The organism is Enhygromyxa salina (assembly GCF_000737335.2).
Taxonomy (GTDB): Bacteria; Myxococcota_A; Polyangia; order Nannocystales; family Nannocystaceae; genus Plesiocystis; species Plesiocystis salina_C.
Window position 1 is genome coordinate 172,309 of the sequence record NZ_JMCC02000029.1, and the last position, 56,733, is coordinate 229,041.

At 67.0% G+C, this 56,733-nt stretch carries 51 protein-coding genes and 1 tRNA gene (2 of these 52 cut by a window edge); 26 read left to right on the forward strand and 26 right to left on the reverse strand.

Annotated elements, in window-relative coordinates:
- Positions 1-441: the beginning of a tetratricopeptide repeat protein gene (locus tag DB30_RS12820; RefSeq protein ID WP_052548699.1), read on the reverse strand. It extends 612 nt beyond the left edge of the window; only the first 441 of its 1,053 coding nucleotides appear in the window; the start codon lies at positions 439-441; its stop codon lies beyond the left edge, outside the window.
- A gap of 3 nt (positions 442-444) precedes the next feature.
- Positions 445-684 carry a hypothetical protein gene (locus DB30_RS12825; protein WP_052548700.1) on the reverse strand — a complete coding sequence of 80 codons (240 nt, stop codon included), beginning with the start codon at positions 682-684 and terminating at the stop codon, positions 445-447.
- Positions 685-737: 53 nt separating this feature from the next.
- On the opposite strand from DB30_RS12825, the gene DB30_RS12830 reads away from it, so the two are divergent.
- Entirely contained in the window at positions 738-1,349 is a 612-nt protein-coding gene (locus DB30_RS12830; RefSeq protein WP_052548701.1) for an Ig-like domain-containing protein, read from the forward strand.
- Between the two features lie 31 nt (positions 1,350-1,380).
- On the opposite strand, the gene DB30_RS12835 is transcribed toward DB30_RS12830, so the two are convergent.
- A complete protein-coding gene (locus tag DB30_RS12835; RefSeq protein WP_052548702.1) occupies positions 1,381-3,483 on the reverse strand; it encodes a dipeptidyl-peptidase 3 family protein in 2,103 nt (700 codons plus the stop codon).
- Between the two features lie 105 nt (positions 3,484-3,588).
- On the opposite strand from DB30_RS12835, the gene DB30_RS12840 reads away from it, so the two are divergent.
- The 3 genes from DB30_RS12840 to DB30_RS12850 all read left to right on the forward strand — a co-directional run bounded on the left by DB30_RS12840 (position 3,589) and on the right by DB30_RS12850 (position 5,955).
- Complete coding sequence (locus DB30_RS12840; RefSeq protein WP_165703736.1) at positions 3,589-4,278, forward strand: head GIN domain-containing protein; 690 nt, start codon at positions 3,589-3,591, stop codon at positions 4,276-4,278.
- A 171-nt stretch (positions 4,279-4,449) separates the two neighbouring features.
- Positions 4,450-5,508: a Rieske 2Fe-2S domain-containing protein gene (locus DB30_RS12845; protein WP_052548704.1), complete on the forward strand. Its 1,059-nt coding sequence runs from the start codon at positions 4,450-4,452 to the stop codon at positions 5,506-5,508.
- Positions 5,509-5,562: 54 nt separating this feature from the next.
- Positions 5,563-5,955, forward strand: coding sequence for a TraR/DksA family transcriptional regulator (locus DB30_RS12850; RefSeq protein WP_146658642.1), 393 nt, complete (start codon positions 5,563-5,565; stop codon positions 5,953-5,955).
- 160 nt (positions 5,956-6,115) lie between these two features.
- Here the strand turns inward: DB30_RS12850 and DB30_RS12855 are convergent, their stop codons facing one another.
- The gene (locus DB30_RS12855; protein ID WP_240480223.1) at positions 6,116-6,676 is read right to left on the reverse strand and encodes a hypothetical protein; all 561 of its coding nucleotides are present in this window, start codon (positions 6,674-6,676) and stop codon (positions 6,116-6,118) included.
- Positions 6,677-7,148: 472 nt separating this feature from the next.
- On the opposite strand from DB30_RS12855, the gene DB30_RS12860 reads away from it, so the two are divergent.
- Genes DB30_RS12860 through DB30_RS12870 form a run of 3 tightly spaced genes read left to right on the forward strand, consistent with a single transcriptional unit; the run spans position 7,149 to position 11,115 of the window.
- Positions 7,149-8,534 (forward strand): aldehyde dehydrogenase family protein, encoded by a 1,386-nt coding sequence (locus DB30_RS12860; protein ID WP_165703737.1) that lies wholly within the window; start codon positions 7,149-7,151, stop codon positions 8,532-8,534.
- A gap of 27 nt (positions 8,535-8,561) precedes the next feature.
- Positions 8,562-9,923, forward strand: a complete 1,362-nt coding sequence (locus tag DB30_RS12865) for a glutamine synthetase family protein (RefSeq protein ID WP_052548708.1) — start codon at positions 8,562-8,564, stop codon at positions 9,921-9,923.
- A 7-nt stretch (positions 9,924-9,930) separates the two neighbouring features.
- The gene (locus DB30_RS12870) at positions 9,931-11,115 is read left to right on the forward strand and encodes an iron-containing alcohol dehydrogenase (protein WP_052548709.1); all 1,185 of its coding nucleotides are present in this window, start codon (positions 9,931-9,933) and stop codon (positions 11,113-11,115) included.
- A 31-nt stretch (positions 11,116-11,146) separates the two neighbouring features.
- Here DB30_RS12870 and DB30_RS12875 read toward each other — a convergent pair whose 3' ends face one another.
- From DB30_RS12875 to DB30_RS12895, 5 genes are all read right to left on the reverse strand, one after another.
- On the reverse strand, positions 11,147-11,491 hold the full coding sequence (locus DB30_RS12875; protein WP_146658643.1) for a hypothetical protein: 345 nt from the start codon (positions 11,489-11,491) through the stop codon (positions 11,147-11,149).
- A gap of 57 nt (positions 11,492-11,548) precedes the next feature.
- Positions 11,549-12,523 carry a hypothetical protein gene (locus tag DB30_RS12880; protein ID WP_146658644.1) on the reverse strand — a complete coding sequence of 325 codons (975 nt, stop codon included), beginning with the start codon at positions 12,521-12,523 and terminating at the stop codon, positions 11,549-11,551.
- Positions 12,524-12,875: 352 nt separating this feature from the next.
- Positions 12,876-13,757, reverse strand: a complete 882-nt coding sequence (locus tag DB30_RS12885; RefSeq protein WP_165703738.1) for an HNH endonuclease family protein — start codon at positions 13,755-13,757, stop codon at positions 12,876-12,878.
- A gap of 136 nt (positions 13,758-13,893) precedes the next feature.
- On the reverse strand, positions 13,894-16,239 hold the full coding sequence (locus DB30_RS12890; RefSeq protein WP_052548712.1) for a spermidine synthase family protein: 2,346 nt from the start codon (positions 16,237-16,239) through the stop codon (positions 13,894-13,896).
- A 9-nt stretch (positions 16,240-16,248) separates the two neighbouring features.
- Positions 16,249-17,421: a sulfotransferase family protein gene (locus tag DB30_RS12895; protein ID WP_052548713.1), complete on the reverse strand. Its 1,173-nt coding sequence runs from the start codon at positions 17,419-17,421 to the stop codon at positions 16,249-16,251.
- 45 nt (positions 17,422-17,466) lie between these two features.
- On the opposite strand from DB30_RS12895, the gene DB30_RS12900 reads away from it, so the two are divergent.
- Positions 17,467-18,165 carry a hypothetical protein gene (locus tag DB30_RS12900; RefSeq protein ID WP_052548714.1) on the forward strand — a complete coding sequence of 233 codons (699 nt, stop codon included), beginning with the start codon at positions 17,467-17,469 and terminating at the stop codon, positions 18,163-18,165.
- A gap of 43 nt (positions 18,166-18,208) precedes the next feature.
- Complete coding sequence (locus DB30_RS12905) at positions 18,209-20,248, forward strand: hypothetical protein (protein WP_052548715.1); 2,040 nt, start codon at positions 18,209-18,211, stop codon at positions 20,246-20,248.
- Positions 20,249-20,256: 8 nt separating this feature from the next.
- On the opposite strand, the gene DB30_RS12910 is transcribed toward DB30_RS12905, so the two are convergent.
- The 3 genes from DB30_RS12910 to xseB form a co-directional block, all read right to left on the reverse strand.
- Positions 20,257-21,174, reverse strand: a complete 918-nt coding sequence (locus DB30_RS12910; RefSeq protein ID WP_052548716.1) for a GGDEF domain-containing protein — start codon at positions 21,172-21,174, stop codon at positions 20,257-20,259.
- 177 nt (positions 21,175-21,351) lie between these two features.
- Positions 21,352-22,218, reverse strand: coding sequence for a polyprenyl synthetase family protein (locus DB30_RS12915; protein WP_165703739.1), 867 nt, complete (start codon positions 22,216-22,218; stop codon positions 21,352-21,354).
- The gene (gene xseB, locus DB30_RS12920; RefSeq protein ID WP_146658646.1) at positions 22,211-22,543 is read right to left on the reverse strand and encodes an exodeoxyribonuclease VII small subunit; all 333 of its coding nucleotides are present in this window, start codon (positions 22,541-22,543) and stop codon (positions 22,211-22,213) included. Before xseB ends, DB30_RS12915 begins: the two co-directional genes overlap by 8 nt.
- A 206-nt stretch (positions 22,544-22,749) precedes the next feature.
- Between xseB and DB30_RS12925 the strand changes: the two genes are divergently transcribed.
- Positions 22,750-23,256, forward strand: a complete 507-nt coding sequence (locus tag DB30_RS12925) for a Fur family transcriptional regulator (RefSeq protein WP_052548718.1) — start codon at positions 22,750-22,752, stop codon at positions 23,254-23,256.
- Between the two features lie 104 nt (positions 23,257-23,360).
- Here DB30_RS12925 and DB30_RS12930 read toward each other — a convergent pair whose 3' ends face one another.
- Entirely contained in the window at positions 23,361-24,455 is a 1,095-nt protein-coding gene (locus DB30_RS12930; protein WP_146658647.1) for a hypothetical protein, read from the reverse strand.
- A 562-nt stretch (positions 24,456-25,017) separates the two neighbouring features.
- Here DB30_RS12930 and DB30_RS12935 point away from each other — a divergent pair.
- Positions 25,018-25,662, forward strand: coding sequence for a hypothetical protein (locus DB30_RS12935; RefSeq protein ID WP_146658648.1), 645 nt, complete (start codon positions 25,018-25,020; stop codon positions 25,660-25,662).
- 170 nt (positions 25,663-25,832) lie between these two features.
- Here the strand turns inward: DB30_RS12935 and DB30_RS12940 are convergent, their stop codons facing one another.
- Both DB30_RS12940 and DB30_RS12945 read right to left on the reverse strand, forming a co-directional pair.
- Positions 25,833-26,606, reverse strand: coding sequence for a zinc ribbon domain-containing protein (locus DB30_RS12940; RefSeq protein WP_052548721.1), 774 nt, complete (start codon positions 26,604-26,606; stop codon positions 25,833-25,835).
- An 86-nt stretch (positions 26,607-26,692) separates the two neighbouring features.
- Positions 26,693-26,766, reverse strand: a tRNA-Ile gene (locus DB30_RS12945).
- A gap of 281 nt (positions 26,767-27,047) precedes the next feature.
- On the opposite strand from DB30_RS12945, the gene DB30_RS12950 reads away from it, so the two are divergent.
- Positions 27,048-28,310 carry a glycosyltransferase gene (locus tag DB30_RS12950; RefSeq protein WP_052548722.1) on the forward strand — a complete coding sequence of 421 codons (1,263 nt, stop codon included), beginning with the start codon at positions 27,048-27,050 and terminating at the stop codon, positions 28,308-28,310.
- On the opposite strand, the gene DB30_RS12955 is transcribed toward DB30_RS12950, so the two are convergent.
- Both DB30_RS12955 and gshB read right to left on the reverse strand, forming a co-directional pair.
- Positions 28,307-29,065, reverse strand: a complete 759-nt coding sequence (locus DB30_RS12955) for an RNA polymerase sigma factor (RefSeq protein ID WP_052548723.1) — start codon at positions 29,063-29,065, stop codon at positions 28,307-28,309. The two genes, DB30_RS12950 and DB30_RS12955, sit on opposite strands and share 4 nt — an antisense overlap.
- Positions 29,066-29,157: 92 nt before the next feature.
- A complete protein-coding gene (gene gshB, locus DB30_RS12960) occupies positions 29,158-30,114 on the reverse strand; it encodes a glutathione synthase (RefSeq protein ID WP_052548724.1) in 957 nt (318 codons plus the stop codon).
- A gap of 334 nt (positions 30,115-30,448) precedes the next feature.
- Here gshB and DB30_RS12965 point away from each other — a divergent pair, with 334 nt between their 5' ends.
- Genes DB30_RS12965 through DB30_RS12975 form a run of 3 tightly spaced genes read left to right on the forward strand, consistent with a single transcriptional unit; the run spans position 30,449 to position 32,302 of the window.
- A complete protein-coding gene (locus DB30_RS12965) occupies positions 30,449-30,853 on the forward strand; it encodes a hypothetical protein (protein WP_052548725.1) in 405 nt (134 codons plus the stop codon).
- On the forward strand, positions 30,850-31,875 hold the full coding sequence (locus DB30_RS12970) for a helix-turn-helix domain-containing protein (RefSeq protein WP_052548726.1): 1,026 nt from the start codon (positions 30,850-30,852) through the stop codon (positions 31,873-31,875). Before DB30_RS12965 ends, DB30_RS12970 begins: the two co-directional genes overlap by 4 nt.
- A gap of 31 nt (positions 31,876-31,906) precedes the next feature.
- Complete coding sequence (locus DB30_RS12975) at positions 31,907-32,302, forward strand: VOC family protein (protein ID WP_052548727.1); 396 nt, start codon at positions 31,907-31,909, stop codon at positions 32,300-32,302.
- 149 nt (positions 32,303-32,451) lie between these two features.
- Here DB30_RS12975 and DB30_RS12980 read toward each other — a convergent pair whose 3' ends face one another.
- Positions 32,452-35,394 (reverse strand): serine/threonine-protein kinase, encoded by a 2,943-nt coding sequence (locus DB30_RS12980; protein ID WP_146658650.1) that lies wholly within the window; start codon positions 35,392-35,394, stop codon positions 32,452-32,454.
- A gap of 88 nt (positions 35,395-35,482) precedes the next feature.
- On the opposite strand from DB30_RS12980, the gene DB30_RS12985 reads away from it, so the two are divergent.
- Positions 35,483-36,526, forward strand: coding sequence for a DUF4349 domain-containing protein (locus DB30_RS12985; protein WP_052548729.1), 1,044 nt, complete (start codon positions 35,483-35,485; stop codon positions 36,524-36,526).
- 227 nt (positions 36,527-36,753) lie between these two features.
- A complete protein-coding gene (locus DB30_RS12990) occupies positions 36,754-37,008 on the forward strand; it encodes a hypothetical protein (protein ID WP_146658651.1) in 255 nt (84 codons plus the stop codon).
- Between the two features lie 187 nt (positions 37,009-37,195).
- Here DB30_RS12990 and DB30_RS12995 read toward each other — a convergent pair whose 3' ends face one another.
- Positions 37,196-38,785, reverse strand: a complete 1,590-nt coding sequence (locus tag DB30_RS12995) for an RCC1 domain-containing protein (RefSeq protein WP_146658652.1) — start codon at positions 38,783-38,785, stop codon at positions 37,196-37,198.
- Positions 38,786-39,083: 298 nt separating this feature from the next.
- Here DB30_RS12995 and DB30_RS13000 point away from each other — a divergent pair, with 298 nt between their 5' ends.
- A complete protein-coding gene (locus DB30_RS13000) occupies positions 39,084-39,485 on the forward strand; it encodes a hypothetical protein (protein WP_146658653.1) in 402 nt (133 codons plus the stop codon).
- A 22-nt stretch (positions 39,486-39,507) separates the two neighbouring features.
- On the opposite strand, the gene DB30_RS13005 is transcribed toward DB30_RS13000, so the two are convergent.
- Entirely contained in the window at positions 39,508-40,464 is a 957-nt protein-coding gene (locus DB30_RS13005; RefSeq protein WP_052548733.1) for an Rpn family recombination-promoting nuclease/putative transposase, read from the reverse strand.
- Positions 40,465-40,645: 181 nt separating this feature from the next.
- Between DB30_RS13005 and DB30_RS13010 the strand changes: the two genes are divergently transcribed.
- Positions 40,646-41,356: a DUF2293 domain-containing protein gene (locus tag DB30_RS13010; protein WP_052548734.1), complete on the forward strand. Its 711-nt coding sequence runs from the start codon at positions 40,646-40,648 to the stop codon at positions 41,354-41,356.
- A gap of 66 nt (positions 41,357-41,422) precedes the next feature.
- Complete coding sequence (locus DB30_RS13015; RefSeq protein ID WP_052548735.1) at positions 41,423-42,172, forward strand: glutathione S-transferase; 750 nt, start codon at positions 41,423-41,425, stop codon at positions 42,170-42,172.
- Positions 42,173-42,198: 26 nt separating this feature from the next.
- On the opposite strand, the gene DB30_RS13020 is transcribed toward DB30_RS13015, so the two are convergent.
- The gene (locus DB30_RS13020; RefSeq protein WP_052548736.1) at positions 42,199-42,825 is read right to left on the reverse strand and encodes a glutathione S-transferase family protein; all 627 of its coding nucleotides are present in this window, start codon (positions 42,823-42,825) and stop codon (positions 42,199-42,201) included.
- A 386-nt stretch (positions 42,826-43,211) separates the two neighbouring features.
- Here DB30_RS13020 and DB30_RS13025 point away from each other — a divergent pair, with 386 nt between their 5' ends.
- Positions 43,212-44,291 (forward strand): methyltransferase, encoded by a 1,080-nt coding sequence (locus tag DB30_RS13025; protein WP_052548737.1) that lies wholly within the window; start codon positions 43,212-43,214, stop codon positions 44,289-44,291.
- Positions 44,292-44,678: 387 nt separating this feature from the next.
- Here DB30_RS13025 and DB30_RS13030 read toward each other — a convergent pair whose 3' ends face one another.
- From DB30_RS13030 to rsmH, 3 genes are read right to left on the reverse strand one after another with little or no spacing between them, the layout of a single operon-like run.
- On the reverse strand, positions 44,679-46,955 hold the full coding sequence (locus DB30_RS13030; RefSeq protein WP_052548738.1) for a penicillin-binding protein: 2,277 nt from the start codon (positions 46,953-46,955) through the stop codon (positions 44,679-44,681).
- A complete protein-coding gene (locus DB30_RS13035) occupies positions 46,955-47,536 on the reverse strand; it encodes an FtsB/FtsL family cell division protein (RefSeq protein WP_052548739.1) in 582 nt (193 codons plus the stop codon). The genes DB30_RS13030 and DB30_RS13035 overlap by 1 nt, the downstream gene beginning before the upstream one ends.
- Positions 47,533-48,492 carry a 16S rRNA (cytosine(1402)-N(4))-methyltransferase RsmH gene (gene rsmH, locus DB30_RS13040; protein WP_052548740.1) on the reverse strand — a complete coding sequence of 320 codons (960 nt, stop codon included), beginning with the start codon at positions 48,490-48,492 and terminating at the stop codon, positions 47,533-47,535. Before rsmH ends, DB30_RS13035 begins: the two co-directional genes overlap by 4 nt.
- Positions 48,493-48,640: 148 nt before the next feature.
- On the opposite strand from rsmH, the gene DB30_RS13045 reads away from it, so the two are divergent.
- Together DB30_RS13045 and ribA are read left to right on the forward strand one after the other, a co-directional pair.
- Entirely contained in the window at positions 48,641-49,405 is a 765-nt protein-coding gene (locus DB30_RS13045; RefSeq protein WP_052548741.1) for a Fic family protein, read from the forward strand.
- A gap of 1 nt (position 49,406) precedes the next feature.
- The gene (gene ribA / locus DB30_RS13050; RefSeq protein ID WP_052548742.1) at positions 49,407-50,009 is read left to right on the forward strand and encodes a GTP cyclohydrolase II; all 603 of its coding nucleotides are present in this window, start codon (positions 49,407-49,409) and stop codon (positions 50,007-50,009) included.
- Between the two features lie 217 nt (positions 50,010-50,226).
- Here the strand turns inward: ribA and DB30_RS13055 are convergent, their stop codons facing one another.
- Positions 50,227-51,582: a Vgb family protein gene (locus DB30_RS13055; protein ID WP_146658654.1), complete on the reverse strand. Its 1,356-nt coding sequence runs from the start codon at positions 51,580-51,582 to the stop codon at positions 50,227-50,229.
- A gap of 156 nt (positions 51,583-51,738) precedes the next feature.
- Between DB30_RS13055 and DB30_RS13060 the strand changes: the two genes are divergently transcribed.
- From DB30_RS13060 to DB30_RS13070, 3 genes are all read left to right on the forward strand, one after another.
- Positions 51,739-52,329 carry a class I SAM-dependent methyltransferase gene (locus DB30_RS13060; RefSeq protein ID WP_052548744.1) on the forward strand — a complete coding sequence of 197 codons (591 nt, stop codon included), beginning with the start codon at positions 51,739-51,741 and terminating at the stop codon, positions 52,327-52,329.
- A gap of 220 nt (positions 52,330-52,549) precedes the next feature.
- Positions 52,550-55,003 carry a pyruvate formate lyase family protein gene (locus DB30_RS13065; protein WP_052548745.1) on the forward strand — a complete coding sequence of 818 codons (2,454 nt, stop codon included), beginning with the start codon at positions 52,550-52,552 and terminating at the stop codon, positions 55,001-55,003.
- Positions 55,000-55,590, forward strand: coding sequence for a hypothetical protein (locus DB30_RS13070; RefSeq protein ID WP_052548746.1), 591 nt, complete (start codon positions 55,000-55,002; stop codon positions 55,588-55,590). The genes DB30_RS13065 and DB30_RS13070 overlap by 4 nt, the downstream gene beginning before the upstream one ends.
- Here the strand turns inward: DB30_RS13070 and DB30_RS13075 are convergent.
- Positions 55,512-56,733: the 3' portion of a hypothetical protein gene (locus DB30_RS13075; protein ID WP_146658656.1), read on the reverse strand. The gene runs 941 nt beyond the window's last position; 1,222 of the gene's 2,163 nt are visible here — the last part of the coding sequence; its start codon lies off the right edge, out of view — the gene reads right to left on this strand; it ends in the stop codon at positions 55,512-55,514. The two genes, DB30_RS13070 and DB30_RS13075, sit on opposite strands and share 79 nt — an antisense overlap.

Consider the following 56,733-nt stretch of genomic DNA (forward strand, 5'->3'; position numbering starts at 1 on the left):
GACGTCGCCCTCTGTGCGCAGGAACTCCAGCCGGTCGCGCGCCTGTTCGGCGCTCATGTTCAAGATCGTCCCGTTGGGCCGATAATTCATGGGGACCACCAGCGGCTCGGGATCGCTGCCGCGCAGCCAGATCGCCTGCGCGCCGCTGTAGCGCCCCTGCTCGAGCCAGCTACACGCGTGGCGCCACGGCCCCTCGGGGCCCATGATCGCCACATCCTGATAGCTCCCGCCGCGCTCTCCCTCGAGGCCGCGGCCCTCGAGATCACGCACGAACGCGGCCGCGTCGTCGCTGTGCATGAAGCCCACACAGCACAAGTTGCGGTCGACGCAGGCGACCGCGTTGGGCGCGACTTGGAACCACGTGCGGACGCCGTCCTCGAGCTTGGCCTCGACCACAGCGCGGCGAGCGATCACCTCCCAGGCCTGGGTTAGCACGGCCATTGGCTAGGTCGCCCCCGCGTCGTCTTCGGCCTCGAACACGACCACGATGTCGCAGCCGCCAAGGGTCATGCGCACGTGGCCCTCGTTTTCGCCAAGCTTGGTCATGATCGCCCCGCCAGGACGGATCTCCTTGACCCTTCTTCCAAGCGCGAGCTGACGATTGACCGCCTCGATGCCAAAGAACGCGACGCCTTGGACGGGGTCGATGCGGATGCCCAGTTCGTGCGTGTCGCTGTCCGTCATGTAGCGAGAGCCTACACCACGATCCCACCTCGGTTGACGTGATATGAAAGGACATGCGCTCGACCAAGGGACTCCTGCTCCTCGGCTTGATCGGAGCGGTCGCGCTCGTCCCAGCGGGTGCCCAGGCCCTCGATATTGCGTTTGACAAGTCCGTGGCCTGGTTCGTGGCGCCGCTGCCAAACGCCAGCTACGAGGGCGCGCCCGTGACGATCGACGCCGAGGTCGAGGTTCATCAAGGTCTCGATGACGCCGGGATCTCCACGATCGAGGTCTTCGTCAACGGCGAGTCGATCGGCTCCCAAGACTGCGTCGCCAGCTGCGTGTTTCCCAACATCGAGCTCGACCAGGGTGTCCACGAATTCCAGCTCACGGCCAGCAACGGATACACCACTGGCGTGACCGTGTACGTCGACGAAGAGCTCCCGTCCGGCGAGACCGGCGACGACACCGGGGACACGGGCGGCGAGTCCGGCGAGACGGGCGACGACGCTGGTGAGACGAGCGGCGGTTCCGGCGGCACGAGCGGCGACTCGGGCGAGACGAGCGGCGGCTCCGGCGGAGCGGGCAGCAGTCGTGGCTGCAGCGTCGAAGCCGGGCCGCCCCTGTGGGCCGCCGCAGGACTGGGCCTCCTCGTCCTGCTGCCGGGGTTTCGCCGCAAGTCCTGAGCCCCCCGAGGGCCCCGAGGGGGGCGGGAACTCAGTTCCAGGTCGGCAAGAACGAGTAGCGGTCGGCGTACTCGAGCATCTGCGCCGCGAAGTCGGTCGGGTACTCCAGCACCACGTCGGTGATCTGGTCCCCGTCCATCACCGGCACCAAGCGCGGCTGAATGAACCCGCTGTAGGGCGGAATGTTCAGCGCGTCGTAGCGGCGCTTGACCTCTTCGTGCAGCTCGCGATCGACCTTGACCCCGTAGGTCTCGATCAACGCCTTGCCGGCCGCGAAGTCGCCCTTGGACTTGATCCGCTGGATCTCGCGCAGCAGCTCGCCAAACAGCACGCGCAGCTTGTCGTAGTCGTTGATCACGAAGTAGGTCTTGCCGTCGCGGACCTTCTTCTCGATCACGTTCTCGGCCTTGCCCTTCTCGTAGGCCCACGCGGCGACCATCTGGCGGTTGCGCATGTGTGACTCTTCAACCTGCTCGCCCAGCTCGAGGCGCGAGAGCTGGACCATGAGCCCGCCGCGGATGTAGCTGTCGTACTCGGCCTTGCCGACCTCGATCGAGGGCATCAGGCCCAGCTCGATCAGGCGCGGATCCATGGCGTAGTACAGCGCGACCAGATCCGCGCGGCCCTCTTCGAGCGCGCTCGCGTAGCTCTTGAGCGTCTCTTTGGGGGTGCCAACGCCGGGCTCGATCTGGCCCGACGCGTGGCCGATCACCTCGTGCATGTCGACGTGGAGCTTGTGCGCGAGCGGGCCGTGCTCCCGCGCGCGGGCGAGCTCGGCCTCGTCCCAGGTGAACTCTTCGAGCAGCCCGTTGCCCTTGCCGGCCATGTCGTAGGCCTCGACGATGTTGCCAAGGTTGACCGACTTGCTGCCGTGCTGGGCCCGGATCCAGTTGGCGTTGGGAAGGTTGATCCCGATCGGCGTGCTGGGTGCCGCGTCGCCGCCCTCGACCACGACGGTGATCACCTTGGCCGAGATCCCAACGACGTTGGCCTTCTTGTGCTCGGGCAGCAGCGGCGAGTTGTCCTCGAACCATTGCGCCTCGGCCGAGATCGCCGCGATCCGCTTGCTGGCCTGCTTGTCCTTGAACGAGACGACCGCCTCCCAGCTGCCGCGGTAGCCGAGCGCGTCGTCGTAGACCTCGATGAAGCCGTTGACGGTGTCGACCTGCGACTCCACGTCGCCGACCCACGCGATGTTGTAGGCGTCGAATTTGGCGAGGTCGCCGGACTGGTAGTAGGCGATCAGCTTCTCGAGCACGTCGCGCTGCTTGTCGTTCTCTGCGACCGCGCGGGCCTTGATCAGCCAGCCAACGATCTCCTTGATCGCGGGGCCGTACATGCCCTCGGCGTACCAGGTCTTCTCGACCAGCTGCTTGCCCTCGCGGACCAGCTTGGAGTTCAGGCCCCACGACACCGGGGTCGGGTTCTTGGGGTCGCCCTTTTTCTTGTAGTAGGCCTCGACGTCCTTGGCCTTGATCCCGTCACCGTAAAAATTGTTGGCCGAGTCCGCGACTGGATCCGCGCCGTCGTCCCGGTTGGTGCGCTTGGCGGCGATCTTGGGGTCGAACATGATCGGGCCGAGCTTGGCCAGGAACTGATCCACGGTCTCGCCCTCGGACAGCGGCAGCGTGGCCGGATCGAGCGCGCGCACGGTCGCCTCGAACCACTCGCGCGAGAAGCCCGGGACCAGCTTGCGGCCCGAGTAGTGGTGGTGGATCCCGTTCGAGAACCACACCCGCTTGGTGTAGACCGTGAGCGCCTCGAAGTCGGGGCTGGTCCGCTCGGCCTCGTAGGTGGTCAAGATCGCCTCGAGGGTCCGGCGCACCGCCAGGTTGCCAGCAAATTTTTGATCGTAGGCGATGTCGCGGCCAGCGAGCGCGGCCTCGTACAAGAAGTACAGCAGCTGCTTGCGCTGAAGATCCAGCTCGTCGAAGCCCGGGACCTCGTAGCGGAGCACCTTGATGTCCGCGAACTGATCGACCGTCCACTCGACCTGCTCGACCTCGGCGACCGGCGCGGTGTCGTTGGTGTCGGCGGGCGCGGCGTCGGGTGTGACCGCGGCGGGCTCGGGCTTGCACGCGAGCAGCGTCAGAGCGAGGGGGAGGCACGACCAGCGACGAAACGAAGAGCGCATGCGGGATCGGTGCCATCGATACCCGCCGGCGTCCAGTCCGGGAGAGGGCTTGTCGCGCAGGGGCCCAGTAGGCAGCATGCTGTCATGCTGGAGGCGAGGCCGCTCATGCTCGAACAAGTCAAACTGTCATCCTCCAAGGCCGGGCTCATTGCGAAGCTCGGTGTGTTGGGTGCGGTGGTGGGCGCGCTGAGCCTGAGCGCATGCACGCTCGAGGGCAGCGGCACCGCGAAGAGCGAGCTGCGCGAGCTCGACAGCTTTGACGCGATCGAGCTCGGCGGCGTGTTCACGCTGGTCGTCCACGTCGCGCCCGGAACCACGCAGAAGGTCGAGGTCAGCAGCGACGACAACATCGTCCCGAAGATCCTGACCACGGTCTCGGGCGGCGAGCTGGATCTGAGCGTTGATCACCGGATGGTGCATCCCGAGCACCCCATGAAGGTCGAGGTCTGGGTGCCGTCGCTGACCAAGATCGACGCCAGCGGTGCCTCGAAGATCGAAGTCACCGGCCTGCACGGTGAGCGCTTTGAGCTCGATCTGTCGGGCGCGAGCCAGTCGACCCTCGCGGGCGTGGTCGATCACTTCGAGCTCGACAGCTCGGGCGCGGCCAAGCTCGAAGCGCGGGCGCTGCAGGCCACCACGGTCGAGCTCGATCTTTCAGGGGCAGGCCACGCCGAGGTCTGGGCTTCCGACAGGCTCGACGCAGAGGTCTCGGGGGCCGGCAAGGTTCGCTATTGGGGCGATCCCAAGCAGGTCAACCGCGACGTCTCGGGCTCGGGCAGCGTCGAGCCCGGCTGACCCCCGGCGCGCGTGGGTGTGGATCTTTCGCGTGCGGGTGCCAACACCCATTCAGCTGGCCGCTGAAGCACGCCCATCTCAAAGCGCGTTTCACGACACACCGCGGCTGGCAGCTGTCAATGCCGGTCGCTTAGAGTGTGCTCGGTGTCACAATTGCTACCGTCCACCACGATGCGCGAGGCCACCTACCCCCGCGGCTTCCCTGACAGCTGGTACCGGCTCGCCGCGTCGAGCGATCTCGCCGCTGGCCAGGTCAAGTACGTGGAGTGCCTGGGCAAGCAGATCGTTGTCTTTCGCAGCGAGGACGGCAAGTCGGTGACGGCGATGTCTGCGTTCTGCCCTCATCTGGGCGCAAACTTGGCTGGCGGCTGCGTGAAGGGGGAGCGGCTCGAGTGCCCGTTCCACCGCTGGCAGCTGTGCAGCGACGGGCGGGTTGGCAAGATCCCGTACTCCGAAAAGCTGCCTACCCGGGCACGGCAAGAGACCTGGCCGATCCGCGAGCGCTACGGGCAGATCTTCATCTACCACCGCGGCGGCGGGGAGCTCAACGACTGCGAGCAGGCGCCGCCCTACGAGATCCCCGACATCCCCGAGGTCGACGACGGCCGCTGGGTCTACCGGGGCCGCCACGACGGCAAGACGGTGCGCATGCACCTGATCGAGTTCGCCGAGAACAGCGTCGACTTCGCCCACTTCGCGCCGATCCACAGCGAGATGTTCGTGCCGTGGACGGGCATCAAGGTGCCCGGGATCAAGGTCGAGCACGAGGCCGACTGGGAGCCGGACGCCGAGCAGCCGCACCTGGCCTACTTCAAGAACAAGGCGGTCTTGCACGTGCTCGGCCGCCTCGTCGAGCGCACCCGGGCCAGCGCGCTGATCACCTTCGTGGGGCCGGGCAGCGTGGTCACGTTCCGGTTCAAGATCCCCGACGTGGGCGAGATCATCATGTTCCAGACCCACCTGCCGATCAGCGCGATGGAGCAGAAGGTCGACTTCTTGTGGTACGCGGACAAGACCATCCCGCGGCTGCTCGTCTCGTATGTGGTCGGCAACTGGGTCTCGCAGTGGGCCGCCGACATCGACATCTGGGAGAACAAGGTCTACCTCGACAAGCCAACGCTGGCCGCGGGGGACGGGCCGATCCATCGCATGCGGCGCTGGTACAAGCAGTTCTACCCGACCGTCGAACCCGACGAGACCGCCCCCACCCGCCTCGCGGTTTTGGTCTAAATTGACCCCATATAGGCCTTGGGCCGCGGGGGGGAGATCGTGGACAATCGGGGGATGGACGCCAGGACCCGCAAGCGGCTGCGCGAGCGCCTCGTCAGCTTGCGCGATGAGCTCTTGACCCAAGGCAGCATGGACATCCCGCCCGCCCGCACGGACGTGGTCAGCACGCCCGACGACGACGAGGCACCGCTGACCCACATGACCCAGGCGATCGCTTCGAACCGCAACCGCGAGCGCGCGGATCGGCTCGAGCAGATCCGCGAGGCGCTCGCGTTAGTTGACGAAGACCCCGAGCAGTTTGGCCTGTGCGAGGTCTGCGAAGAGCCGATCAAGCCGCGGCGACTCGAGCTGATGCCGTGGGTTGTCCTGTGTGTCGCGTGCCAAGAGAAGCACGAGCAGGAACATCGCAGCCCCGGCAGTCGCAAGCACCTTGGGGACTTTCAATGACCCCCACATGGACCTTGGACTTCGCCGACTGCAGCCGCTGACGCGTCTGGTCGCTTCGCTCCTCGGGGCCGCTTGTGCGCGGTCGTATGTGTGGCCCCCTTGAAGGGGGCTTTCAATGACCCCCACATGGACCCCTCACATCGAGACGGGGGGGCGCGGCTCAGACGGTCTGCATGTAGAAGCGATAGGCGGCGTTGTCGTGCAACATCGCGGCGCTGCTCAGATTGCAGTTGGCGGGCGTGCCCTCGAGGTTGAGCACGGGCATCGAGTTGTGCCCGTATGCGTAGGTGCTGCCGTTGAACGAGCTCTGGTAGAACTGGGTATTGCTGCCCAGCTTGAACGCGTAGAGCCGATACGCGTTGTTGTCATGCAACATCATCCAGCGGGCCCAGTCGGTGTCGGATGGGAAGCCGGTGCAGGTCAATGTCGGGATCGCTGGCGGCTGTGCGTACTTGTAATTGCTTGTACCCGGCACATACAGAAACTGGTACAGCGTGGTCGGATCGCCAAGCCGGCGCAGGTAGAGGTGGTACAGCTTGCCGCTGTGGACCATGCTGAAGCTGCCAGCGTCGGCGTCGGCGGGGATGTTGGTCAGGGTCAGCTCGGGGATCGAGTTGTGCCCGTACGCGTATGACTTTCCATTCCACGCGAACTGATAGAGCTTGTTGTTGGTGCTGCCCTTGAAAAAGTACATTCGATAGTTGCTGCCATCATGCAGCATGGACCACCGGCGGTAGTTGGTGTCGGAGGGCGCACCGGTAATCGGTATATTGGGGATTGAGTTATACCCAAATCGATAACTGGTCGTGCCCGGAACGTATGCAGCTTGGTTGACTGAGATCATCTGAATCCTCGCTTGTTTAGCTTGGGCACCACCGCCCGCGAACCTAAGCTATACGCTTGGGGCGTTACGGGCCATTGAAAACGCGCGGAGCGCACGAATTGCATGCGTTGACATTCATGCCTCGAGTCGCGAACTTGCTTTCAGCTCGGGCGAGAGCTCCTCGCCCGCTTGCGGACGCCGCTCAGACTGGTTCACCGCGGGCAGCGAGCCCGATTGTTGATCGCATTGCCAGTGGCGCTAAGCACGCGAGTGGGTTGTGCCGTCGGCTTGGCGACGGGGCGCGGATCTGGCCTCGCGGAGCGATCGGCCCCCTCGGAAAGATCTGGCGACTAGGGCTATGCTGCCGCGGATGCCAGAGCCCATCGTCTCGCCGATCGACGGCCAGGTCGCCTACGAGTTCGAGTACCTCGACGAGGGTGCAGCCTTCGCCGCGGTCGAGCAAGCCCACGTCGCGCAGAAGCAGTGGCGCAGCACCAGCCTCGACGAGCGCGCGCGTGTGTGCCTGGACATGCTCACCGCGTTCGAGGCCAACCTCGATCAGTACACCCGCGAGATCACCACGATGATGGGCAAGCCGCTGGCCGAGGCCCGCGGTGAGGCCCGGACCATGCGGGGGCGGATCGAGGCGCTGATCCAGCTGGCGCCGGCGGCCTTGGCTGACGAGCTGCTGCCCGAGCTGCAGGGCTTTCGTCGGGCGATTCGGCATGAGCCGGTCGGCGTGGTGCTCGACATCGCGGCGTGGAACTACCCGCTGGTCGTGCCGATCAACGTTGTCGCTGGGGCGGTGCTGGCCGGAGACGCGGTGTTGCTCAAGCACGCCCCCCAGACCGCGCTGTGCGGCCGCCAGCTGGCCCAGAGCTTCGCCAGCGCCGGCGCACCGAAGGGCCTGGTCACCGACTTCATGTGCACGCACGACACTGTCGCGCGGGTGCTCGACAGCCGCCGGGTGAACCAGGTCGCGTTCACGGGCTCGGTCCGCGGGGGCCACGAGGTCTACCGGGCCGCGGCTGCGCGCAACTTCATCGGCGTCGCGCTCGAGCTTGGTGGCAAGGATCCGGCCCTGGTGCTGCCGGACTGCGACTTTGACTTCACCGTGCCCAACCTGGTCGAGGGCGCGTTCTACAACGCCGGCCAGAGCTGCTGCGCGGTCGAGCGCGTCTACGTGCACGAGCAGATCTTCGATCGCTTCGTCGAGGCCTACGTCGCCGAGGTCTACGCGTTGAAGCTGGGCGACCCGCTGGCGGAGGGCACCACCTTGGGCCCGGTCGTGGACGCGCGGGCGGCCGAGCGGGTCGAGCGGCAGGTTCAAGAGGCGATCGCGGCCGGGGCCCGGCAGCTGATCGACGCCGGCAAGTTCGAGGTCCCGGATCGCTCGCCCTGCTACCTGGCCCCGCAGGTGCTCGTTGACGTGGATCACTCGATGGCCGTCATGCGCGACGAGACCTTTGGGCCTGCGATCGGGCTGGTCAAAGTTCGCGATCACCAACACGCGCTCGAGCTCATGAACGACTCGCCCTACGGCCTGACCGCGTCGATCTGGTCGCGCGACGACGAGCGGGTCGAGCAGCTAGCGAGCGCGCTCGAGGTCGGGACCGTGTTCCAGAACCGCTGCGACTTCTTGGATCCGCAGCTTCCGTGGGTTGGCGTCAAGGACTCGGGCCACGGCGTCTCGCTGTCCCACTTGGGCCTGCGCGCGCTGACGCGGCCCAAGAGCCTGCACTTTCGCCGCCGCTAGACCCACCACCGCCCAGGCAGACCCACCATGCACTTCCAGGACGTCGACCAACTCACCAGCTTCCTCGACGAAGAGTCGATCCGCTTTCACAAGGTCGGCGTGTTCGACATCGACGGCGTGTTCCGTGGCAAGTACATGGACCGCGACAAGTTCGAGTCGTCGCTGCGCAAGGGCTTTGGGTTTTGCGACGTGGTGCTGGGCTGGGACAGCAACGATCAGCTGTTCGACAACACCCAGGTCTCGGGCTGGCATACCGGCTACCGCGACGCGCCCGTTTCATTGGATCTGAGCACCGTTCGCAAGATCCCGTTCGAGGACGACACGATCTTGGTGATTGGTCAGTTTGACGGCGACTACGAGGGCGTGTGTCCGCGGCGGCTGCTTGGGCGCAGCATCGCCAAGGCCAAGAGCATGGGCTTTGGGGTCCGCGCGGCGCTCGAGTACGAGTTCTTCATGTTCAAAGAGACGCCCGAGAGCGCGCGGGCGAAGGGCTACCGGGATCTCGAGCCGCTGACGCCGGGCATGTTCGGCTACTCGATGCTGCGCTCGGGTGTGCACGCGGAGCTGTATCACGAGCTGCTCGAGAGCATGGAGCTGCTCGAGTGTCCGATCGAGGGGCTGCACACCGAGACGGGCCCGGGGGTGATCGAGGCCGCGCTGCGTCACGACGAGGCGCTCGCGGCTGCGGACAAGGGCGCGCTGTTCAAGACCTTCACCAAGATCCTCGCCCAGCGCATGGGGCTGATGGCAACCTTCATGTCGAAGTGGAGCAACGAGTACCCGGGCCAGAGCGGGCACATCCACATCTCGCTCGAGGATCATCAGACCAAGAAGAATGTGTTCTACGGCGGCGACGATCCCGAGGGGTTGTCCCAGACGATGCGGTGGTTCATGGGCGGGCAGGTCGCGCTGCTGCCCGAGCTGCTGCCGATGATCTGCTCGACCGTGAACGCGTACCGGCGCTTGGTGCCAGGCATGTGGGCGCCGACCCACGCCAACTGGGGGATCGAGAACCGCACCACCGCGATGCGGGCGATCCCCGGCGGGCCAAACAGCACCCGCAGCGAGTGTCGGGTTGGGCCGGCGGACGCCAACCCCTACCTGGCCCTGGGGGCGGCGCTGGCGAGCGGGCTGTGGGGGATCGAGAACCAGGTCGAGCCGCCGCCGGTGATCGTGGGCAGCGCGTACGCCAACCCCAGCGCGGCTGGCGAGCCCTTGCCTGGGACCCTGGGCGAGGCCACGCGCAAGTTCAGCGAGTCCAAGGTCGCCCGCGAGCTGTTTGGCGACGCCTTCGTGGATCACTTCGCGGCCACGCGCGACTGGGAAGATCGGCTGGCACGAAAGCACGTGACCGACTGGGATCTGGCCCGCTATTTCGAGATCATCTAGGCCGCACATGAGCACCAACGAACCCGTAGGCAACTTCAACTACCCGACCCCTTACCGGATCGGTCGGGGTCGGATCCGCGAGCTCCCGGATGCGTGTCGGGCCCTGGGGATCAAGCGCCCGTTGATCGTCACGGATCCGGGGATCGTCAGCTTGCCGTGGTTCGCCGAGATCGAGCGCAACCTGTCGCGCCCGGCGGACCTCAACGGCAAGGTGTTCTCGAAGGTGCAACCCAACCCAACCGGCGACGACGTGCGCGCTGGGGTGACGGCGTACCGCATGCACATCAGCGATGGTCTGGTGTTGGTTGGCGGCGGCTCGGCGCTGGACGTTGGCAAGTGCATTGCCTTGATGGTGAACCACAAGGGCACGGTGTTTGACTACGAGGACGTGGGCGACAACTGGACCCGCGTCGACCCAAGCAAGATGCCGCCGAAGATCGCGGTGCCGACCACCGCGGGCACGGGCTCCGAAGTTGGGCGTGCCTCGGTGATCGTGAACGAGCAGCACCAAAAGAAGGTGATCTTTCACCCGCGCATGCTCCCGGAGCTGGTGATCGCCGATCCGGTGCTGACCTTTGGGCTGCCCCCGAAATTGACGGCGGCGACCGGTATGGACGCGTTTGCCCACTGCTTCGAGGCGTTCTGTGCCCCGGGCTATCACCCGATGGCGGACGGTATTGCGCTCGAGGGGATGCGGCTGATCAAGGACAATTTGCTCACGGTCTATGAGCAGCCGCAGCACCTCGAGGGGCGCACACACATGTTGATGGCCGCGACCATGGGCGCGACTGCGTTTCAGAAGGGCCTGGGCTTGGTCCACGCGCTCAGCCACCCGCTTGGGGGGGCGACGAACGTGCACCATGGCACGGCCAACGCGATCTTCTTGCCCTACGTGATGATGTTCAACCGCAAGGCGATCTCCGCCAAGATGGACACGCTGGCGCGGGTGTTGGAGATCCCCACGGCAAGCAATGGCTTTGATGCGGTGCTGGGTTGGATGATCGAGCTGCGCCGGGCCTTGGATCTGCCGCATACGCTCGAGGGCGTGGATGGCTTCTCGGAGTCCATGGCCGCACGCTTGGCCCCGCTGGCGGTGGCGGATCCCACGATGGGCGGCAACCCGATCCCCGCGGACGAGCGGGATTGTGAGCGGTTGTTCATCAAGGCGCTCGAGGGTGATCTGTCGGCGTGACGTGGTGTGGGTGCCGCCAGTTCAAGGCTCCTCAGCCAGGTGAGGGCGGGTGGAAGACCTCCGCGAGTGTGCGGGCGGTCAACGCTTGATCGAGCCAGTGCTCGAGCAGCGGGAGATCGGTGCAGCGGGAGATCTGTTGTTGCCGAGCGTCATCGAGCGCGAGGCCGCGACGGCGGAGCACTCGCTGTAGTACTTGGCGCGCTTGGAGCTGTAGGCCTTCTTCGAGGCCTTCCTCGTGGCCTTCCCGATGCCCGCGGACGTAGTAGGCGCCGGTCAACTCCATGGGACCGAGCGGGTCCGCCTCGTCGATGTCCCGAATCTCTTGCGGGATCCGAGCGAGCTGACGGCTTCTCCGAGTCCATGATCGATTGTTCATCAAGGCGCTGACGGGCTCTCTGGGTTAAGTGGTGTCCGCTCTGCTCGCCGGAACCCCTCAGCCAGGTGGGGGCGGGTCGAACACCTCCGCGAGCGTGCGAGCGGTCAACGCTTGATCGAGCCAGTGCTCGAGCAGCGGGAGATCGGTGCAGCGTTCGATCTGCTGTTGCCGAGCGCCAGCGGGCTCGAGGCCGCGACGGCGGAGCACCCGCTGTAGTACTTGGCGCGCTTTGAGCTGTAGGCCCTCTTGGACGCCCTTCCGGACGCCTTCTTCGAGGCCGGCCTCGTGGCCTTCCCGATGCCCGCGGACGTAGTAAGCGCCGGTCAACTCCATGGGCCCGAGCGGGTCCGCCTCGTCAATGTCCCGAATCTCTTGCGGGATTTGGTCGAGCTGTTCTTGTTTCAGACTGGCGAGCACGAGGTCATGATAGATCCGACGTTCATCAAAATCCAGGTCCGATTTGGCGAGTGCTTCGAGGGTGGCACACGCACAAGGCACAGCGTGCTCCGATCGTGCCTGAAATACTGAAGTGAGCACGGCCAATGGGATATCGGCGAGCGCCAGTTGCCATTGTGTAATGGGTGGCAACATACTTGGATCAACGAACCACGGTGATGCGCGGGGTTCTTTCAAGAACATCTTCTGGGCGCGGCGCCGAACCCCGGGATCCGGCGCGAACACCATTGTCCAACCGCGGCACTCGAACAAGCGGCGAACACCCGCGGCGTAGGTGAGCCAGGAGTAGTACTTACTCTTGTCGTCGTAGGTCTGGATCTCGAGGGCGAGACCGGCGACCCGGACCGGCTTTCGGCGCCCAGAGCGGGTCTGGATAGGCTCGAGGACGGCTGCGACCACGTGATCCGCGTAGACGATGTTGTCGAGGCGCGCGGGTTCGGGGAGCTCGTTGGCGGCGGCCTCGAAGTTTTTGCAGGATTCTGGGATCGGATCATCGAAGTTGCGAGCGAGCGAAAACACGAGCTCGGGATGGCGCTTGACCAGATACAATAGGCCTTGGTGGATGGGGCTCGGCATGTGTTTTCGATGACATACCTTGGTGTGTGAGTGCAAGTGAAGTGCGGGTAATTTGTAAGGTTAATAGTGGCCCGTATTCGGGCCACTTCTATTTGGGGGTCAAAGTGGCCCGAATTCGGGCCGCCTGACTCAATGATGCTGATGCAGTCGGTTGAGAGTGGCCCGGATCCGGGCCACCGTGCTCGGATGATGTTCGCATACCAACGGTGGCCCAGATTCGGGCCACCGTGCTCGTATGGATGCTCGCATACCGAGGGTGGCCCGGATCCGGGCCACCCCGAACCCAGTTGCCTGCTGGGAGGGTGCGGGCAACCGGGACGGCTGGCAACGCAAAACCTAGCTGCTTCAACAGTCACCCATCGCAAGCGCAGCCCGACGGCTTCGTGCAATTAGAGGTCGCGGCGATGCAACTATCACCGCATGCCTTGCCCTTCTTGCAGACTCGACAGCACACACGCTCACTCGGCTCCGCTGGCACGGTTTGCGCGGTGGGCTTGGCCCCACGCGGCGCCGCGTCATCCTTGCTGGTGCGGCGCTGCGTCTGCGGCAGCGGGGGGATCCGCCCGGCCTCGCAGGTCTCGAGCGCCTCACCGATCGCCGCGGCTTCGGCCTGGTTCATCCCCAGCCGCCAACGCTGCTTGATCGTGACCCAGTCGCGCACATAGCTGCAGCGATAGTCCTCACTCGTCGGTAGCCACGCCTCTGGGCCCTTGTCGCCCTTCGAGCGGTTGGCGGCGTACTCGACCGCGACGAGGTGCTCGCCGTGCTCGAGGTCGTTGGCGTAGCGGCGTCGCTGCTCTGTCGTCCAGGTCGCGGCGCCGCTGCGATGGGCGTTGGCGAGCGGGACGAGGTGGTCGACGTCGAGCAGGTGGACCTCGCGGATGATCTTGCCGGTGTAGGGGCACTGCCAGCGGCCCACGGCGACCTCGCAGCGGCGATCTTCTTCGAACCCGATCGGCTCGTAGGACTCGTCGATCAACACCTCGGTGCGGGTGTCCTGGCAGTCGTGATCGGCGTCGATCCAGTGCGGCCAGTCCGTGCGCGCGTAGGTGATCGCGGGCTCGGTCGAGGCGAGGGCGCTCGCGGCCGGCCGGCGCAGCTCGGCGGTGTGGTGCGAGTCCGAAGCGACAACGGCCTGCTCGATCTGCGCCGCAGGGGGATCCGCTCGCGTGGCCGAGGGATCGCAGCCAAGCACGAACAGCAGCGCGACCCCGAGCCCGCGAGTGGTGAGCATGGACGATCCTATCCCGGGCGCAGCCCCGGTTGAAAGCAGTTCGCTGCCTTCGGTGAACCAGTCTACGAATCCCGGTTGCAAGCGGGCGAGAAGCCCTCGCCCGAGCTGAAGACAATCGCCACCCGGGCGGACCTGCTCAGTCAGCTCGCCGAAGCCAGCGGCCCCCAGCCAGTGCATACCCGACCGCAAACACAAACAGCGCGACGTAGCCCAGGGCGGCCTGATGCAGCAGCCGGTCAAACCCCAGATCGATCATCGCCGCGAGCGCGTAGGCGGAGCCGACGACGCTCGACAGCGTGCTGAGCCCGTAGCTGATCGAGACGGTCTGCGCGCGATCCTGATCGATCAAGCACGAGACCAAGTGCGGATAGAACAGCCCGAGCACGACCCCGAGCGGGGCGATCGCCATCGTGGCGAGCACGAGCTTGAGCGCGACCGGAAGGTGCAGCAAGTTGCCGACCATCGCGTCGAGCACCAGGGTCACCAGCACGACCGCGGCCGCGGCCAGGCCCGCGAGCACGCGGGTGTCGTGCAGCCGCGCGAGCCGAGGATAGATCGCGCTGCCGATCCCCGAGGTCAGCAAGAACAGCGACAGCACCGCGGCCATGCTCAGCAGCGGCTGGGTCAAGAACAGCTCGAGCTTGGCCATGATCGCGACCTCGCAGAGCATGAAGCAAAACCCCGTCAACACCAGGTACAGCAGCACGGGGGCGGGCGCTCGCGACTCGCGGCGCAGCGAGGCCACGCCAATGAAGACCACCGCGATCATCGACAAGACGACGACGGTCGTGACCTTGATCCACGTCACGTACCACGACAGCGACTCGCGCTGCTCGGCGGTTGGGATCAGCTTGTAGTTGGGCAGATCCAGGTCGCGCATGAACGGGCGATCATCGGTGAAGACGTCGCCTGTCGCCTCGCCTTCGATCAGCTCCCGGTACGCGGCCGTGCGCTTGTAGCCCTGCCGCGGGAGATAGCGGATCTGACGGCTGCGCTTGGCGTGGTGGGTATTGACGAATTCGATCGCGCGATCGAGCTCCGCCTGCGTGAAGCCGTCGGGCGCGATGATCATGTCATCGTTGGAGTGCCGCGAATCGACGATGATGACCTTGTCCTGAAAGTTGGCGATACCCCGGCGCTCGAACACGTGGCGCATGTTCGAGATCCGCTTGTTGAGCGGCTGGTGATCAAACACGATCAGCCCGCCCGGCGCGAGCAGATCCAGATAGGTCTCGTAGGCTTCAACGGTGTCGAGGTACTTGGTCGTGTGGCCCGTGACGGCGGTCGTCGCCGCGTTGGAGCCCATGTAGATCAGGTCGTACTTGGTCCCCGGTGGCCGCGTGGTCAAGAAGTGCCGGCCCTCGTCGATGACCAGCTCGATGTGATCCTTGTCCAGGAACTCGGCGATCCGATGCTTCTTCAGGGCTGGCGTCTCGCGGCCGAGCTGCTCGACGAGGCCGTTGAGCTCGACGCCGGTGATGGGCGTGTCTCCGGCCGTGAACCGATCAATCGAGATCATCTCGGCGCCGGTGCCCGCGAACATGACAAGGATGTTGGTGGGCTCGCGCCCGAGCACCCACGGGGCCTCGCGGCCCTCGAACGCTTTGGGCTGCGCGGGCTCGCGGGTGGGCTTGTAGCGCCAGACCCGGACCGCGCTGCGCGAGTTGTTGTGGATGATCGTGTGGCTCTTCTTGCCCTTGCTGCTGGTCACCTCGACGACGGCCACGCGCGAGTGCTCGTTCCACCCGTGGGCGATCTCCACGGTGGCCCCGATCCCCTCGAACCGGGCGTAGTCGACGCTACCGTCGGCCCACGCGACCAAGCGCTCGGCCCCGACCGCGAACACCAAGGTTGCGACCACGGCGATCAGGCGCGCGCGGGAAGTGTCGAGCGAGAGCACCAGCGGCACGAACGACAGCACAATCAGCACGACGATGACGGTGGGCAGCCCGCCAAAGTGAAACGCAACGGGTGTCATCGCGCAGGCCAGCGCGGCGCCAAGCAGATCTGCGGCGTAGATCGAGCCAATGTCGTCACGCCGCAGCTGGTAGATCGAGGTGAGGATCCGGCCAAAGCTGTGAAACGGGAGCAGCATGACGACCACGAAGATCGCGGTCTTCTTGGCCAGGTAGCTCAGCTGCCCGACCGTTGCGTTGGTCGCCGTCACCGGCATCACCCAGCTGAAGAACAAGAACGCGAACAACAGCCCGCCCACACACAGCCCAACCAAGACCGCCAGCGCCCGCCGCAGCGAGAACCGCTCGATCGAGCCGGGGACCAGGTGGACGTGAAGGCTGCCCAGCGCGAGGCCCAAGAACGCGATCGGCAAGGCCAGGTACGCGTTGTCGGCTCCGAGGTGAAAGTCGACCAAGCGCGCCAGCACCAGCTCGAACATCAGGCAGCACAGGGCGGTCGCGAACACCAACGCGCGATAGTTGGTGGGTTGTGGAGCGGTGGATGGTTCGCTGGAGCGATCGTGCATGCGGTGGACTCAGAGGTGCCGGCCAAACCGCGCTCGATACGCGGCGAAGTACTCGTCGATGACCTCTTCGGTGAGCCCGAAGTCATCGAGCGAGTACTGGTGTCGGCCAAGCTTGTGCTGACGGTTGCGCTCGAGCCACTCGCCGGCCTCCTCGACCGCGACCCCGGTCGCGTCAAAGCCCAGCTGGGCGCCGAGCTTGCGAAGCGTCGCGCCGGGCGAGGCCACGAGCTCGCGGTAGGACAGATCGATGAACCGCGCCGCGGGTAGCTTTTGCCGGGCCTGCTCGAGCGCCGTGAGCCCGTGGTCGAGGATGTACAGGCAGAACCGGCCGATCTCGGCGGGGCGCCGGGGCGAGTCGGCGTCAACGCTCTGCAGGCTCTCGCACAGGCTCGCAAACGAGGGCACGACCTGGGCCGGCTCACGATGCAGGTGGACGATCGTCGCGTCGGGGTAGACCGCTAGCAACGCTTCGGTGTGCCACATGTGAAACGGATCTTTGAGCGCGAGCCGGGGCAGATCACCCTGCAGCCGCTGGCGGCGATGCAGCAGCGCCCGCAGCCAGCGTTGGTGGTCGGCGTAGGCCGGGCGCATGTCGGACGAACTCAAGAACTGGACGTAGCTCGGCACGTACCAGGTGAACGCGTTGGCCATGGTCGAGAAGCTCTTGCGCAGCAGCAAGTTGCACTGGTCGGGCCACTCGGGATCCATTGGGTGGATGCTGCGAAAGCTGGGCGCGGCGGCGTAGAGCGCCTCGATCATCGCGTGGGTGTCGTCGCGCTGCTGCTGCGCCCACGCTTCGTCGTTGACGTTGGCGGGGGGGATCGGGGATCGCAGCTGCCACAGCGGCGGCGCCCACAAGCCCTCGACGCGGGCGAGCAGGTTTTGCAACAACGTCGTGCCCGTGCGCGGGAACCCGGTGATCACGATCGGGCGCGACACGGGGAGCGCGGTGATCGAAGGTTCGCGGCGCTCGAGCTCGGCTAGCGCGACGCGATCACCAAGCAAGGCGATCAGGCGCTCGTGGGTGTGCGCGAGCCCGGCGGGGGACAGCCGGGCTTCCTGGGTCAAGGCCTTGGTCAGAGCCGCGAGCGCGGGCTCGAACGCGGGCTCGAGCGGCGCTTCCACGGCGAAGCGCTGGGCGGCGGCGCCAAGGAGTTGCTGCGCGTCGAGAGAGAGAGCCACGCCAAACTATACCGGAGCCGCCGCGCGGCGAGGATATGCTGTGGCGTGCTCGCGGCGGTATGGGTCTGGGCTGCGATCAACCTCGCGCCGCCAGACGAGGCGGAACTCCCGGAGCCGGCAGACCCGTCGGCGCAGCCAGAGCAGCCAGACCCATCGGTCGCGGGTGGGGTCCTGCAGATCTCGCCGCTTGGTGTCGCGGTCCCCGGTGTCGGCGCGACCAACGACCTGCGCGCGCTCAATCGCGCCGTCCAAGCTGGGTATCGGTGGGGCTTCTCGGTCGGGGTCGCGCTCGAGCCCGTGAACCACCTGCTGGTCAGCGTCAGCGCTGGCTTCAACCAGACGATCTGGGTGTTCGACAACGACGTCGACTACCAGCTGTGTTTTGCCAACGACTGCTTTGGTACGACCGAGCGCGGACTGGGTAACCTGATCCGCGTGGGGCCCGAGCTGCGCGTGGGCTGGACGAGCCGCTGGTGGATGGCGTGGGCGTTGCTGGGGGCCCACGTCGGGGTCTCACGGGTTCGTCTGTCTTGTGACAACAGCGTCGAAGTGCACTGCGATCGCAACGAGACCGACGTGGGGGCTGGGCTCGGCGGCGGGTTGGGCTTGGCGATCCGGCCGCTGCCGCGCTTCGCGATTGGGCTCGAGAGCGCGATCGTGCACACCTGGCTGGATCGTCGCGATGATCCCTTCGAGGCCGCGCGCGCGTGGGAGCTTGGATTCGTCGCCGTGATCGGATTTTGAGCGCTGGCTGGTTCAGCGCGGGCAGCCAAGATAGTGTCGCGCGATGCTTGGCTCTCGAGATCGTCGTGTACCGCGTCTGAGCGCGTTCGTCTGTGTCGCGGCGCTTGGGTTGGGCGGCTGCCAGGGCCGTGGCAAAGACGGCGGTGCGAACGCGGAAGCCGGCGAGGAAGGCTTGGCCGATGGCGGCAGCGCGCGGGCCAAAGACGACCGGATCCCCGCGCTCTCGGGCGCCGCGGTCGGCCTGCACCCGGGCTACCTCGAGGGCGGCATGATGTTCGCGAGCTGGCGGGCAGGGGCGATGCAGCAGGTGTTGCAGTCGCTGCCAATGTCACCGCGCGAGGCCAAGGACGTGGCGGAGATCGGGATGGTGCTTGGCGCGGATCCACGGGTTGACGACGTGCTCGCCCACCTTGGCGTCGACCCCAACGCCCGGATCAGCATGTCCGTGCGCCCGGTCGTGACCTGGGTCGACGAGCTCGAGGCGGCGCTGGCGAGTGACAGCCCGGCGACGCGAGAGCTGACCGGTCGCGGAGGTGACGACTACGCGGACAGCCGCCCGGCCGCAGAGGTGCTCCCGTTTGAAGACACCGGCCTCGACGGACAGATCGAGCCGATCCCCGTACCCCCGCCCCCGCCGTTGTCGCCGGCCGCCGTCGCGCTCAATCGCAAGGCCAAGAGCCTTGGTGTGCATGTTCGCGTCCACCTGCCGATCGCCACCCCCGGCAAGATCGACCACATGATCAGCCTGCTGAGCAGCCAGGTCCGGGACGCCAAGTGGGCGGCCACGTGCGCGGCGCTGGGGCCCGTGCGCGCGTGTGGGGGCCAGAGCGACAGCGTGGTGGTGCTGCGCGACGTGCCGGGTGGGCTGCAGCTCGACTGGCTGTTCACGTTCACGGGCGACTACGACCACCCCGACGACGAGTTCCGCCGCGCGGCGATCCAGGAAGCCCTGGCTGCGCCAGCGACGACCGCTGCTCCAGCGCTCGCGGCGTTGCGGGGTGACGCCGTGCTCCTCGTCGATGGGCCGGGCGCGGTCGCGACCATGCGCGCGGCCGCGGTCAGCAACGCGATGTGGAACCTGGGCAGCGGACACGATCAGAGCGACTGGGTCGAGCACAGCCGCGCGCGCGCCAAGGTGATCCAGCGCCTGCACGAGACCGAGCGGATGTTCGAGGGCGTGAGCGTGGAGCTGCAGCTCGATGGCGACAGCGCGGTCGCGACCGGCAGGTGGCTCCCGACCGCGCTCGGTCGCAAGCGCATGGCCGAGGTCTTCGAGCTGACGCAGATCGACGCCGACGTGCCCAGCGTCGCTGCGCTGTGTGACGGCGCGCTGGTGTGCGGGCGCAGCCGCGGGCTCCCGGATCGCAAGCGCTTCGCCAGCTTGGCGACGGGCATCTACGCCGATCCCAACCAGCTTGGCCGCGAGCTCGACGACCACGAGGACGAAGCCGCCACCGTGCTGTTCCTCGAGACCTGGCCCAACGCGATCGGAACCGTCGCGCGGCTGCCCGGCAACACGTTCCAGCCGCCCGAGTCCTTCATCGTCCAGAACGTCATGGACGTCGCTTCGCGGGTGCTTGGGGCCGGGTTCTCGATTCGCTCGTTGAACGAGACGCGCCACACCGTGACGGGGGACTGGGTCGGCTACGCTCGCATGACCGCCGCAGATCTCGCGGCCGTGCGCGGGTTCTTGCAGATGGCCGACTCACGACTGTCGCCGGTGTCGATCCCCGAGGTCCCCGGCCGCGTCGAGTTCACGCCGATCCCCGACAACGACGTGTCGGGCAATTTCTATGCGATCCACGATCCCGCGGCGGCGACCGGCGAGTGGGGCTGGGCCGTCCTCGCCGACAGTGATGACCGCGTGCGCTGGCTGGCTGGGCGCGGGCACGACGACGGCTCGGTGCCGCTCGTGTACCTCGAGGTCGGGGATCTGTGGCGGCTCGTCGCGTCGTTCGAAGAGGGGCGCCGGGATCTTGGCTTCGCGCAGAGCTGGCTGTCGCGTCGGTGGGTGCGCGGGCAAGTCAGCCTGGGTGAGGGCGGCGCGCCCGAGCTTCGCGTGGCGATCGGCAAGCTGGACTGAGCGATGGCTCAGACCGCCCGGGTGGGCTCGCTCTCGGGATCGTAGATCTCGACCCGATCCCGGCCATTTCGCTTGGCAATATACAGCGCGGCGTCGGCCGCCTCGACCAACGCGGTCGCGCTGGGCTCCAACAACATCGAGAGATCCGCCACGCCCAGCGACACGGTGATCTCGACGTCGCGCCCGGCCAGCTTGAACGCCTTGCCCCCGACCAGCTCCTTGATCCGGTGAGCCGCCCGGGCTGCCCGCAGCGCGTCCACGTCCCGGCAGATCAACACGAACTCCTCGCCACCGTAGCGCGCGAAGATGTCCTCTGATCGGGTCGTTCCTTGCACGCGCTCGGCGAGATCCCGCAGCACGGCGTCGCCGGCCGGATGGCCCAGCTCGTCGTTCACGTTCTTGAAGAAGTCGACGTCGAAGATCACCAGCGACAGCGGCTTGCCGTGGCGCAGGGCGAACGCGACGTCGCTCTCGAGCCGGTTGTTGAAGTACCCGCGATTGAACACGCCGGTCAGGCGGTCGCGCAGCGCGGACTCGTACAGGCTGCGCTGAAAATCCTCGTCGATGTCGTCGTTGTAGGTGAAGCGCAGCACGCTGCTGGCCCCGATCTGGATCTTGTCGCCCTCTTGCAGCGGGTAGCGATCGACGCGCTCGCCGTTGGCGAAGGTCCCGTTGGTCGAGCCGGCGTCGGACAGGTAGTGCTCGCCAGCGTCAAACTCGATCTGCGCGTGGGCGCGCGAGATGCCCTCGTCGTTGATGCGGACGTCGGCGTGCAGGCCCCGGCCGATCGATGTGCGGCCGTCGTTGAGCTGGAACATCTCGCCCATGCGATCGCCAGCGAGGACGACCACGAACGCCCGCTTGATCCCCTGCTGCTTATTCTGGGGGAGGTCCTCCGAATCCAGCACGACGGTCGCCTTTGACATTCGGTCGACGATCCTAGGTGGGTCGTCGCCCGGATCGCAAGCCTGGGCTTCGTTCCGCGCGCGCGTGCACAGCGGAGATCACGCTCGGCGGCGAAGAAACTCCGCTCAGACCCGCTCAGGTGACGAAGACGGACGATCGGCGGAGGCCCTGTCCGGGTCCCCACAGGCACTCAGCGATCACGCGAGGTCTTCGCCAGCCCGCGCCCGCGCGGCCCGCTGATCAATCCAGTCGGCGATCGCAGCCAGCGGCCGCCCAGCTGGACCGAACGCGACGGCGATCTCCCGGCACTCGTCTGTCAGCTCGCGGATCCGGACCGCCGCCGCGTCGCGCAGGGCTGGCTGGTCGTTGTCGAGGATGTCGTCCGCGTGCTGAAAGGCCACGCCGAACGCGAGGCCGTAGCGCTCGAGCTTGGCGACGACGTCCAGATCCGCGCCGCCCGAGAGCGCACCCAGTCCGCCAGCCGACGCGAACAGGCCGCCCGTCTTTTGCGCGTGGACACGCTCGAGCAGATCGAGCGCGGGGACATCCTGGCCGACCTGGAGATCGAGCCCCTGGCCCCCGACCATGCCGTCGATCCCGGCGTGGCGCGCGAGCATGTCGACCGCGTGAGCGATGAGCGGGCGGGGGATCCCCCGGCTGCCCGTGACCAGCACCCGGAACGCCTCGGTCAACAGCGCGTCGCCAACCAAGATTGCGTTGCCTTCACCAAACGCGACGTGGACCGTGGGCTGGCCCCGGCGTTCGACGTCATTGTCCATCGCGGGCAGGTCGTCGTGGACCAGCGAGTACGCGTGGATCATTTCCAGCGCGCAGCCGGCTGGGAGCGCGTCCTCTCGCTGGCCACCGACCGCCTCACACGCCGCAATGGTCAACAGCGGACGCATGCGCTTGCCGCCCAGCAGCACTGCGTAGCGCATGGCCTCGCGCAAGCGGCTGGGATCTTGGCCAGGCGTGGGCTCCGGCAGCGCGGCGGCGAGGGCGTCGTTGACCGCGGTCTGGTGGTCGGCGAAGTAGGCGTCGAGGTCGAAATTGGCGTCAGTCATCTGCTTCATCCCGAGGATCGTGGTCATCCTCTGCGTAGTCTTGCTCGTCGGCGAAGGGCGCGACGCGATCATCGGCGAGCAGGATCTCGATGCGCTGCTCGACCGAGGCCAGCAGCAGCTCCCCGTCACGCACCAGCTTGACGCCCTCCTCGAACCGGGCGAGCGCTTGCTCGAGCGGTAGCTCGCCGGTCTCGAGCTCGCGGACGACCTCGTCGAGCCGACCGAGCAGCGCCTCGGCGCTCACTCCGGCGTTAGCGCCCGCGTCCGCGTCGGGCTTGGGTGCACGTTTGCGGGGAGCCTTGTGGGTCTTGCCTGGGCCCGCCATCGTCGCGGGGTGTACCGATGCCAGGTGGCGTCGTCAACGGCACCGGGGTTGATCCCGCGCGGCCTGTGACCTGTCGCCCTGCTTGGATCGGGGTGGGTCGCATTCACCGTGGTGAGCGTGTACCCAAGCCTGTTCGTTGGGTACCCAGCGCCGCGCCCGTCGTCGCGGTTGCCGGGCCTCGCCCGCCGGTATAGCCTGCCCACGCGATGGAGGCGGCGACGGAAGAGCGTGACGTGGACGAGCTCATGGGGCAGTTCCACGAGTACCTCAACAAGAAGCAGCTCAAGTCCACGCGGCAGCGTGACATCATCGCGCGGCAATTTTTTTCGGCCGACGGGCACCTGTCGATCGAGGAGCTGCTCAGCCTGGCCCGCGAGCAGAACCCGCGGATCGGCTACGCTACGGTCTACCGCACGCTCAAGCTACTGACCGAGTGTGGCCTCGCCGCCCAGCGCCGGTTTGGTGAGGGCCAGGCGATCTACGAGACCGCTGGCGACACCGAGCACCACGATCACCTGATCTGCCTCGAGTGTGATCACGTGCTCGAGTTCACCAACGACGAGATCGAGCGGCTGCAAGATCAGGTCGCCCGCAGCTTTGGGTTCAACCTGGTCCGGCACAAGTTGGAGCTGTACGGGATGTGCCCGAAGGCGCGCGGGATCAAGGGCGGGTCGTGCCCGCGTGAAGAAGAAGAAGCGCGCGACTCGACCTGAGCGCTGGGCTGGGGCAACCAAACGCAAGCTCGGGCTGGCGCGATCGAGCCAACCCGAGCTTCATGAATGATCGAGCGAGCGCTCAACCCGAGCGCTCGACGAGCTCAGACACACTCATACAGGGCCGGGTGGCAGCCGTTGACGCAGTCCGCGTTGAGCGAGCAGGGCGAGCCGGCCTCACCGGTCTGGCAGGTGTCGGTCAGATCCGAGCAGAACGGCGCCGCACCGGAGCAGTCCGTGTCGAAGTCGCACGAGTCGCCAACCTGTCCGGCCGAGCACTCGCCGAGCGAGCACAGCGGCGCGCTCATGGAGCAGTCCGTGTCATAGGCGCAGTCGTCACCCGCCTCACCGAGCGAGCACGCGCCGAGTGAACACAGCGGCGCGCTCTCGGAGCAATCGCCGTCGTAGCCGCACACGTCCCCGACGTCGCCGGCCGAGCAGATGTCCCCGATCACACACAGCGGCGCCCCCGGTGAGCAGTCGCCACCGATCTCGCACGCGTCGCCAGCCGCACCGGCCGAGCACTCACCGAGGGCGCAGTAGGCCGTCGCAGGTGCGCAGTCATTGTTGAACAGGCAGGCGTCCCCAAGCTCGCCCGCCGAGCACAGCCCGCCCGCGCAATAGGGCGCTGACACGCCGCAGTCGCCATCGTAGCCGCAGGCATCCCCGGCCGCGCCAGCCGAGCACACGTCCTCGGCGCAGATCGGGGCCGCAGGCGAGCAGTCGTTGTTGTAGATGCAGTCGTCCCCGGCTTCACCAGCCGAGCACGCCCCGTCAGCGCAGTAGGGCGCCGACTCGTCGCAGTGCGAGTCTTGGCTGCACGGATCGCCGACGCCACCATCCCAGCACGTGGCGGCGAAGCACCGATTGTCCACCGCACAGTCGGAGTTGTAGTCGCAGGGGTCGCCGTCGCTGCCGTCGTAGCACAGACCCGACACGCACGCGGGTGCTTCGGCCGGACAGTGCGAGTCGTAGGTGCACGTCTCGCCCTCATGGTTCGAGGGTGGGGGCGCCTCGGGCTGTTGGATCTGGTTGACCCCTTCGTAGTCCTCGAGCAGCGGCTCTGCGTCTGTTGGCGCAGTGTCTTCGACGACACAGCTGGTGGTCAGCCCAGCCATTAAGCCCAGCAGGACGAGTGATGTGGAGAATGGGCGGGTCAATGCCCCAATTCCGAGGAGGTCGTACGGTGCGGTTGCCATGTTGGCACTCTAGGTAAGTGTCTACTTAAAGACAACGAATCTTTTTGCACACACTCCGGCACATGTGCGACTCGTTCTCGAATTGAGACATGGCCCCGACATCTCGGTACCCGAGCGCGCGGCTAGCACGGCCATTGGTGACGGTTTCGTGACTTTCGTGTGATGCAGGGGGGTATCGCGCCATGAACTCGAGCCTGCGATGCGCGAATATGAACACCTTGTATGACATCGAGTGTCTCAATAAGCAGTGGAAACACTCGAGGTAGTTAGATTGTCTACATATTGTGATGGCCGCCACGTGTGGCCGGCCCGCCGGCCGGCCAATACGAATTAGAATGAAGGATCCCTGCTCCGTGCGGGCCGGAGGACCCCAGCTTCGCTCGGGCCCTGCTCCGTGCGGGCCGGAGGACCCCAGCTTCGCTCGGGCCCTCCGCCGCGAGGGGCTGTTGGTCTTCACGCCCTTCGCGGTGCGCCCGTACTCGGAGCTTCGCTCCTCCGTGCGGGCCGGAGGACCCCAGCTTCGCTCGGGCCCTCCGCCGCGAGGGGCTGGTAGTCTTCACGCATGTCGAGGCCCCGATGGCTCGCGCCCGTGCTGCTGCTCGCGCTGACGATCTCGCTGACCCTGGTCCCTGGTCGCGGCGCAGCGACGATCGCCGAGCAGCGCGCCCGGCTTCCGCCGCCCGCCCTGTGCAAGGATCCGGTCTCGGGCGTGTGGCAGTCGCACTCGTTCAACGAGATGTACCAAGAGTGGGGGCGCTTCACGCTCACGATCCGCCGTGTCCCCGACAGCCCGACCCAGCTCGAGGGCGAGATCGTCAACGAGAGCTGGTACGGCCCCAAGACCGAGAACGTGCGCGGGCCCTGTGTTGGGCGGCTTCAGTACATCGTCTCGATGCCCGGTGAAGGTCGCTACGTCGACGCGGGGGAGGCCGTCGAATTCCACGGTCTGAGCTGGAAGATGGAAGAACCGCTGTGTGGGATCGACGGCGGCTTTGGCTACAACCTCGATCGCTTCTCGGGCGTGATCGACCACGAGATCCAAGAGTTTCAGACAGTCAACAACGACGGCGGCCGCTACGTGGACGTGCCGACCGTGTTTCGGCGAATCTCTTGCGACGACACGGAGGACGTGGAGCCGCGCGTCACGATGGTGCCGCCGCCCCTGTACCCGCCCAAGGAAAACCGCAGCGCGTGCGGCGGCTCGTAGAGCCGACCGAGTGCCGCACACCCTAAGTCCGCTCCGGGTCATGCACGGCACTGAGGCCCAATGGCAGTGTCGCAGCTCCTAGCAGTACGCCCGGTACAGCGTCGTCGCCGCTCCTCGCCCTTGGGCCTCAGCTCCGCACCTAACCCGGAACGAACTTAGGGTGTGCGGCACTAGTCGGCTGAAGCTTCGGCGGGGGCTTCTTTGCGCTCGGTCTCTTTGGGCTTGTTCTCGTCAGGGAACAGCCCGCCCCAGTAGAGCATCCGGCCGCAGCTCTCGCACAGGGCGATCAGCTCTGCGTTGCGCAGCGACACGTAGGTCTGGTGTGGCACGGCCATCTTGCAGGCGGTGCACCTGCGCTCGCGCACAGCCACGAAGCCGATGCCCCCGACCCGCTTGCGGACTCGCTCGTAGCGGCGAAGGGTGACTTTCTCGACCTTCTCGGTCAGGCCCTTGCGGTTCCTGCGAGCCTTCTTGTAGGTGCGCGTGAGCTTGGCTTCGACCTCGTCGAGGCGGGTTCGCTCGCTCGCGAAGCTCTCGCGAAGCTCGGTCAGGCCGCCTTCCATGCCCTTGATGCGCTCTTCTGCCTCGGCGATCGCAGTGTCGATGCTGGTCAGCTCGGTCTGGCGCTTCTCGGCCAGGCGCCGGGTGCCGTCGAGCTCGCGCTGGGCTGCGTTGAGCTCGCGCGGGGTCTTGACGTTGGAGATGCGGGCCTTGCTGTTGCGGATCTGATCGCGCTCGTCTTCGAGTTGGCGATCCTGATCCGTGCGAAACGCTCGGCTGTCGTCGAGCTTGCCGGTCTCGGCCTGCAGCATGGCCTCGAGCTTGGCAAGGTCGCGGTCCATCTCCTGCTTGCGACGGGGTATCGAGCCCAGCTTTCGCTCGATTGACACCAACTGGCGGTCTTGCGTCTGCAAGCGATGGAGCGCCTCGATCTGATCCTTCATCGGGTCTTGAGTGCCTTTTCTTGGGGGGGTGGTGCACTCCCAACGCACCCGGCGTCAGCAGACGGCCGCGCGGTTTGGGACGGGAGTAGGCCCACCAGGGCTCGAACCTGGGACCAACCGGTTATGAGCCGGCCGCTCTAACCGACTGAGCTATGGGCCCGTGGCCCGAACGATAGGGAGGGCGGTCGGCCTCGTCAAACGCGGCGGGTGATCAGCCCAAGGCTGGGTGCTCGGGGGAGGTCCGACGGGTCCGCGCGTTCGGCCGCCGCGGGTTGGATGCGTGCTGGGGCTATCGCGAACGCAAACGACGGCGCTCGGGCAGCTGCCCCCGCGGTGCCAACAGCGAGGGTGCGCATCGCCCGCGAAGCGCGAGCTCTGGGCGCGGGCGGTCCCGACGAAGGCGTGGGAATTGCCCGCCGCTCGCACTACTCTGCGCCCTGTATGGCGTCGTCGAGTAGCACCCGCTGGCTGCTGGTCTCGCGTCCGGTGATCGGTCCGGTGCTCGACGGGGGCCCCGCGCTCTTGCGCGAGCTGATCCCCGCGCTGCCCGCCGAACCCTGCGACTACTTTGGGGATCCCCGCCGTCCGCTGCGAGCCCGGACCTGCGGCGACGGTCTGCTTCGAGTCCCGCGCTTGCCCGGTGGGCGGGGCGCACAAGTGCTCGAGCGCGCGGCGATCGGCGCGGCCTTGATCGCGCGGGAGCACCGACGCCAGCCTGTGCATCTGTTCTTCGCGCCTGGGCCCCTGACCGAGCGCGTGGCCGCGGGCGTGGCAGCGACCCCCGAACCACTGGCGAGCACGATGAGCTTGACCCGGCGCGCGGCCTCGGGGGCGCGGTCGATCTTCACGGTCGCGTCGTCGGTGTTGCGCGGCCGCAGGCGGGGTACCCACGAGCGCCCTTCGCCGGTGCTGCAGACGCTGACCTGCGCGACAGGGCTCGAGGCCTGCGCGCACATGCTCGAGGTGCTCGACGGCGTGGTCACGCTCTCGGCGCACACGCGTGATCGCTTGATCGGCAGCGGCGTCGCGGCCGAGCGCGTGCACATGATCCACCCGGGCGTTGACGTCTCGGAGGCGGCCGCGATCGAGAACCCCGCGCAGCTCCACGAGCGCCGGGCGATCATCTACGCGGGTGAGCTCGACATGGGGGCGGCGGATCGGCTGATCGAGCTGGCCCGGACCTTGAGCGAGCCTGCGCTGCGGGGCTGGACGCTGATCATCGCGTGCCGGCCTGATCAGATCATCGAGCACGACGAGCGCAGCCGGCTCGCGCGCGAGCTGGCTGGGGCGATCGGTGCCGGCCGCGTCGAGCTGCGCGGCGAGGTCGACGACATGCCCGCGCTGCTGCGCCGCTGCGCGATCCAGCTGTTCGTCGCCGACGAGGTTCACCGACGCTTGGACATTCCGCTGGTCTTGCTCGAGGGCATGCGCGAGGGCCTGGCGTTGGTCGCGTTGGACCGCGCGCCGATCCGCGAGCTGTTCACCACGGCGGATGGGCGCGGCCGAGAGATCGGGGCGCGCGTGGATCCGGCGGTTGGGCCACAGGGGCTGGTCAAGGCGGTGCACGAGCTGTGCGAGCACCCCGAGGCGATGCTGGCGATCTCCCGCGACGCCGTCGCGCTCGCGCGCGAGGCGTTTTGTGCCGCGCGGATGGGGGCGGACTACGCCGCGCTGCACCGCGAGGTGCTGCGCCGGTATTCCTAAAAGCCGTCGAGCAGCCGGGTGAACTCGCCCTGGGGCATCGCCACGTTGGGCAGCCCGCGGTACAGGCTGCCAACATCGCGCTGCGGGCCGCCAGTGTCGTGCGGCTCGTGGGGAATGTCGGCGGCGCTCGTGGGCGGCTTCACGAACCCGGCGTCCACCGCGATCATCAACCGGCCCGTGCACGTGCACGGGTTCTCGCGATCGACGTGGTAGCAGCGCGGGGCCAGGTAGTCCTCGATCCGCTTGCGCGCGCGAGTCAGCCGCACCCGGTACGCGCTCTCTTTGATCCCCAGCATCTCGGCCGCTTCGCTTGGTGACAGCCCCGCGAGATCCGTGAGCACGAACGACAAGCGCACGCCTGGCGGCAGGCAGCCCAGCACCGAGGTCAGGCAGGTCCGCTTGAGCTCCCACAGCATCAGGTGGACCTTGGTCGGGTCGTCGCCCATGCCCACGTTGCTCAGATCAATCGGCCGCGTGATGTCGGAGCGCAGCACGTTGTCGAGCGACTCGAAGCTGTGGTCCGAGCGACGGCCCAAGTTTTCTTCCATGGTCCGCGCCATCATGCCGAGCAGCGTGCGGGCGGGGTCGCCGTCATGGAGCAACTTTTGATCGTCGAGCTTCGCGACCTGCTGCGTCAGCTCCTCCAGGAAGCGGGCCGCGTCACGGCGGGCGCCACACATCTGGTAGGCGAAGGCGTAGAGATTGGGGAGCTCCTGGGTCAGCAGCTCGCGAACGGTCTGGGGCGGGCTCGACATGCGGAGCCCAGGCTATCACTGTTCGTTGCCGCCACGCGCCGCGAACTGAACCAATCCGAGAACGCCGTCCGCAGGCGGTCGTGGGTTCTGGGTCACGCAGACAGCCGCGCGTCGACGGCATCCCAGAATTTCGCTTGCATGGTCGCGTCGCCCTCGAGCTTGCCGAGGCGGTTGATCTCTTGCATGCCGGTTGGGCTGGTGACGTTGATCTCGGTCAGGTACGGCCCGATCACGTCCAAGCCCACGAACAGCTGGCCGCGATCGCGCAGCCACGGGCCCACGATCGAGCAGATGTACCACTCGCGGTCGGTCAACTCGGTCGCTACGCCCTGGCCGCCCGCGTGGAAGTTGTCGCGCAGCTCGCCCGCGGCGGGGACCCGCAGCACCGCGCCAACCGGCTCTCCCTCGATCAGCAAGATGCGCTTGTCACCCTCGCTGGCCTCGGGGATGAACTGCTGCGCCACTGTCCAGCGGGTCTCGTCCGCGGTCGCGATCTCGAGCACGGTCGAGAGGTTGGGATCGCCGCGCTTGGCCTGCAGGATCTCGCGGCCGCCGTAGCCCAGCAGCGGCTTGACGATCATTTTGCCGCCCATGTCGTCGAGCGCGGCACGAAGATCCGGGATCGTCCGAAGCAGCCGCGTGTCGGGGATCAGCTTGGGGAACTCCAGCATGCTGAGCTTCTCGTTGAGATCCCGCAGGCCCCCGGGGTGGTTGAGGACCAAGGTTCCGGCGCGATCCAGGATCCAGGTGGCGGCGATGAAGCTGGGGTCGACCGGCGGGTCCTTGCGCATGAGCACGACCGCGAACGAGCTGAGCGGGCGCGCTTGGGCCTCGCCGCGATCGACCATCGCCGCGAGCGGCTCCTCGCTCGCGGGTCCAAGCGGGCGAGCCCGCGCCCACGCGACGCTGCCGGAGACCGACAGCCCGTCCAGGGTCACGTAGAAGGGTCGGTGGCCGCGGCGCAGGGCCTCGGTGATCATCACGTAGCTGGTGTCGGCGCGCGGGTTGATCAGCGCGAGCGGGTCGAGAACGAACAGGACGTCGGCCATCCCCGCGAAGGTACTGCGAATTTATCCCCAGCCGACCGCCGGCTGTGGACGACCTGTGGACGACTCGCACGCGCCTCGCGGCCGGGCTGGGAGCCCCCCGTGATCGCTACCTGAGCACTTGCTCCCGTCCCATTCCGGCGGGTAGTTGTGCCGCCGCTCGGACCCCGCCAAGATCTCCGAATCTTGGGTGACCTGGGTTTGGCCAGGCATACTTGTAGGGCCTGTGACTACATCTGATCCCAAATCCGCAGCGGCGCTCGCCCGCGAGCTTCTAGGGCCGACCTGGCCCCGGGTTCGACGCATCCCCTTGATACGTCGCGAGGTTCGAGAGTCGTTGTCGGACAACGCGCTCGAGATCCTGTTTTGCTCGTCCGAGCTGCTGATCGAAGGCGACCGTGATCTCGAGACGCGCGCCTCGCTTGCCGACGCCGAGCGCGTCTACGCCACGGTCATGCTGACCTTGGACCTGTCGCGCAGCGCGGCGCTGCTGCGCGAGCGCCCCGACGAGGCCACGACCGAGCGGGTCGCCGAGCTCATGCGCGGGAGCGACGAGGTCCGCCGCCGGCTGATCGAGCTGGCCCGCCCGAAGCTCGCGGAGCTGTTCGAAGCGGCGCCCCGCTCGCTGAGGATCGAGCTGGTCCCGGTCGTGCGAGTGTCCGGCGCACGAATTCTGATCGACGGCGACGCGGTCGTCTCGCTACGATCCCCCGTCAAGAAAGTGTACGAGGCGCACGGATGAACGAGGCCCACGAACGACTCGAGCTCGACGAGGCTGGCCCCGGGCCCGGCGCCGAGCATCACTACACCGTGGCCGAGGTCGCGCGCCTGTTCGAGCTGCCCGAGAGCCGGGTCCGCTACTGGTCGCAGACTGGGTTCATCTCCCCGTCGGCCCGCAACGGAGCGCGGCGCTTCTACACCTTCAAGGATCTGATCTCGATCAAGGTCGCCAAGGAGCTGCTCGACGCTGGGCTGCCGCTGCAGCGGGTCCGTCGCAGCCTCGACGCGCTGCGTGGCCACTTGCCGCGGGTCGACGCCCCGCTCGCGCGCCTGCGGATCCGCAGCGACTGTGATCGGATCTTGGTCGAGGACGGCGAGAACACCTTCGAGGCCACGACCGGCCAGCTGCTGCTCGACTTCGACGTCGAGAAGCTGCGCGATCAGGTCGCCCAGGTCCTGACCTTGCCGTGGGTCGAGGGCAAAGATCCCGATCGCCGCGCGCCGATGCGCGGCTCGTCCAGCGCGTACGAGGCGTTTCAAGCTGGGCTCGCCGCCGAAGAGCAGTGGGACGGCGTGACCTTGGGCTCGCCCAACTTCTTGGCGGCGCTCGGACACTACGAGCAGGCCGTCGAGCTCGATCCCAACTTCGCGGCGGCGTGGACCAACCTCGGCAGCTTGCTGGCGTTCACCACCGATCTCGAGCGCGCCCGTGACTGCTTTGATCAGGCGCTGCGCAGCGATCCCGACCAGCCCGAGGCCCAGTGCAACCTGGCCGAGCTGGCCCTGCGCAGCGGCGAGTTCGTGCTGGCGATCGGCGGCTTTCGTCAGGTCCTGCGCAGCGATCCGGATCAGCTAGAAGCCCACTACGGCCTGGCCCGGGCGCTGCTCGAGGTTGGCGGCAAGGGTCAAGCGCTCGCGCACCTCGAGCGCTTCTGCGGCCAGGTCGAGCGTCTGCCAAAGAACGAGCGCAACGACGAGCTCAAGCGTCGCAAGCGGCAGGTCGAGCAGGTGATCAAGCTGCTGCGCAAAGAGTTGGCACCGTAGGCGGGGGCTTGGATCTGGTAGATCCAAGCCCATGAGCCTCGGCGCTTTCTCGGTCTCACTCGCGGTCAAGGACATCGACGCCTCGATCGCGTTCTACGAACAGCTTGGCTTCACCAGCTTTGGTGGAGACCCCAAGCAAGGCTGGGCGATCCTCCGCTGTGGAGCCGCCACGATCGGCCTGTTCGCGGGCATGTTCGAGGCCAACATCCTCACCTTCAACCCCGGGTGGAGCGACGACGCCAAGCCGCTCGACGCGTTCGAGGATGTCCGCGAGATTCAGGCCCGCCTGCAAGCGGCGGGGGTCGAGATCACGACCCCCGTCGAGCCCGGGGACGGGCCGGCCCACATCCTGCTTCAGGATCCAGACGGCAACCAGATCATGTTCGACCAGCACGTGCCGCGCAGCCGCGGTGCTGGCGGGAGTTGAGGTTGCTGTGATCAGGGGCGCGCGCGCGCTTGGTGGGTGCGCAGCCACGCCCTGATCTGCTCGGCGTCGGCGGCTTTGTCGTCTTGCTGCTCGAGAACCTCGAGCGCGCTCGTCATTGACGCGCGCGCTTCCTCGCGCCGACCGAGCTCCTAGTAGGCCACGCCGAGCGATCGATCGGTCTGGGCGAGGCCTTGCTTGGACCCGCTGCCCACCGTCACCGCGCGCGCCTGCTCGAGCTCCGATGCAGCCTGCGCTGCGTTGCCCAGATGGAGCTGCGCGATCCCGAGGTTCATGCGCGCGCTGGCAACCAGCGGGTGGTTGGGGTCGAGGATCGCCAAGAAGATCGCCAACCCGCGCTCGGCCGTGGCCAACGCGGCGTCCCACTCGAGCAGGTGCGCGTGGATCGACGACAGGTTGACCAGCCCCGAGCCGACGTTGGGGTGCTCGGGGCCCAAGCTGGCCTCGAAGATCGTCTGGGTGCGCAGCGCAAACTCGAGCGCAGGCTCCCACTGCTTGCGACTGACGTGGACGTTGGAGATGTTGCCAAGGGTCTCGCCAACGGACGGGTGCTCGGGGCCGAGCGCCTCGATCTTGATCGCGAGCGCGCGCTCGTAGTGGGACAGCGCGTCGTCGAGCTGCCCCATTGTCCTGTAGACGTTGCCGATGTTGTTGAGCGACATCGCAACGTTGGGGTGGGTCTCGCCCAGCGCCACGCTGCGGATCGCGAGCGCGCGCTGGTGGTTGGCCAGCGACTCGGTCAGCTGTCCCAGCCCTTCGTGGGCGGCGCCCAGGTTGTTGAGGCTCGCGGCGACGTCGGGGTGCTCGGGGCCGAGTGAGGCTTCGCGAATGGCGAGCGCGGCCTCGTGATAGCCGATCGCTTCATCTAGCCGCCCCGCCCGAATCGCCGCGTTGCCCATGCTGTTGTAGACCCGCGCGACCTCGGGGTGCTGCGAGCCCAGCGTGGTCTCGAGGATCGTGCGCGCGGCCTCGAAGCGGGCTGTTGCTTGTTCGTAGTGGCCTTGCTCGCGCAGGATCTCGCCAAGCGCGAGCAAGGTGTCGGCGACCTCGACATGATCGCTGCCGAGCTTGGCCTGGCGCAGCTGCAGCGCCTGCTCGAGCTCGGTCTGCGCCGCGTCGAACCGGGCCTCGACCTTGTAGACAGCCGCGAGCGCCACCGCCAGATCCGCGGTCTGTCCGTCGTCGTCGCCGCGGTGGTTGGCGGCGGCCGCGACCTTGGCCAGCAGCGTGCCCTCGCGCGGCCGCGCTTGCTTGGCGCCCACGACCTCGACCAGCTCGATCCACGCGCGCGCGGCCACCCGATCGTGACGCCCGATCGCCGCCTGGTCTGCGCCCTCGAGCAGGCTCTGCTCGGCGCTGGCGTGGTCGCCCGCGAGGTGTTGCAGCCGACCCAGCCACACCAGCGCTTCGGCGGTGGCCGGCGCATAGTCCAGCTCGCGCGCGCGGGACAGCGCGGCGCTGGCCTGCTCGACGCCCTGTGCATAAGCACCGCGAGCGGCCAGCGTACGCACCCCCGCGAGCTGCTCTCGCAGCAACGCCACAGCCTCGCGGGCCTGCGGATCACTGGGCGGCTTGATCGGCGCGCTCAAGCGCTCGATGTCGCTACACTCGGAGATCGGCGCGAGATCGCTGGCCAGCTCGACCGCGGCATCGAGCCCTTCGAGCGCGTCGGGGCCCACGCTCGCGTAGGCATCCACGATCCCCCGCAGGCCTTGCAGGCGCTCGCGCAGGCACATCATGCGAAGATCCAGCAGCTCGTCGCTCTGCTCGGCCCGCACGCGGGTGGCCTCGCACGCGTCTTGGTGCGCTTCGATCCACGCCTGCCCGTAGGCATGAATGATCGGCGAGACGGTTGCCCAGGTGTGCGCGGCGTAGGGCTTGTCGGTTGAAGCGAAGGCCCGCTCGAGCTCGGACCGGCGCGCGTCGTTCCAGACCTGCTCGAGCTGCGCTTGGCCGCCCGTACACACGCTGGCTTGCGTGCGCGAGGCCAGGGTCCCCCAGGTCACGGCGGCGAGGATCAGCGCGCCAGCTCCGACCAGCGCCCAGCGTCGGGCGACGTTCCGGCGATCCCGACCGAGCTGGGCCAACAGCTCGTCCATGTTGGTGAAGCGGGCCTCGGGCATGGTCGCGAGTCCGCGCAGCAGCACGCTGCGCAGCCACCCCGGCACCTTTGAACCACTTGGCGCGTCGGCGATCTGCCCGCGGTACACGGCGAACGCCAGCGCGGCGAAATTCTCGCCTCGGAACGGCCGCTCGCCATACACCGCCTCGTACAGCGCCACGCAGTAGCTGAACTGATCCGAGCGAGCGTCGGTTGGCTTGCTCAGGTGCTGCTCGGGAGACATGTACGCCGGGGTCCCGAGCACCGCGCCGGTCGTGGTCAGATCCAGGTTGGGCGGTGAAGGCTCGAGCTGCGCCGCGACCTTGGCCTCGCGGTCCGGGCTCGCGTCCATGCGCCGCGCGAGTCCAAAGTCCATCACCCGGACCCGCCCGTCACGACCCACCATCACGTTGTCGGGCTTGAAGTCGCGGTGGATCAAGCCCGCCGCGTGGGCGGCCGCGAGCCCCTGGCCGGCCGCCTGAAACACCTCGAGGATCGCGGCGAGCGAGCGCGTCTTTGCCTCGAGCCAACCGCCAAGGGTCCAGCCGTCGACGAACTCCATCGCCACGAACACTTCGTCGTCGAAGGTCCCGACGTCGTGGACCGTGATCACGTTCGGGTGCGAGAGCGCGCCCATGGCCTGGGCCTCGCGCTGCAACCGAGTCGCGCCCGTGGTCCCGCGGCTCGACCCGCCATGCCCGGTCTGCAGCAGCTTGACCGCGACCTTGCGATCCAGCTCGGGATCGTAGGCCGTGTAGACCACCCCCATCCCGCCGGCGCCGAGTCGATCGATCACGACGTAGCGCCCGATCGAGTGGCCCCGCGCGAGGATCTTTGCCCGCCGCGCGCCGCCGGTACGCGGGACCGACTCGGCGTCGGGGGCGATCAGCGTGTCGTCGCCAGAGCTGCGCTGGCCCAGCGCTTCGCCTTGCTCGCCGCCGATCAGCGTCGGATGTTCGGACTCGTTCGCCAAGATCCCTTGGACCCAAGATACCTCAGGCAGCCGCGCCGGTACCAACAACAGCACCCCAGCGCCTGGGCGAGTGGGCTAGAGTGCTGTCATGCCCAACCATCGTTGGCGATCGTTGCTCCGCCTGTTCCTGATCGGCGTGGTCTTGGCGCTGCCGCTCGCGTGCATGCAGGTCACCGCCAACACCCATCAGCTCACGGTCGCGCCAGCGTTCGCCGAGTGCTCGGTCGGGTCGCAAGGGTGCTCGTGCACGGCCGGTGGTGGCTGTGATCCGGGGCTGTACTGCGACGGCGGGATCTGTGTGGGCGACAGCTACGGCGACGAGGAGTCCATGTTCGAGGACGACATGATGGTGCCCGCGCCCGCGCCCCCGCCGATGGTCGTGGAGTCCAAGTCGAAGCGCGCCCCGGCCCGCGATGTCGCTACGGTGAGCGACCGCGGGCGCCGAGGCGCGAACCAGGACGCGAACAAGGCCGATCGCAAGCTCGGCAAGAGGGTCGCCAGCCCAGCCGAAGCCGCGCCGTCTGGAGGCGCCGCAGCGCCCACGCCCACGTCGGTCGACGTCCCCGAGCTCACCGCGACCGAGTCCGACCCCGCCGACGTCGCGCGGCAGGTCATCTACACGGCGCTGCTTCACATCTCGGTCTACGATCTCGACGCCGCTGCCGAGCTGACCGAGAGCCTGCCGCAGCGCTACGGTGGCTGGATCGAGTCGCGCTACGACTACCAGATCACCGTGCGGATCCGGGCCAACCGGCTGTTCGACGCGATGAAGGAGCTCATGGAACTCGGGGTCGTGCTCGACCGAACCCTGCTCGCCGAGGACGTCACCGCGGAGTACATCGATCTCGACTCGCGGATCCTCGTGCTCGAGGAGATCGTCGCGCAGCTCGAGGCGCTGCTGGCCCGGGCCACGAGCGTGGAGGAGGCGCTTAAGATTCGCGTCGAGCTGGATCGTGTGCGCCTCGAGCTCGAGTCCGCGCGGGTGCGGATGCGGCAGCTGTCGGAGCTGATCGACTTCTCCACGCTGACGGTGATCCTGAGCCCGCGCACGGAGTTTGATCAGCTGCCGACCAGCAATGATCCGTTTCCGTGGGTCGACACCCTTGGGGTCGAGATCACCGCGTACCGGTGAGCGAGCGGGGATGGCCAATGGAACCGGTACCCCGAATATCGGTGATTGGGCCTGAAGACATCCAAGTAAGCGTCTACACCGGACCGGGCGGAGATACATGCCAGATCATCTAGGCCTCGCTCGAGCTCGAAAGCTGGCGTTCGCTGGCCGACATGCGACGAGGGCTGACGGAGCTCACCTGGGAGGTTTTTCGGCGGGTCACCCTCAGTGTTGCTGATGCCGCCAAAGTGTCTGTTCTGGTCGCGGACGTCGTGGCGAAATTGGGAGGTCTCGACACGATCGAACTCGCGACTTGGCTCGCCGGCGAGAGCCCCGACGTCGTGCTCATGACGATCTTCGAGTATGGGCGGCGCGGTCTCGACGTTCCTCACGAGGCGGTCTATCAGAATGTCGAGGCGATCTATCAGAATGTCGAGGCGATGCGGGCCCCAGCGCTTCGGGCCTATGTTCTCGAGGTCTTGGCGCGGGCCCCGAGCAGGTGACATCGGCAGGACGCCGCAGGCTTGTAGGGATCTCTGCGAACACGGCCCGAGTGAGTCGGCGGACAGCACCTGGGTGACGTAGAGATCGGGCGCAAATGGGTGGAGCCGATCGTCGTGGGTACGCCATGCGTGCAACGTGACGGGCTGAAGCCCGTCACGTTGCAAGGAATCGCGTTCTCGTCGCAGTCTACTCTACCGTTCCTATCGACTCTCCGGGCCGCATGGGAACCCGGGCGAGCCCGAGCGGAGACCATCCGTGGCCAGTCTCTCCGTGGGACTGCGCGCCCCAGCAGTAAACGCCGCCTTCTTCATCCAACAGGCAGCCGCTCGAAACGTTGCATTCTGCCCATCGAGCACCCGGCCAGGGAACGTGGCGGACGTCCTCGCCCACCCCGCACGCAACTCCGGTCTCCGTGACGCCGGTCCACCTGGAGCCGTGAGGGTGGAAGTCGGTCAGTCGGAGGTCGGGGATGGTCTCGAACTTCTCGTCTGGGTCTGCGCGGCTCATGACGCGGCCGTCTTCCAAGAATACGACTTGGTCATCGTTGGAGATGGCAAGATTCGCGATGGGAGCGGGGAGGGTGGTATGGCGCAGATCGGCACTGTCGAACTCGACCCAGCACGTAACCTCTTGCCCCCGTGACAGGCACCCGGTTTCGAGGAAGGAACCCAGCCCGATGGCTGTGACAGGTTGACGCCCGGCGGCATCGCGCAACCGTGGCGTATATCCATCGTGTTCCGACTCGAGGCAGCGGGGCCTTCCCGCCGATATCGTGCAAAGCGTGGAGAGTCCAAGCTCGAAGATCGTCTCGTTCTCCGTCAGATCACGCTCCCAATCAAGGCCCTCACATCGGGTCGTTCCTTCGCGGGAGATGCACCAAGCGCCTCCCTCATCAGCCATCCAGAAGCCCTCGACGCCCGTGGGAATGATCGTTGTGGGCGACGCGTATGGATGCCCAGGCTTTTGTACGCCTCCGACGACTTTGGATTGGTGTGGCGAGAACGGATCGCCCCAACAAACGAGTGCTCCCGCTTCGGTCACCGCACACCAGCCTTTGTTTCCGTGGGTGAGCTGGCGAACCGGCGGAAGCGATGCGACTTGGGTGGGGACGCTTTCACGCAGGACGGTGCGCAGGCAGACGACGCCAGGCGCGTCCCCGACCGCGCACAGGCGACCGTCGTATTCCGAGACTTCGCGGACCCCGGCGACCCGGATCGTGTGCGTGCTCTCGCTTGCGAAGTCTTCGCATACGATGGTGTCTTTCGTCGTCGCGCAAATGCCGGAGCCAAGTCCCTCGAACTCACTTGCGACGAGTTGGCGAGCGCGACCGTCCGCGGCGTGCCTTCTCACGGTTGGCTTGCCCTCTGCGTCCCAGCAGTCGATGCGGCCCTGAGCCCGCAGCGCACACCCTGCGCCGAGATCGATGACGACCGCGTCCTGGATGTCGCCGAGTCCGTCGAGCATCGGAAGCGGGACCGAGGGCGTGTTGAGGCACCTTTCTGAGTAGCCGCAATCTGCCCACGCACGAATCAGCTTGGAGTCCTCGGCACCCAGCGCAAACCACCCGCTGTAGCCTGAATAGAGCGTCTGCCGAGCGATGATTTGGTCGTATGTTTCAAGCGTCGTGAGCGGTTCAAGATCGAGTTTTTGGTGTCCCTTCACGACGTGCCGGGCCGCAAGGAAACGTTGCCCGGTTTTGGAGAGGACGATGTCGCCATCGACCCGTTCGATCCCATCTGAGAGCGTGGCGGTGAGCGCGACCCCGGGTTGGTCCACGCAAACAAGGTCGCCGTCCAGGCCGAGGCCGCAGTGCCCGAGCCCAGCGGGCCACACACTGAGCGTCTCGAGCTTGGGGACGCCAGGGACCGGTTGGAGCCACTCTCGTACGCACAGCAGAGAACCCGCGTCGTCGAGTACGCATCCGCCTGCGAGGTGATGCAAGCCCACAGGAGTCGCGGCGCCCGCCTCGGCGGCGCCCGTTGACCCGTCGCGTTGTGGGGACGCCGTCCGCCCTGGTGTGCTCGCCGTGGTGCAGGCGCATAGGCTCATGAGGAACGCTAGGCTGCGGGAACGCATGGTGCGCAGCCTGACAACCTGGCGGGCATCGGTCAACCGCTCGTCTCCGCATGCAACCTGCGTTCGGCGCGTCCGTCAGGACCCTGAACCCCCACCAGCGGGGCTGACGGAGCTCACCTGGGAGGTCCTTCGGCGGGTCACCCTCAGTGTAGGTGATGCCGCCAAAGTGTCTGTTCTGGTCGCGGACGTCGTGGCGAAATTGGGAGGTCTCGACACGATCGAACTCGCGACTTGGCTCGCCGGCGAGAGCCCCGACGTCGTGCTCATGACGATCTTCGAGTATGGGCGGCGCGGTCTCGACGTTCCTCACGAGGCGGTCTATCAGAATGTCGAGGCGATGCGGGCCCCAGCGCTTCGGGCCTATGTTCTCGAGGTGGTGGCGCGGGCCCCGAGCAGGTGACATCGGCCAGGACGCAGGTTGATCAGCCGGCGAACACGGCCTCGAGTGAGTCGGCGGTCAGCACCCGGGTGGCGTAGAGATCGAGCTGTTCGAGCGTGGCGCTTGCGAGGCGGGCTTTGTATGTGGGTGGCAGGGGGCCAAACTTGAGCGCTAGCAGCTTCTCGAGGAGCTCGTTGCGGCCTTCGTTGCGGCCTTGTTCGATCAGCATCTCGGCAATTTTCATGACGGTGTCCTTGGCCTGGGGGAGTTGCGCTTGGATATTCTCACGAAATCGGTCGTAGTGCTCTCGGTTGCACACCCAGAACACATAGCTCAGCAGCTGCAGATAGCTCTCGGCGCCGCTCGGTGCCTGGAGGGTGGCGGCGAATGCGTCGGCCCAATGACCGAAGTTGTCGAACAGCGCGCCGGGCGTGCGAGCGTCCCGCAACAACCATAGCGCGAGCATTGGAAACGCGGCCAGGGAGAAGCTGCGGAGCTCGACGTTGCTGCGCGAGGACAGGTCCTCGACGTGCATGGTCAGGTGCGGGACGAACTTGGCGAGGCCCGGGATCGCGTTGGGCGGGGGCTCGAACAGCGCCTGCATGCTGGTGGGGGCGGTCCAGCCGCCTGGGACATGGCAGATGAGGATTGGCAGCACGATCGGTAGCGGCGCCGATCGGCGCTTCCGTTCGCGCTCCCACTTGTGCATGACGTAGCCAAGCATGCGCCGAGGCATGTCGGGGTCGAGGGTGCTCTGGTGCTCGAGCAGGAGGTAGAAGTAGATGTGCTCGGCGTGGCCGATCAGCCGGGCGCGAAACAATAGATCCGTGTGATGCCCCGACAGCCGCGGGGCGACGAATGAGCCAGGCTCGTGGGCGATCGTCGACCAGTCGATCGCGGCGCAGATCGGGGCAGGCAGGATGCTGCGCAGGAATCCCGCCGCGTGTTCCGGGTGTTCGAACGCGGCCTTGAACAGGGCGTCGTGGGGCGTCGCTGTCATCGAGGCAACGTACCAGGGGAGGGAGGAAACGCGTTGTCTGGGCGGGGTCAAGTGAGTCGACAATTAGTGGGATCAATTTGTCGATAAGTACGACCGTGGTGATTGGGAGATCATTGGGGAGATGTGGTCTTCGGGGCTGACCACTTGAGTCATCCGCGTTCGCGCCGTATGTCTCCCCCCCGTGCCCGCGCGAACCCGCGAAGTTGCCCCCGGCCCCGGCCCTCGACAAGTGCGCACCGAGGCTGGCGAGCTGCTCGAGGTCCCCAAGGATTGGACGCTGCTACCCCCCGGTGACGCGGCGCTGACCCGCCGCGTGAAGAAGGCCGGCCCAACGTGGACGGTCAAGCAACGCCGCGGCCGCAAGAGCTTCTCGCTTGGGATCTGGGCGCCGGCCAAGCATATCGCGGCGCTGCGCAGCGAGCTCGAGCTCGAGCGGGCCAAGCCCGAGTACGCCCGCAAGCTCGAGGCCGGCCGCCAACGAAGGGCGGTCGCGCAGGCCGACTACGCGGACGAGTTCGAGCTGGAGATCGTGAGCTTCTTGAACTTCGCCCCCCGTCACGCAGCGCTGGCCAAGCGGCTCGCGGCGGCGATCTGTGCTCACGCGGTGCCAGTTGGCAGCGGGACGGTGGCGCGGACCAAGCGGATCCCGATCGAGCGCCGAGCCGAGGCCGCCACGATCGCGTGGCTGCGGCACCAGACCACCGGCTACGACTCGCTGACGATCCCGCGGGTCAAGGGCATGCGGCGCGAGGTCCGTCGGCTGCTGGCCCAGCGCTCGCGCGAGCTGCTGGAACGCTACCGTCGCGGTCAAGTCGTCGACGCGGGCACCTGTCCGCTCGAGCGCGGGCTGGCTGCGGTTGCGGCCGAGTCGGAGGACGATGATCTGCTGTGACCAGCGTGGCAGGGGGTGGGGGCGCTTGCGCTTGGATCTGCCTGTCGAGTGAGCGAGCATGGGGCCATGGCCGTCGCCAGCTCCGCGCCGTATCAGCTCTACTATTGGCCGTTCCTGCCGGGCCGCGGGGAGTTTGTCCGCCTGGTCCTCGAGCAGGCAGGCGTGCCCTACGACGACGTCGCGCGTCGACCCAAACAAGACGGCGGCGGTCCTTCGGCGGTGCTCGAGCAGCTGCGCGCCCCAGGTCCCGGGCTGCTCCCGCTCGCGCCGCCGGTGCTGGTCCACGGCGAGCTTCGACTCGCGCAGATGCCCAACATCTGCGCGTACTTGGGTGAGCGCCACGGCCTCGCGCCGCTCGAGCAACCCCAGCGCGCGCAGGCGCTGCAGCTGCAGCTGACGATCGCGGACTTGGTCGCCGAGGCGCACGACACCCATCACCCCGTGGCCAAGGGCGACTACTACGAAGACCAAAAAGTCGAGGCGCTCCGCTACGCCCGGGGCTTCGTCGATCAGCGCATTGGCAAGTTCCTGCGCTACTTCGAGGCCGCGCTGCAAGCCAACGGCGGCGAGTACCTGTGCGGCGACTCGCTCAGCTACGTCGACCTGTCCATGAACCAGCTGCTGCGTGGGCTGGAGTACGCGTTCGCGCGCGCGTTCGTCAGCGTGAGCGCTAGCTGTCCGGGGTTGGTGGCCCTGCGCGACCGCGTTGACGCGCTGCCCAACATCGCAGCCTACCGCGCGTCGGAGCGCTGCTTGCCGTTCAACGAGGACGGGATCTTTCGCCACTACCCCGAACTCGACCTCGACATTTGTTGACGGCGGGCGAGCCCGCCATCTTCGCCCTACGACTGCTTCAACCCGTGGGCGTCCGCGATCGCGGCGTTCTTCTCGTTCGCCCGGATCCGCGCTGGCCGCTGGTTCAGCCGCTCTGCGTACGCGACGAAGGCCGGTCGCTCATCGATCATCTTGAAGTTCAGCATGAACGCGACCGTGCCGCCAACGATCACGTCGGCCATCGTGAACCGATCCCCAAGCAGCCACGGCCCGTCGCCGATCCCGTCCTCCAGCGTGGCGAGCATGTTCTCCCACGTGCCCCAGCCGACCGAGCCGGGCTTGAACTCCCAGCCCGAGCTGTGCGCCGCGCAGCCGGGCTCGATCACCGAGGGGGCGAAGAAGCACCAGCGCAGGTAGGGCCCGCGCGCGGGATCGTCGAGCGCGGGCGCGAGCCGACCCAGGCCGTAGCGATCCGCCAGGTACACGCCGATCGCAGCGCTCTCGCTGATCTCCGCGTCGCCGTCGACGATCGTGGGCAGCTTGGACATCCGGTTGCGTTGGCGGAACTCGTCGCTCGACTGCTCGCCAGCGAGGATGTCGACGTAGCGCAGCTCGTAGGCTTGCTCGAGCTCTTCGAGCATCCACACCGTGTTGGCGGCGCGCGACCAGGGATGGTGGTAGAGGACGATGGACATCGCCGGGCATGATAGCAGCCCGTGATGCGCTCAGACCGAGCGCTGTTGCGCCAGCTTCGTAGGCGCTGGCCCGCCCTTGCGCCACGGCCAGCGCAGGTTGGGGTCGCTGCGGGTGAACAGCCACAGTCCGAGCCCGAGCACCAAGATCGAGGACCCGCGGGATCCCGGCGCCGCCCCAGATCACGGCGCGGCGGCGTCGAGCGATCTTCTCCTGCTGTCGCTCACGCCCAAACGATCCCGCATCCTGGCAGGTGCGTCTAGCTCGCGCCTGGATGGGTCCGCCAGCGGCTCCGCAGGTCTCGCGCGCGCCCGTGCCAGCCCGTCGCCGAAAAATCTCACGACCGCCGGTCGCGAACGCGCTCGATTGCGCTACCTTGCCTCCAGCGATGACGCCTCGACCAAACAAACCGTCTGTCAGCGCATTGGAGGCGCTCGAGCGGGCCCAGTGGATCGCGTTCGCCCCCTTCGTGTTCCAGGCCTCGTGTGTCCTGCGTGATCGCGGGGTGCTGTCTGCGATCGAGAGCAGCCCCGAGGGCCTGACGCTCGAGCAGATCGCCGAGCAAGTCAGCCTGCCGCACTACGGCGTTCGCGTGCTGCTCGAAGCTGGGCTTGGGATCGGCCTGGTCACCGAGGACGATGAGCGTCGCTATCACCTGACCAACACCGCGCACTACCTTCAGCACGACGGGATGACCCGGGCGAACATGGACTTCACGCGCGACGTGAACTACGCCGGGATCGCCCACCTCGATCAAGCAATCGCAACGGGCAAGCCGGCCGGGCTGCAGGTGTTTGGTGAGTGGCCAACGATCTACGCCGGGTTGGCCAAGCTGCCCGAGCAGGTCCAGGGATCGTGGTTTGGGTTCGATCACTTCTACTCCGACAGCGCGTTCCCAGTCGCGCTGCCGTTGGTCTTGAAGTCGAAGCCGCGGCGGCTGCTGGATATCGGCGGCAACACGGGCAAGTGGGCGATCGCGTGCATGCAGCACGATCCCGAGATCGAGGTCACGATCATGGACCTCCCCGGCCAGCTCGACGTCGCCAAGGCAAACATCGCGGCGGCCGGGCTCAGCGATCGGGTTCGGTTCCTGGCCGTCGATCTGCTCGATGAGCAGGCCAAGATCCCGGGTGGGTTCGACGTGATCTGGATGAGCCAGTTCCTCGACTGCTTCTCGGAGGCAGAGATCGTCACGATCTTGCGTCGCTGCGCTGCCGCGCTCGAGGGCGACGCCAGGATCTTCATCCTCGAGACCTTCTGGGATCGCCAGCGCTTCGCGGCCGCGAAATTCTGCCTGCAGATGACGTCGCTGTATTTCACCGCGCTCGCCAACGGCAACAGCCAGCTATATCGGGCGGACGTGTTCCTCGAGTGCGTGCGCCAAGCCGAGCTCGAGGTCGACGCCGAGCACGACGGCATCGGGTTGGCCCACACGCTGCTCAGCTGCCGCCGCCAGGGCGCGAGCTGACCGCTCAGTACGAGCCGAGAGGCGAGCGTTTGGGGCGAGCGAAGGGGGCTCCGCCGCCGAAGCGAGGGGGCTTTTTGAAAGCCCGCTTGAAGGGAGAGTACGAGCCGAGAGGCGAGCGTTTGGGGTGAGCGAAGGGGGCTTTTTGAAAGCCCGCTTCGCGGGGGAGTACGAGCCGAGAGGCGAGCGTTTGGGGTGAGCGAAGGGGGCTCCGCCGCCGAAGCGAGGGGGCTTTTTGAAAGCCCGCTTCGCGGGGGAGTACGAGCCGAGAGGCGAGCGTTTGGGGTGAGCGAAGGGGGCTCCGCCGCCGAAGCGAGGGGGCTTTTTGAAAGCCCCCTTGAAGATCGAGTAGCGTAGGCCCGAGTCGAGCGCGCAGCGCTCGACTCGGGCCTAAAGCGGCTGGAAGTGCACGATCACCTCGGCCCCGGCTTGCACGGGCCCGGGCGCGACGCTCTGGCCGACCGCCAGCCCGGTGCCGCTCGCCTGCAGCTCCACGTGGGCCTTCTCGGCTTCAGCCAGGGCCTGCGTGAGCGTGAGCCCGGTGAAGTCCGGCAGCCCCGTCGTGAACTCGACCGGCCTGCGGCCTGGCAACGCCGGCTGCACATCCAGATCCGGGATGAAGCCCTCGACGAGCGCCGGCGCGTCCTCGGCCAGCGCGATCGCGTCGGGCACCGGGAGCTTGCCGTCCTTGCCCGGGACGCCCATGTACGCGAGCACCCGCGCGCCAAGCCGCGCGAAGGTGGGGGCGGCGACCTCGTTGCCGTAGTGGCCGCCCTCGGGGTTGTCGACGGAGACCAGGATCACCAGCCGGGGTCCGTTGGCCGGCACCGCGCCGATGAAGCTGGCGTAGTACTGATCCTCGAAGTAGCCACCCTCGGGGTTGGCCTTTTGTGCCGTCGAGGTCTTCCCCGCGACCTCGTAGCCCTCGATCTTGGCCTTCTTGCCCGTGCCCTCGCGGGTCTCGACCACAGCGGTCAGCATCTCGAGCACGGTGTCGGCGGTCGCCTTGCGGACGATCCGCTCACCCTCGACCCCGTCGACCTCGTGGTCCCACACGACCTCGTTGTTGGCGTCGAACACCTGCGAGACGATGGTTGGGGCCCGGTAGACGCCGCCGTTGGCCAGGGCCGCGAACGCAGCGGCGACCTGCAGCGGGCTCGCGCTCATGCCCTGGCCAAAGCTGACGTTGGCGGCCTGGATGTCGGACCACTTGCGCCAGTCGGCGACCATGCCGGGGCTCACGGCGGGCAGCTGGACATCCGGTCGGTCACCAAAGTGGAACCGACGGATCCAGCGATACAGCGACTCTTTACCCAAGGTCTCGTAGATCTTGGTCGTGCAGATGTTGGAGGAGACCGCGAGGATCTCGGTGACGTCGAGCCAGCCCTTGCTCTTGGTGTCGCGGATCGCGTGACGCGGCGTGTACTGCCAGCGCCCCTCTTCGCAGAAGAAAGTCTGGTCCGCGCGAATCGTGCCCTGCTCGAGCGCGGCCGCGACGGTGATCGCCTTGAGCGTCGAGCCCGGCTCGTAGGCGTGCTGGACCGCGAGGTTGACCGTCTGCGAGGTGCTGGCGACTGGGTGGTTCGGATCAAAGGTTGGCCGATTGGCGAGGGCCAGGATCTCTCCGCTGGCGGGATCGAGCACGATCACGCTGGCCCCGACCGGGTGCCAGTTGCGGACCAGGGTGTCGATCTCTTGCTCGGCCATCGCCTGGATCGCCGAGTCGATCGTCAGCACGACCGTGTGGCCCCGCGAGATCCCATGGTCGGGGTGGCCGTCCACGAGCAGCTTGTGGCCGACCCCGCCAAACGCCGCGTAGTAAGCCGGCGAGCTGGCCGCGCGCCCCGCCAAGTCGTTGTTGAGACCCAGCTCGACGCCAAGGTTGCCCTGGCCTTGGGCGTTGACGCGGCCGAGCACGTGGGCCGCGAGTGACCCACGCGGATAGACGCGATGGGGATCTTGCTCGAGCCGGATCCCCGGCAGCTTGGCCGCGCGCACAGCCGCGACCTTGTCTTCGTCGAGCGGCAGCCGAAGCTTGCGATAGGCCTTGTCGCGCTCGAGCTCGCTGACGATGTAGTCGGCGTGCTCGGGGCCAAACATGGACAGCAGGAATTCGAGGACTTTGTCTTGCTTGTCGTAGGCCCGGATCAGCCGCGGGTTCATGACAATCCGCTCGAGCCGATCATTGACCGCCAGCGAGATATGGTTGCGGTCGACCACGTTGCCGCGGCTGGCCGCGAGCGTGTAGGTGCGCAGCTGCTGGCGGTTGCCTTGGGCCGCGTACTCGGCGTGGTGCTCGACGGCGATCGTCCAGCTGCGCCAGCCCATGCCCAGCAATCCGGCGATCACGAGGCCGCCGACGATCGCCGAGCGGCGCCGGATCGAGCGGATGTCGCTCGCCATCTCTGGAAGCTGGGGAAGCTGGGGAAGCTGGGGCAGCTCGGACAGATCCGGCATGCGGGGCCGTCGAGCCCGGGGTGCGTCACCGCGACCCCGGCTCGCGAACCATCCGGCCTTGGTGGGAGGCGCCGGCTTGGCGCTCGAGCTGTCCGGAGCGTCCGAAGCTTCGAGCTTCACGGGCTTCACGGGCTTCACGGGCTTCCCCTTGCGAAGCAGGCCAAGCCCATGCTTGGCGATCAGATCAATGTTGCGGCGGACCTTGCTCATCACGGATTCGACCCTTCGGACTGGTCGGGTTGGTCGGGCTCATCGGCAGGCTCGGGCTCTGGCAGCGCGGCGGGCAGCAGCTCGATCCGTTGGATTCGCTCGGGTGGCGCCGGCTCCATGCCCAGTCGCTCGGTCGCCTGATCGCTGACCCGCGCCGGTCGACGCAGGTACGCGCGCTCGGTCTCGAGCCGTCGCTTGCGATCCAGCAAGCGCTGCTGATCCCCGCTGAGCTCGGTGATCTCGTTGGCGACGTCGAGGATCTCGATCCGCGACTCGACCCGGGCCAAGCCAACCCCGGTGAGCACCGCGAGCACGGTGAACAACAGCAGCGGCGTGCCGTTGGCCCGGCGGCGGCCCAAGAAGCCGAGCCTGTCAGAGGCGTGCGCGTCGGGATCTTCGGCCCGCCCCCACCCGTGCGGTCGGCCATCTTCGACCGCGACCTTGGCCTGCTTGCGTCGCAGTCGCTCGGCCGCGGCGTCGTTCGTGGGTCCGCGTCGGCGCGAGCGAGGCAGAACCACCACGGTGCTCGTGGGCTCCGACAAGCCGGGATCGTTGGAGGGGCGGCGACGTAGCAGGTTCATGGCATCACGCGTTCAATCACCCGCAGTCGCGCGCTGCGCGAGCGAGGGTTGCGGTCGAGTTCGTCTTGGTCCGCCTGCGCGCCCCGACGGGGAAACCCAGCCGGGATCGCGAAGCTGGCGCGGGGCAGCTCGGCGGCGGTCATTGGCAGCCCGCGCGGGAGCTCGGGCGCGCGGGTGAGCGCGGTGAAGCGACGCTTGACCCGCCGATCCTCGAGGGAGTGGAAGCTGATCACCGCCATGCGCCCGCCCACACACAGGCGCGCCGGCCCATGCTCGAGCAGCGCGTCGAGCTCTTCGAGCTCGCGGTTGACGAAGATCCGCAGCGCTTGAAAGGTCCGCGTCGCCGGGTGGATCCGCTTGCCGAGCAGGCGGCGCGCGCGACCTGACATCGCGTTCTCGACCACCGACGCGAGCGCTCCGGTCGTCGTCGGCCGGGCCGCCACGATCGCCGCCGCCACCCGTCGCGCTTCGGGCTCCTCGCCATATCGGCGCAGCAGATCCGCGAGCTCGCCGACCTCGATCGTCTCGAGCACCTGCGCCGCCGTGCGCCCCGCGGTTGGGTCCATGCGCATGTCGAGCGGCGCGTCTTCGCGGAACGAAAATCCGCGGGCGCCGGTGTCGAGCTGGTGTGAGGATACTCCGATGTCCGCGATCAAGACGGAGATCTGCGGGATGTTCAGCTCGTCCAGAACAGCGTCGAGCGCGGAGAAGCGTGCTTGGCGAAACTCGATCGGGCAGTCGGCGCCGGACAGTCGCGTCTTGGCGTGGGCGAGCGCGGCCGGATCCTGGTCCAGCAGGATCACCCGGGCAGGGCGGCTTCGCTGCAGGATCGCGTGGGTGTGCCCGCCCGCGCCGCAGGTCGCGTCGACGACCGTCTGGTCTGGATGTGCGTCAATCGCGGGCACAACCGCGTCGCACAGCTGTCGCGCGAGCACGCTGACGTGGAACTCTGGCACTGTCCTCCCTCGTGCCAGCAGGTCGCCACAGGGTCAAAATTTTCGCTGGAATGACGAAGACTTAGACCCCAGAGAGTTGACCCCACCAAAACCGGCGAGTAGGTTCCGCCACCCCCGCTATGGGGGTTCGAGATACGAAGAAAGCCCGATGGCGCCGCGAACCAGGAATTTTCGCCAGTTGCACGAGGCTTCGGAGCTGCTGCTCGAGAAGCTTGGAATGCTCGGTCCACGGCAGCGCGCCGCGTTCGACGAGCGGTTTCGGATGTCGTGGATCTTCCACGACTTCGCGCTCGAGGGCACCGTGCTCTCGGTCGCCGAGATCAAGGCCGCGATCGACCCAGAGATCATCAGCACTCCCGCGCTGATCCCCGGGTACAACCACATCTCGTCGCTGTACGAGGGCATCGACTACATCCTGCAGTCACGCGGCAAGCGGCTCAGCCTCAACCTCGACTGGCTCAAGCGGCTGCATCAGATCCTGCTGCCGGCCGACAAGAAGGATCAGGTTCAGTACCGCAAGGACAACCCGATCCACCGCATGTATTTTCACGAGCTCGCGCAGGCTGACAAGATCAGCTACCGGATGCGCAAGCTGACGGATTGGTTTCGCACGGAGGAGTGCAAGCGTGCCCACCCGATCGAGCTCGCGTGCGAAGTCCACCGCGAGGTCATTCGAATCCTCCCGTGGCCAGAGATCAGCGGACGCGTCGCCCGCCTGGCGATGAACCACATCCTGATCAACGAGAGCTACTGGCCCGCGATCATCCACCACGTGGATCGGCACCGCTACTACGATACCTTGCAGCGGGACCAAGATGAGCTACTGGAGTTGGTAGTCAGCTCGATCAGCGAGGGAATGGTTGCCAGCAACAGGCTCTACCAGGGCATTGTCGACTCGAGCCGGGACTTCTGACGTGCTCTCGAGCACACCGGTCGTTCGGGTCTACGCCCGCGCAAGCTTGCCCTCGCGCCACGGGGATCTCGAGGTCGTGTCGTTCACGGACGTCGAGGGTCGAAGGCTGGACGACGTCGCCGTCGTCTGCGGCAACATCGCCGGCGCCGCCGAGGTCCCCACCCGTGTCCACTCCGAGTGCCTGACTGGCGATGTGTTCGGCTCGCTTCGCTGCGACTGCCGCGACCAACTCGAGCTCGCGCTCGATCGCATCGCCGCGGATCAACTCGGCCTGATCATCTACATGCGCCAAGAAGGCCGCGGCATCGGCATCGCCGAGAAGGTCCGCGCCTACGAGCTGCAAGACGGCGGCTACGACACCCTCGAAGCCAACTTGCACCTGGGCTTCGACGGCGACATGCGCCGCTATGACCTGGCCGCTGCGATGATCCACGCGCTCGAGGTCGAGTCGATCGTGCTGCACACCAACAACCCGCTCAAGGTCGAAGGTCTGCGCAGCAACGGCATCCAAGTCGTCTCCCGCGAAGCGATCGTCAGCGAACCCCGCGACGAAAACGTCCAGTACCTGCGCACCAAAAAAGCCAAAATGGGCCACGTTCTGTAATAGCCCCCCCGCGGGCGCTTTCCACTTTGCCGAATGCGGACGCTTCGCGTCCGTTCGGTCGCTTCGCGTCCGTTCGGTCGCTTCGCGTCCGTTCGGTCGCTTCGCTCCCTCGTCGGGCCGGCCGTTTGTTCGCAGTCGTGTATTGGCCCCCCGAGGGGGGCTCGTCTGCAGCAGCGGTCGCTTTCGTTTGTAGCTCCGTACAGGTAGCTCCCAGGCGTCAGCCCGGGGGGTTGACGACCAAGTTCAAGCCCTGCCCAGTCATGTCCGAGTAAGTATACGGATTGACGAGACCATTGACCGTCCCCACCACAATGTGAAAGTTGGGATCGATCTTCCATGCCACGCTGGCGCCGCGATCCACGACCCAGACGTATCCATCACGATCCACGCTGACCCCCACGGGATCCACACACCCGGGCAGCTCGATCGCGTCGTTGATCACCGTCTCTTGCACCGCATCAAACAGCGCGAGCCGACAAGGTGAGTTGCCCGCGACCCAGGCCCGGCCCTCGCGGTCGATGTTCATCCCGCGATAGCGCCCGCTGGTTCCGCCCGCCGACACGAAGGTCTCTAGGTCGGGATCAAAGCGATACACGAAGTCCCCAACCCCACCGCTATGCGTTGCGATCCAGGGGTGCCCGTTCTGGTCCATGCCCATGCCGTAGGCCTGGCTGCCGGGGACCGGGTAGACCGAGACCTCGAGGGTCTCGGCGTCGACCTTGGACAGCGTGCGCCCCGAGCGATCCGAGACCCAAAAGTCGCCGTCGGCGTTGACCGCTCCGCCGTACACAAACCCAGACGATGGCACCTGCGCGTGGTCGAGCACCGCACCGGTGTCGCCGTCGAGACGGTAGACCTCGAGTGGGTTCGAGCCGTAGCCGACCCACAGGCGCGGGTTGGGGATCGTGTTCTCGCAGGTGTCGGGGTCGATGCTGCCGCCCTCCCACGCGACCGCGCGGGTGCCGTTGGACTGCGCGGGCAGATCGATCGACCACAGCGTGCACTCGTCCTCGAGGAAGGGGCGGACGTCGCCCGGGCCGCCCGAGGTGTCGATCATGCCGTTGTTGTTCTTGTCGACGCAGTTCTCCATGCGCGCGGCGACCTTGGTCACCCGCGGTGAGAAGCGGTGGCCGATCGCGACGTCGCCGTATTGGTTGACCGAGGTCCGCGACGACTGCATCGAGAGATCGTTGGTGACGGCGTAGCGCCCCTCTTCGATCGTGCTGACGGTCTCGATCTTGGAGACCGTGCCCTGCGTCGAGTTGGCGATCCAGATGTAGCTGAACTCGCCCATGCCCATGCCCATGCCGCCGCCGCCACAGTCCATGCCGCTGTCCGGCAGCGGGCCAAGATCGAACTTGGGCTCGCCGTCCGTGTCAGTGGCGGTGGTGGTGCTGCTGGTGGTCGTCGGATTCGGGTCCGAGTCGGTGTCGCTGCTCTCACCGGTCTCGGCGGCGACGGTCGTCAGGCCCGAGGCCTCGCCCTCGTCGGCGCCAGGGCGCGCGGTGGGATCGCCACATCCGGTGCTGCCGACCGCGCCGACCAGGACCACACAAAGCGGTAAATTACGCATTCGGGGACTATACGCCTGCGGCAACGAGCGCGACACCACAACCATGAAAATTTTGGCACGCAGTTTCGACACGTGAGGATCATCGAGTGCCAGGGGCCCCCACCTGGCCTCGAGGCCACCCGCCTTGGGCGGTCGCCGCGATATGCTGCAGGCCGCATGGCGGATCGTCGGTTCGACGCGGGCTTCTACGAGCGCTTTTACGGCGACCCCGACACCCGCGTGTGCAGCGAGGAGTCGATCGAGCGGCTGGTTCGGTTTGTCTGCGCGTATCTCGACCACCTTCAGATCGAGGTCCGCGAGGTGCTCGACTTTGGCTGCGGGATGGGACTGTGGCGTGCGCCGCTGCAGCGGGCGATTCCGGGGCTGCGCCACTACCACGGGGTCGAATTCAGCGAGTATCTGTGTGGTGTGCACGGTTGGGCGCACGGCTCGGCCGTTGACTACGAGCACGGACGCACCGCGGATCTGGTTGTGTGCCAGAGCGTGCTTCAGTACTTGCCCGCCAATCAGGCGCGTGTGGCGATCCGCAATCTCGCCCGCCACACCGGCCAGGCGATGTACCTCGAGGTGGTGACGAAGGCTGACTGGGCGAACAGCTGTGATCAGTCGCGCACCGATGGGGATGTGTACTTACGGACAGTCGAATGGTACCGGCGAGCACTTGCTCCCCACTTTGTCAGCTGCGGAGGTGGGCTGTTCTTGCCCAAGGACACAACGGTTGTCCTCTACGATCTCGAGCGGGGCTGAGCAGCGCGAGCGCTCCGCAAAATTCACGGCGTGGCCGCACAAAGCCCGAACAACCCGCGTGCACCCAGTTGCGTGACTCTGGGTGCTTGGGGTTCCAAGCTGTCTCATGGGCGCAAGCGCCCGGAGCCCGATGCGTTCGAATGTTCGCGACACCATCCCCGATCTTGGGATCGCCGCAGGATCGCTGTGCGAGCGGTTGTCGCTAACAACCTTGGACAGAATGCCCCGGATCCTGCGGCTGCGGGCCCGACACCTCGCGACCCCAACCGAGATCTGCATCGAGCGCGCGCAGCTAATCACCCAATTCATGACGCAGCTCGCCAACCGCGACGAGCCGCCGCAGCTGCTGGTCGCCAGGCGAGTCCGCCATTACCTCGCCCACCGCGAGGTCACGATCCACGACGACAACTTGCTCGCGGGCTCGACCACCTCCAAGCCGATCGGCGCGCCGATCTACCCGGAGTTCGACGGCCTGATGATCTGGCCCGAGCTCGAGGTCATTGGCGCGCGCAAGGTCAACCCCCAGCTGCTGAGCCCGGCGGACGCAGAGATCCTGGACCTGCAGGTGTTCCCCCATTGGATCGACAAGCCGGCGATCGAGCGCCTGCGGGCTCGCGTGGGCAGCCCGTCGCCGGTCAGCCTGCGCCTGCTCGAGCGGCTGGCGTTCTTCAGCAGCGGCGAGGTCAACGGGATCTCGCGCTGCGTTCCGGCCTATGAACGGGTGCTGCGCGAGGGCATGGAGGGCATCATCGCCGAGGCCCGCGGGCGCGAGCGGGTGCTCGACGCGACCAGGGGCCCCGAGATCCGCGATCAGATCTGGTTCTATCAGTCGGTTCAGATCGCGCTGCAAGGGGCGATCGAGCACGCCAACAAGCTCGCTAGCGTCGCGCGGTCGAGCGCGCGTGACACCGCCGATGCCACGCGCCGCGCCGAGCTCGAGGCGCTCGCGCGGATCTGCGAACAGGTCCCGGCCAAGCCCGCCCGGACCTTTCGCGAGGCGATCAACTCGCTGTGGCTGTGCCAGATCGCCCTGCACGCGGAGAACGTGAACGTTGGGCTGAGCCCCGGCCGGCTCGACCAGATCCTGTGGCCCTTTTACCGGCGAGACATCGAGGACGGCGTGCTGACTCCCGAGCAGGCGCTGGAGCTGTGTTGCTGCCTGTGGCTCAAGCTTGGCGACAACACCAAGCTGGTGCACGAGCTGTCCGAGCGGCTGTGGGGCGGCGCCGGCTCGACGCCTGCGGTCACGCTAGGTGGCGTCGATGAGCGGGGGCGCGACGCGGTCAATGATCTGACCTACGTGTTGCTGAGGACCACCGAGCTCATGGCGCTGCGCGAGCCCAGCGTCACCGCCCGTTTTCACTGCGACATCAACGATCGCAGCTATCGGCAGCGCGTGGTCCAGGTCATCGTCAACACCGGCGCGGTCCCGGCGATCCACAACGACCTCACCGCGATCGAGGCGCTGGGCAGCCAGGGCCATCGCCGCGCCCACGCCCGCGACTTTGCAGTGATTGGCGGCTCGCCGGTCAGCGCCGGTCGCGACCTCGCGGCGTGTGGGTCGATCATGCTGAACCTCGCCCGGGCGCTCGAGCTCACGCTGCTGCAGGGCAAGACGGCGGTGACCAAGGACGAGCAGATCGGACCGGTGACCGCGGATCCATGCAGCTTTGCCTGCTTCGAGCAGCTTTGGGAGGCGTTCACGATCCAGCTGCGGACCTTGGTTGGGCACGTGGTCGAGATCGACCAGGCGCTTGGGCGGATTCACCAACAGTGGCTGCCGACGCCGCTGCGATCGGCGCTGTTCGAGGGTCCGCTCGAGCTCGGCCAAGACGCGAGTCGCGGGGGCGCGATCTACAATTCGTCGGGCGCGAGCCATGTGGGCTTCGCCGACGTCTGCGACTCGTTCAGCGCGATCGAGGTCGGGGTATTTCGAGACGGGCGCGTGACAATGGCCGAGCTGGTTGCGGCGCTACATCAGGACTTTGGGCCCAGCCACGCGCGCCTGCGCAATTACCTGCGCTACAAACCGCCAAAGTTTGGCAGCGAGGATCCGATCTCCGCGCGTAACGCGGCGCGGCTCGTCGACTGTATTCATGCGGTCTATCAGCCTCACATCAATTGTCGAGACGGTCGCTATTGGCCCACCTACGCGACCTCGACGAGCCACGCAGGCCACGGCAAGCTGTGCGGCGCGCTGCCCAACGGCCGTCGGGCCCACAAGGTATTCAGCGGCGGACTCACCCCAACCGCCGGGGCTGTCGACGATCTCGACTCCGTGCTCAACGCGGTCGCAGCCGTGGGTAGCCAGCCGATCCCGGGCGGCGCCACGCTCGAGATCAAGTGTACGCCGCGGCGCCCCGACGAGTCCCCGGTCGCGTACATCGAGCGCCTGGGCGATCTCATCGAGGCCCACTTTCGCAAGGGTGGAACCCAGCTACAATTCAACATTCGCAGCTACGAGGAGCTGATCGACGCCATGGACCACCCCCACAAGTACGAACACCTGATCGTTCAGGTGTCGGGCCATACCGCCTATTTCAACGATCTGAGCGTACCCATGAAAGAAGAGCTGATCTCACAGACGCAGTATCACCTCGCGACGGGCGCCGCGGCTCCGCTGCCCACCTGGTGGCGAGAGGGCGGACGGTTTGCGGACTGGGGACCGCTGTGATCGGCTTGCACGGCCTGATCGCCCGCTTGCATGCGCTGTGGGCCGGGTTTTGGCTCAATCGCGTGGCGCCAAGGTTCATCGCATGCCTCGAGTCCGACTCGCGCGAAGGGCTGCTCGACGGCTTGTTTCAAGTCATGGGCCTGGCGCTGTTGGTGGATCGCCGCTATCGCCAGGGCATCGCGGCGTACAACGTCTCGTATGTGTTTCAGCGGGTGGACCACCCGGCGCAGCTGGCGGTCAGCTTCGCCGGCGGGCGCATGCGGGTGTCCGCCAGCGCAATCACCACGCCCGACGTCATCGTCACGTTCACGGACAATGATGCGCTAGCGAACTTCTTGTTCAATGACAGGCTCGATCTCATCGGCTCGATCGTCGACAACGAAGTTTCGTATGTTGGCAACCCCAACTACCTGCGGAAGCTGGCGCACATGGCCAAGCATCTGCAGCTGAAGTTCGCGCCAGCGCCGGGGCTCGAGTCCCAGCGCCCCAAGTCTGGACGCTGCCTGATTCACGCGTTGTCGAGGTCGAATCCCAGCGACATGCGCAGCGCCTGCCACTGCGGATCCATCAGAAGAAAGTACTCGTAGAGGTGGTAGCCGTAGGACGCGGGGGCGGTGTTGGGACTCCACGGCACCAACGCCTTCGTCGCGTAGTAGACCTGGCCAAGGTACAGCCCGTCGGCGATCTGAACCAGCTCGTCGATCCGCAGCGACTCCGGCAGCGGGTTGTGCAGGCCCTTCCAGCGATAATTGCACTGATACACCAGCGCGCCATGCTTGGCCGGGTCGACGCTCGGTGCCCGCCTGCCGATGCTGAACGAGGTCTTGGCCTCATAGCCGTGTTCGCGCTTGTCACTCGCCGAGGCGGGCTCGAACTTCGACCGCATGAGCTTCAGCGCGCCACGAGCAAGCCGCTCGCGTCGGGTTCGAAACGCCAGCGTGTTGCTGCACAGCTGGGTCGGCACGTCCAAGCCTTCGTGCCCGTCCGAGCGCGCGAGCAGCCGCCTGGGCTCGACCGGATCGAAGCGCTTGCCCGTCCACGGCGAGAACCCTCGACACAAGCGCCACGCGAGGTTGAGGCTGTTGACACCCAGGCTCCCAAGCAGGCCGGGCGACACCCACGAGATCAGCGCGGCGTGGTAGTAGCCGTTCATGTATTGCGGCGGGATCCCAGCGTCGTGCAGCGCTCGGAGCTTGGCGAAGATCGTCGAGCCCGTGGTTGGCGTGTGGTTCAGGGCGTCGCTGTAGGACTGGAGCAGCTGCAAGATCGTGGCGGCGTCGCCCAGATCGTGACGGACCTGCGTGAGCAGCTCAGCGGCGGAAGCCGGCGGTGACGCGGCGAGGGTCAAGGTCGTGAACTTCTCTGCGGGTTGGGCCGCGGGTTGGGCCGCGAGTTGGGCCGGGACGCGCGGGGGCGGGTGTCCGACCACGCGCGTCACGATCGCGGCCTGCGGGATCTCGAGGTGCGGGAACAGCTCACGCGCGACGACATTCAGCGACGCTTCGAACAGCAGGACGAAGCCGCAGTGTTGATAGTGGTAGGCAGCGTCCTCGGCGGTTGGATCGTAGGTCTCGAGCAGCCCCGCGGTCGCCACGGCCAGCTGGCCAAGCAAGATGCCCGGCGCGATCTCGACCAGCTCGGTGATCAGGTGGGGCAAGGGCGGGTGGTTGCCAAGCCCAGAGAACCGATAGTTGAGCCGCATCACCTGGCGCGGGGTGCCGGGGTAGACC

Coding starts and splice junctions, on each gene's coding strand:
- DB30_RS13015 (WP_052548735.1), top strand. CDS start 41,423: ATGGCCGTCGCCAGCTCCGCGCCGTATCAGCTCTACTATTGGCCGTTC.
- DB30_RS12970 (WP_052548726.1), top strand. CDS start 30,850: ATGAACGAGGCCCACGAACGACTCGAGCTCGACGAGGCTGGCCCCGGG.
- xseB (WP_146658646.1), bottom strand. CDS start 22,543: ATGGCGGGCCCAGGCAAGACCCACAAGGCTCCCCGCAAACGTGCACCC.
- DB30_RS12825 (WP_052548700.1), bottom strand. CDS start 684: ATGACGGACAGCGACACGCACGAACTGGGCATCCGCATCGACCCCGTC.
- DB30_RS12905 (WP_052548715.1), top strand. CDS start 18,209: ATGCTTGGCTCTCGAGATCGTCGTGTACCGCGTCTGAGCGCGTTCGTC.
- DB30_RS12940 (WP_052548721.1), bottom strand. CDS start 26,606: ATGAAGGATCAGATCGAGGCGCTCCATCGCTTGCAGACGCAAGACCGC.
- DB30_RS13035 (WP_052548739.1), bottom strand. CDS start 47,536: ATGAACCTGCTACGTCGCCGCCCCTCCAACGATCCCGGCTTGTCGGAG.
- DB30_RS12875 (WP_146658643.1), bottom strand. CDS start 11,491: ATGAACAATCGATCATGGACTCGGAGAAGCCGTCAGCTCGCTCGGATC.
- DB30_RS12935 (WP_146658648.1), top strand. CDS start 25,018: ATGTCGAGGCCCCGATGGCTCGCGCCCGTGCTGCTGCTCGCGCTGACG.
- DB30_RS12840 (WP_165703736.1), top strand. CDS start 3,589: ATGCTCGAACAAGTCAAACTGTCATCCTCCAAGGCCGGGCTCATTGCG.
- DB30_RS12855 (WP_240480223.1), bottom strand. CDS start 6,676: ATGCTGCATGATGGCAGCAACTATCGAATGTACTTTTTCAAGGGCAGC.
- DB30_RS12835 (WP_052548702.1), bottom strand. CDS start 3,483: ATGCGCTCTTCGTTTCGTCGCTGGTCGTGCCTCCCCCTCGCTCTGACG.
- DB30_RS12860 (WP_165703737.1), top strand. CDS start 7,149: ATGCCAGAGCCCATCGTCTCGCCGATCGACGGCCAGGTCGCCTACGAG.
- DB30_RS12890 (WP_052548712.1), bottom strand. CDS start 16,239: ATGCACGATCGCTCCAGCGAACCATCCACCGCTCCACAACCCACCAAC.
- DB30_RS12930 (WP_146658647.1), bottom strand. CDS start 24,455: ATGGCAACCGCACCGTACGACCTCCTCGGAATTGGGGCATTGACCCGC.
- DB30_RS12850 (WP_146658642.1), top strand. CDS start 5,563: ATGGACGCCAGGACCCGCAAGCGGCTGCGCGAGCGCCTCGTCAGCTTG.
- DB30_RS12975 (WP_052548727.1), top strand. CDS start 31,907: ATGAGCCTCGGCGCTTTCTCGGTCTCACTCGCGGTCAAGGACATCGAC.
- DB30_RS13030 (WP_052548738.1), bottom strand. CDS start 46,955: ATGAGCAAGGTCCGCCGCAACATTGATCTGATCGCCAAGCATGGGCTT.
- DB30_RS12885 (WP_165703738.1), bottom strand. CDS start 13,757: ATGCTCACCACTCGCGGGCTCGGGGTCGCGCTGCTGTTCGTGCTTGGC.
- DB30_RS13045 (WP_052548741.1), top strand. CDS start 48,641: ATGGCGCCGCGAACCAGGAATTTTCGCCAGTTGCACGAGGCTTCGGAG.
- DB30_RS12955 (WP_052548723.1), bottom strand. CDS start 29,065: ATGTCGAGCCCGCCCCAGACCGTTCGCGAGCTGCTGACCCAGGAGCTC.
- DB30_RS12865 (WP_052548708.1), top strand. CDS start 8,562: ATGCACTTCCAGGACGTCGACCAACTCACCAGCTTCCTCGACGAAGAG.
- DB30_RS13060 (WP_052548744.1), top strand. CDS start 51,739: ATGGCGGATCGTCGGTTCGACGCGGGCTTCTACGAGCGCTTTTACGGC.
- DB30_RS12915 (WP_165703739.1), bottom strand. CDS start 22,218: ATGACTGACGCCAATTTCGACCTCGACGCCTACTTCGCCGACCACCAG.
- DB30_RS13065 (WP_052548745.1), top strand. CDS start 52,550: ATGCCCCGGATCCTGCGGCTGCGGGCCCGACACCTCGCGACCCCAACC.
- DB30_RS12830 (WP_052548701.1), top strand. CDS start 738: ATGCGCTCGACCAAGGGACTCCTGCTCCTCGGCTTGATCGGAGCGGTC.
- DB30_RS13055 (WP_146658654.1), bottom strand. CDS start 51,582: ATGCGTAATTTACCGCTTTGTGTGGTCCTGGTCGGCGCGGTCGGCAGC.
- DB30_RS12880 (WP_146658644.1), bottom strand. CDS start 12,523: ATGCCGAGCCCCATCCACCAAGGCCTATTGTATCTGGTCAAGCGCCAT.
- DB30_RS12845 (WP_052548704.1), top strand. CDS start 4,450: ATGCGCGAGGCCACCTACCCCCGCGGCTTCCCTGACAGCTGGTACCGG.
- DB30_RS13000 (WP_146658653.1), top strand. CDS start 39,084: ATGGTGCGCAGCCTGACAACCTGGCGGGCATCGGTCAACCGCTCGTCT.
- DB30_RS12910 (WP_052548716.1), bottom strand. CDS start 21,174: ATGTCAAAGGCGACCGTCGTGCTGGATTCGGAGGACCTCCCCCAGAAT.
- DB30_RS12870 (WP_052548709.1), top strand. CDS start 9,931: ATGAGCACCAACGAACCCGTAGGCAACTTCAACTACCCGACCCCTTAC.
- gshB (WP_052548724.1), bottom strand. CDS start 30,114: ATGGCCGACGTCCTGTTCGTTCTCGACCCGCTCGCGCTGATCAACCCG.
- DB30_RS13005 (WP_052548733.1), bottom strand. CDS start 40,464: ATGACAGCGACGCCCCACGACGCCCTGTTCAAGGCCGCGTTCGAACAC.
- DB30_RS13020 (WP_052548736.1), bottom strand. CDS start 42,825: ATGTCCATCGTCCTCTACCACCATCCCTGGTCGCGCGCCGCCAACACG.
- DB30_RS12985 (WP_052548729.1), top strand. CDS start 35,483: ATGCCCAACCATCGTTGGCGATCGTTGCTCCGCCTGTTCCTGATCGGC.
- DB30_RS13025 (WP_052548737.1), top strand. CDS start 43,212: ATGACGCCTCGACCAAACAAACCGTCTGTCAGCGCATTGGAGGCGCTC.
- DB30_RS12925 (WP_052548718.1), top strand. CDS start 22,750: ATGGAGGCGGCGACGGAAGAGCGTGACGTGGACGAGCTCATGGGGCAG.
- DB30_RS12950 (WP_052548722.1), top strand. CDS start 27,048: ATGGCGTCGTCGAGTAGCACCCGCTGGCTGCTGGTCTCGCGTCCGGTG.